The following is a 57,671-nucleotide window of genomic DNA, read 5'->3' on the forward strand; positions in this document are numbered from 1 at the left end:
CGTCTGTTCGCTCGACTTGCATGTATTAGGCACGCCGCCAGCGTTCATCCTGAGCCAGGATCAAACTCTCCATAAAAAATTTATGATGTTTGATTAGCTCATAAAACTAAATAGTGTTTGTAACTTAAAGTTACGTTTATTGGAATTAACGTTGACATATTGTCATTCAGTTTTCAATGTTCATTTTTAACAATTACATTTATTAATTATATCAACAATCAATATTCTTTGTCAAGAACTTTTTTTATTTTTTCTATCAGTTCAAAAACTTAATTGATTATTTCAACATTTAATATCTTATAATGTTTTTGTTTTGTTTTCAATAGTCAAAATTACACTTTCTTAACATTAATTTAAAAAACTTAACTTTGTCTTTCAAGAAATGTTATGTGTTTTTGACGACTTTTATATAATAGCAAGATTAATTTAGAACGTCAATCATATACAAGACAAAAATAAGTTTAATATTTCACATGTAATGTATCCTTTAATTATAAAGAGTATATTTTATACTATTTACATTAAAAAAACAGTTATTTTACTAAATTTATTAGTTCATTTCTTTGTTAATTCAATGTCAAAATCCTTATTATCTCTTCTATAATTAAAATAGTTTTTTTCTATTTTAAATTTCTTCTAATTACATACTGATAATGAGAGAGGTTTAATTTCAGTTTTGATCTAGATAATTTAATTATTTAAACTCAACTATTTCCATATTATGTTCATCCTAATATATTAAATATGTACTTTATCAACTTTAAAGTTATATAACTTAACTATTTAAACTCAACTTTTTAATACTATTTAATTTTCTCTTTCTTGTTTAATGAGTGATCTCAAAACAAAAAAAAGACTGAAATAAATAATTATCCCAGCCTTCAGATCTAACTTAAATTAAATTGAATTCCCTATTCTTCTTTACCTTTGCATTCTTTACATAGCCCATATATTTCCATGCGATGATGTGTTACGTCAAATTCAGTTATATGTTGAGCAAGTTGTTCCACTTCATCTAATTGTGGATAGTGAAAATCGACTATCTTGCCACATTTTTCACAAATAACATGATAATGATTATGTGTATTAAAGTCGAATCTGCTTGAAGCATCTCCGTATGTTAATTCTTTTACAATGCCAATACTTTTAAATACTCTAAGATTATTATATATCGTCGCAACACTAATATTTGGAAAATCAGGTGAAAGTGCTTGATAAATTTCATCCGCTGTTGGATGAGAATGAGAAGTAATTAGATAACGAATAATTGCTTGTCTTTGTGGTGTAATTCTGATTCCTGCTTTTCTTAAAGCAGCAATTGATTCTTCAAGTTCATGTTCTATTGACTCTAATTCTGCACTCATTGAATTCACCATCTTTCTACTTAATAATTATTATTACTTAACATTAATATAACTGTTAAGAAAGCGGGCTGTCAATAAGTACAGCGTTTTTCAACTAGTATCCTTTATCTAAATCTACTCTATTCTCATTTACTTCATTCTTATTGAGAAAATCAGTTAAATTTCTTTCAAATATATCCGTTGCATCTTTTTTAATGTTTATATCATTACCTGTTATATGAGCTGTAATCGTCACATTATCCAAATCATATAAAGAATTATCCGCTTCAAGTGGTTCATTTTCAAATACATCTAAATAAGCATGACGAATCAATTTATTCTTCAATACTGCAACTATATCTTCTTGAGCAACTATTGTTCCTCTACCTACATTAATAAAGAGTGCTTCATCTTTCATTTTTTCGAAATGTGATGGATTTAATAGATGATACGTTTCTTTTGTTTCTGGGAGCGAATTAATAATTATATCTGCTTCCCCTATTATATTGTCCAATTCTTCAATTCTATATGTTTGATTAAATCCTGGCTTTTCTCTACCTGATTTACTCACTCCTACAATTTCCACATCAAACGGTGATAATAATTTAACCGCACGTTGTGCAATTGCTCCTGTACCTAAGAATAAAATTTTCTCGCCATCTAAACGTCTACCAGTTAATTTAGAATCATATTGATGTTCTTTTTGGTTAATATATGATGTACGCATTTTTTTATAATCATCTAATATAAATGCTAAGATAAATTCTGCTAACTGCTTCGCTTGCACACCTCTAGTATTAGTTAAGATAATGTCACGTTCTTTTATATAATCCAATGGTAAGTTGTTAACGCCAGTAGCATACCATGCTATCCATTTTAAGTTTGGACAAGATTCTATAAAGTCTTTGTCAACGCCACCATCATATCCAATTAATACATCCACTTCTTTTCTTAAATTATCCTGTATTTCTTCTGCTTTTTTGAAAAATGAAAATTCTAAATCTGGATATTTATTTTCCAAATCACTTTCTATATCTCCAAGTCTTTTTAAGCTAACGATTTTCATAGAGTTCACCCCAATATTTGTTTAAGCTCATCTAATTGTGTTTTCACTTTCACTTTTTCAATGACATCTATAATATAACCGTCTTCATCAATTACAAACGTAGTACGTACAATTCCCATACTTTCTTTACCAAATGATTTCTTCAGTTGATAAACGCCAGTATCCTTAGAAAGTTGATAATCTTCATCCACTAGTAAATCAAAATTCAGATTATGTTTGTTAATAAAATTTTGATGCTTTTTCTTAGAATCTCCACTAATTCCGTAAACTTGAACATTCATTTCATTAAATAATGCTAAATTATCTCTGAAATCACATGCTTCTGTCGTACAAGTCGGCGTATTATCTCGTGGATAAAAATATAAGATAGCTTTGCTACCTTTAAGGGTTTCATTTGTTATCCATTCGCCATTTTGATTTTCTAATTTAAATTTTGGAAATTGTTCACCTTTATTTAACATAGTTTCACCTATTTCTTCTTATAATTAGTTATATGATACGATAGTAATGAATATTTTTAAAATAAGAGAGGTTGATACTAAATGAAATTCACTGAGAGTGAACGTCTTCAAGAGTTATCTAATGAGTATATTTTAGGTGGAGTAAATTCACCTTCTCGTTCATATAAAGCAGTAGGTGGTGGCGCACCAGTAGTGATGCGCGAGGGTCATGGCGCATATTTATATGACGTAGATGTCAATAAATTTATTGACTATTTACAAGCATATGGACCAATTATTACTGGACATGCACATCCCCATATTACTGAAGCTATCCAAGATCAAGCAGCTAAAGGTGTATTATATGGTACCCCTACTGAGTTAGAAATTGAATTTAGTAAAAAATTGCGTGAAGCTATTCCTTCATTAGAAAAAATTCGTTTTGTTAACTCTGGTACCGAAGCGGTAATGACTACAATACGTGTTGCACGTGCTTATACTAAACGTAACAAGATTATTAAATTTGCTGGTTCATATCATGGTCACTCTGATTTAGTTTTAGTCGCTGCTGGTAGTGGTCCTTCACAATTAGGTTCTCCCGATTCTGCTGGTGTTCCTGAAAGTGTAGCTAAAGAAGTCATTACTGTGCCTTTTAACGATATTGAATCTTATCGAGAAGCTATGAAACATTGGGGTGATCAAGTTGCTGCAGTATTAGTTGAACCTATCGTCGGTAACTTTGGTATGGTAGAACCTCAGCCAGGATTTTTAGAAGAAGTAAATAAGATTACACATGACTATGGTGCATTAGTTATTTATGATGAAGTCATCACAGCCTTCCGCTTCCATTATGGTGCCGCTCAAGATTTATTAAATGTTTATCCTGATTTAACTGCATTCGGTAAAATTATCGGCGGTGGTTTACCAATTGGTGGTTATGGTGGTCGTCAAGATATCATGGAACACGTTGCACCTTTAGGCCCTGCTTATCAAGCTGGTACTATGGCTGGTAACCCTCTTTCAATGAGAGCAGGTATTGCATTATTAGAAGTTTTAGAACAAGATGGCGTATATGAGAAATTAGATTCCCTAGGTAAACGATTAGAAGATGGATTGAATAAGCTAATTGAAAAACATAACATTACCGCTACGATTAATCGCGTATATGGTTCACTCACTTTATACTTCACAGATGAAAAAATTACGCACTATGAACAAGTAGAAAATTCAGATGGTGAAGCATTTGCTAAATTCTTTAAATTAATGTTAAACCAAGGTATTAATTTAGCACCTTCTAAATTTGAAGCTTGGTTCTTAACTACTGAGCATACAGAAGAAGATATTGATAAAACATTAGAAGCGGCTGATTATGCATTTAGCCAAATGAAATAAAACTTAAGATTTTAAACTTAAGCCTATTAAATTGTTACATTCACATCTTAATAACAATTTAATAGGCTATTTTAATTTATTTAGGATAAAAACTTGTATAGAATAAAGGTTCGGTTGTATACTAAGTTAAAATTATTTCTTTAAAAGGAGCGTTATAGTTGAGGCTAGGAGCTCGTATATTAAAAACTGGAATCGCAATTATCCTTGCTCTGTTCATAGCTTCTTTTTTACCTGATAATGTTGGTTTAAAAGCTGTAGCAGGTATTAGTGCGATTGTTGCTATGCAACCTAATATCTATCGCTCAATTAAAACTATCTCTGAGCAAGCTACAGGGAATGTCATTGGCGCACTCCTTGCAGTCATTATGGTAACAATATTCGGCAGAAATATTGTTATTATGGGTGTAACAGTTATTTTATTAATCGCTATTTTATACAAAATTAATCTAGCGCACGTAGCTACTTTAGCAGGTGTAACTGCTCTCATTATTATGGGACAGCACACTGGATCATTTTATGTAGCAGCTACCTTTAGATTTATCCTTGTTATGATTGGCGTACTTAGTGCTTCAATTGTTAACTTGATTTTTTTACCACCTAAATTTGAAACCAAAATATATTATAATTCCGTAAATATTGCTTCAGATATATTTATTTGGTTCAAACTTGTGCTAAATGACGCTTCTGACTATCATCAGATTAAAGAAGATGGTGAACAAATAGAATCTCGCATTACAAAACTTGAACAAATCTTTAATTATTATGAAGAAGAAAAAGCATTAACGCGCAAAACTGCTTTCCAACAAAATAGAAAGAAAATCTTGTTTAAAGAAGTTGTTGGTACTACCAGACAAGCTTATGAAGTACTTAATCGAATGTCTCGTTACCAAAATGACTTGCATCATGTAAATCATAATTTAATCTTCCAAATTAAATTAGAGTTGGATTCGTTATCTGCTTATCATGAACAAATTTTAAAAAGCTTATCTAAGAAAGCAAAATATAATATCGAAAGTTTTGATAATCAAATTATAAATCCTCAAAAGAAAGATTTAATGGATGCTTTCCAACAACAATTAATCCAAAATCCTTATCAAACTGAGTATTCTTATTCAAATATCATGCAGATAATTGCTGCAATTGAAGAATATCGTTACTTCTTAGAACATCTTGATAGATTAAGATTAAGTTTCTTCACTTATCATCGTAACGATACTGAAATTGATATTGCTGATGAAGATTTTGATTTATGATTTTCAACTCATAAAAAATTCCGCATATTAAGTGATTGTGCTTAATACGCGGAATTTTTATTATAAATTTTGAATGCTATATAAATGTTCGTATGCGCCTTTTTTAGCAATAAGTTCATTATGTGTGCCTGTTTCAACTATTTGACCATTTTGCATAACGATAATTTTATCGGCATGAGTAATAGTTGAAAGTCTATGTGCCACGATTAAAGTTGTTCTATCTTTACTCAATACATCTAAAGCTTCTTGAATTATTGCTTCACTTTCTAAATCGAGAGCACTTGTTGCTTCGTCTAAAATTAAAATAGGCGGATTATTTAAAAATATACGTGCAATAGAAAGACGTTGTTTTTGGCCACCAGAAAGCTTAACGCCACGTTCCCCTACTTCAGTATCATAACCTTGGGGAAGGTTCATAATGAAGTCATGAGCGTTTGCCATTTTAGCCGCTTCAATTATTTCATCTTCTGTAGCATCTGGTCGACCTAATAATATATTTTCTCTTACAGTATCAGAGAATAAAATATTATCTTGCTGTACTAAACCAATTTGATTTCTTAAGCTACCAGTTAAAAAGTCTTTAATATTGTGATTATCTATGAGAATCTCACCTTGAGTAACATCGTAAAATCGCGGAATAAGATTGATTAATGTTGATTTACCGCCACCACTCATTCCAACGAAAGCTACGGTATCTCCACGTTCAATATTTAGATTTATATTTTTTAAAACAAGTGACTCATCATCGTTATATTTAAAACTAACGTCTTTTAATTCAATATGTCCTTGTTTAATTTCAATAGGTTGTGCACCTACACCATTTTTAATGTCATAATCTTCATCCATTAATTGGAATACCCTGTCCATTGAAGCAAAACTTTGTGTCAACGTTGTAAATGAAGCAACTAATCTTCTTAACGGACCAAATAATTGTTCCAAATATCCAACAAAAGCAGCTAATGTACCCACAGTGATTGAGCCGTTAATAGCTAGGTAAGCACCAACGCCAATGACAATGATAGGTCCTAAATCTGTTACTGTATTGATAGCCGCAAATGAATAAGCATTCCATGAAGTATGTTTAAAGGCTTTACTTAAGAAATTTTTATTTCTATGATCAAAATTTTTCGCTTCGTTGTCTTCAATAGCGAAACTTTTAATAACTGACATCCCTTGAACACGTTCATGTAGAAATCCTTGTACCTCTGCAAGTGCTTGTGATCGTTTACGTGTTAATTGTCTTAAACGTCCAAAGAAGAAATAAACAGTTAAAATATAAAATGGGAAGATGAAAATTGCTGCTAACGTTAATTTAACATCTAAAAAGAACATAATTGAAAGTGCAATAATAATAGTTACACAGTCTAACCATATATTCATTAGACCTGTAAGAATGAAATCTTTAGTTTGTTCTACATCATTAATGACTCGTGAAATAACTTGGCCAACTTGATTATTTGCATAGAATCTTGCACTCAATGCTTGCAAATGATTATATAATTGCTTTCTAATATCATATAAAATTTTGTTACTTGTCCATTGAGCTAAATATTGGCGAAGATATTCGATAGGTGGTCTAACAATTAAGAAGATAAATAATGCTATCCCAATCGCTACTGCTAAGTGTTGGAATTTTTCATTAGTAGAAAGCGCATGGTTATTAATAACGCCATCTATAGCATATTTAATTAACAATGGTATTAACATTGGTATGCCGAATTTAATAATACCAATAATGATCGTCGCGAATATACGATATTTATATGGTTTCACGAACTCTAAATAGCGTCGTATCATTCGTGCTCCCCCTCCATCCATTTACGCTTATTTGTGAAAATTAATAGAGGTTGAAGACTTAACTTACAAACTTTAGCGTCTGTAATAAAAAAGTAATTTCAACCTCTCATTATTATTACTCAAGTACTATAAAACAATTATGTACTGATTACATCTATTATGCTTAGTAATTACGAATCTTTTTATATCGTTCTTTCCACACTTTAATAAAATCAGGCGCAAATGGTCCTTTTTTCTGTTCAATCCATTGTTGTAAAATATCGACATTACGACGTAAAATCACATCAATATCATGAGGATAATTCATTTGATTCATATGTTGTTCATATTCATCTTCATCTAACAGATGATATTTTCCATTTGGATACACTTTTATATCGAGATCATAATCAATATATTTTAATGCCTCTTCGTCACAAACAAACGGTGAAGATAGATTACAATAATAATAAATGCCATCTTCTCTGAACATACAAATCACATTAAACCAGTATTCAGAATGGAAATAGACAATGGCTGGTTCTCTAGTAATCCAAGTGCGACCATCGCTTTCAGTGACTAAAGTATGGTCATTACCTCCAATGATTACATGATCCGTTCCTTTTAAAATAGTCGTTTCAGACCATACTCTATGGATATTTCTATCATGTTTATAGCTCTGAATTTTTATATTTTCGCCTTCTTTAGGTATGGATTCTTTTACCATACTCCACACCACCTTTTAATCATTTTTTTGCACTTTAAATTATAGCATATTTTTTACAAAAGACTTGAAACATCATTAAAATACTTCTAAATTAACTGTTCTATCGCGTCATAAAGATTGTCGAGTTATCCAATGATAAATCGATATATTTTGTCCATCGATACAGGAAGCGTATATTGGTGACGTTCATTTAAATCTAACCATTCCATCTGACCTTTAAACTTCTCTAGAGAAATATCCACGTCTTCAATGACACTATAAACATTTATATTCCATGTCATATGTGTAAATTGATGTTTAAGATGAAATATTGATTCATCTGTAATTGTTACTGAAATGTTTAATTTTTCTTCTAATTGTTTTAATGCCTTTGGCCCTTCAAACATTGGGAATTGCCACATACCATTTAATAATTTTTCCTGTCTTTTTTCTATCAAATATTCACCTTTAGAATTTCTTATTAAAAAGACATTTTGATTTTTTGTTTTCTTACTAATCTTTTTCGTTTTAACTGGCAAATCAAGGACTGTTCCTTCTTTGAATGCTTCACAATTTTCTTGCACTGGGCAAAATAAACATAACGGATTTTTAGGTGTGCAAACCAAGGCGCCTAATTCCATCATAGATTGATTAAACGTACCCGCTTCTTCTTGTACGTAAGGAAGTAATTCTTGTTCATATGCTTTACGCGTAGACTGTAGTTTAATATCTCGTTTGTCATTATTCAATCTTGACCATACACGAAAGACATTTCCATCTACCGTAGCTAATGGTTGATTAAACGCAATACTCATGACAGCTGCTTGTGTATACGGTCCTACTCCTTTTAATTGAGCAAACTTATCGGGAGAAGATGGAACTTCCCCATTATACTTCTCTTCTACTTCTTTAATAGCAGTGTGAAAGTTACGCGCGCGACTATAATATCCAAGGCCTTCCCAATATTTCAGAACTTCATCTTCATTGGCTTTGCTTAATGCTTCGACCGTTGGGAAACGATGAATGAATCGATGATAATAATCTATGACGGTTTTAACTTGAGTTTGTTGTAACATTACTTCACTTAACCAGATATAATAAGGATTTGTCGTTTCACGCCACGGCATTTCTCTTTGATTTTTTTCGAACCATGTTACGATATTATTTTTAAAAGTGGGTTCGTTGAACATTTATATTTTCCTTTCTACGTTCATTTTTATTTTACTTTATCCAATTTAACTAATTTTTTATTTTTTATTAAGTATCTTAATTTTGTTATTCTAATTTTTAGATTATAATATATATTAAATTCAAATGAAAAGAGTGAACTTTTATGGATACAGCCACACATATTGCTATGGGTGTCGGATTAACCGCATTAGCTACGCAAGATCCTGTGATGGCCGACACAATGGTAGCTACGGCTACAACTTTAATTGCTGGGTCTTTAATCCCTGATGGTGATACTGTTTTAAAATTAAAAAATAATGCAACTTACATTTCTCATCATAGAGGTATTACACATTCAATTCCGTTTACTATTTTGTGGCCAATATTAATTACATTCGCAATTTACATTTTATTTCCACATATAGATGCAACACATGTATGGTTGTGGGCGCAACTTGCAGTATTTCTACATGTATTTGTAGATATTTTCAATTCTTATGGTACACAAGCGTTGCGACCGATTACTAATAAGTGGATTCAACTCAGTGTTATTAATACGTTTGATCCCATTATCTTTGGTATTCTATGTCTTGGTATCATTATTTGGGCATGCGGAGTTCATCCGTTCTTAGTATATTTCCCTATTATAGCGATACTTATTGTTTATTATATTGTTCGTTTTAAAATGCAAGCGACTATTCGCAAACAAGCTTTAAAACAAATTCAACAACAACATCGTCCAGTTAAAATCTTTGTAGCGCCTACGATGAAATTTATGGAATGGCGTGTCGCAATTCAAACTGAAGAACATGATTACGTTGGCCGTGCATACGGTCGAAACGTCACATTTACTGACAAAGTTAAACGTCAGAAATTTTCACCAGACTCATTATTATGGCAAATTAAAGGTAATCCTGATATTAGAACTTTTTTAAATTTCTCATCTATTTATCGTTGGCAAACACGTCAGCTAGATGATGATACTACTGAAATTAGATTAATCGATTTACGCTATTTAAATAAAGGTCATTATTCTTTTGCAGCGATTGCACATTTAGATAAAAACAATCATATCGATCATTCTTATATTGGTTGGGTATTTACAGAAGAAAAATTACAAAAAAAATTATACTCACATTAATAGAATAAGGTACGCTATCAAATAGATTTATTGATAGCGTACCTTTTTTATTTCACCTGTTGTTGTGTATCATCTTTTACATTTTGGGTATGATTTGTATATTTATACTTTTCATGAGCAACATAGCGCACTAACATGAAATTGATTGTACCTAACAAGACTAAGAAAATTATAAAATAAATGTGATAAGCGATATTATACATATTTACAGCACCAAAAATAACTGAACTAGCTGAGCCATCTAAAAGATAATACATTGGATTAATCTTTAAAATTTGGTTAATAATATGGAATTTCGTACTAGGAATATAAATAATTGGCACTAAGAAGAAACAAATCGCACTAACAATCATAAATAGTTTAGTTACTTTGTTGCTAATTAAATCAAGTAATCCTAGAGTTACGACAATAAATATCATAAACAGTATACACATTAAAGCAAAGAATAAATATGAAATTACCGAAGTTTCTAAGTTCGTAGGTTTAAAAATAGCTATAATAAATGATAATACCCAAATAACAATATTACCCATGATGATATTCATGATAGCAGTAACTAAAGGTGTTAATTGAAACGACTTAGTAATTAGGTAATCTCTACTATACTCCATATATGCTTTATAAATTGTACTTACTATTGATATAAATGTAATCAAAGTAGTAAGTCGATATAACCATTGAGCTTTAACTATTTCCTCTATTTCTAAAAAAGATACACATAACAGTAAGATAACAACTAGAATCAACTGTGCTAAGAATAAGTAAGCAAACCATTTCCATGTATTAAATAATCTTTGCTTTGCAAATTTTAAAAGCGATGGAAAGTGTTTAAAATATAAAATTAAATTATCTATCATTTTTCCACCTACAATTCCACATAAATCCATTTATTGTTCTTCATATCAGCAATTAAATAGCCATCAGTCGTTTTAACAGTCCATAAATTTTGTTTAATATGATATTTCTCTTTTAATTTATCTTTATCAACTATTGGATATACAAAACCAGTCAATTTATTCTCGTCATTAAATAACATATCAATAGGTTGTTGTGTTATAGGCACTACAAAGCGCTGATCTTTTTCTGGTACAAGTGTTTTCTTTACTTGATCGTGTTTTTTATGTAATTGGCCATTGAAATAATCAACGTAGTTACTATAGTTTGATTTCATATATGGTGCCAACGTTTTAAATTCATGAGATTCATAGAGGGCAGCCGGATTAAAATATTGCAATTTACTTTTTCCAATTTCATAATTTTTATCATCAACGACAACGCGGTAATTTTTAGCACTTTCACCTGTAATAGTAACGAAACTATATTTTGGTATATTGCGATTTTCTTCTCCATTTAATTTGACTGATTTATCAAGAACAATGCCATATGCCAATTTATCTTCAAATGGATCCTTATCTTTATTTTGTACTTTCTTTTGAACTTCATTCGCTGGTATTTCAATTTTACCGACATTATTTACTACCATTGCAGCAAATAATACGAAAGCTAATAATCCTGCAATTAATATCGTCCAAAATTTAACTATGAAGTCTGGAATTTTGACATGTTTATATCGTTCAACTCTTTTGAAGTTGTAACTCATCTCAGGTAATCGGCTTCGACTTTCTTTCCAATCAAGGTCAAAATTTTGCTTCTCTTCTTCACTTTGAATACTTAATCTATCACGTTCATGTTCTCTAAATACTGGCAATACTTGATTTAATGAGCCTTCTAAACGCAATTGCCCATGTGAAATCCATGCTACATAGTTACTAACTTGAGCAACTTTATCTACATCATTATCAATAAAGACAATCGATAGGTTCTCAGAAACATAATCTTTAGTCAGTTCTTTCGCTTTTTGTAAAAAGTCTTCATTAAGATGTTCAATAATGTGATTTAAAATTATCACTTCATTTCGGCATACTCTTGCAATACTCAATATCAATTGCGCAAATTCTGCATGACTAAGCTCATTCACTTTTGTAGAAGATTTCTCATCTAAATGTGCAAATTTAATAATTTGTTCAACACTATGTGAAGATGTTTCGTATGTAAATAATCGTTGAATATCTTGAGTATATTCTTCTACAGTAATATTTAATAAATGTTTATCTTTAATATCACCATAATATGTAGAAACCGATTGAATCACTTTACCTCTATCGGGTTTGATATCACCGGACATAATCCTGCCAAGCAATGTTTTAGATGAGCCAGGTTCTCCAATAATTGCTAGCGCTTCACCTTGATATATATGCAATGATATCTTATTTAATTCAATATCTTCAGCAGCATAGCCAAATGGTAAATACCATTTCCTATCTTTCTTATTCCTATAATATTGCGTAACGTTAAGTAACTTTAAAACTATAGAACTTCCCATTCTTGTTACATCCTTCTAAATTTTTAATAAAGCGATTGGCAAACCTTCCTCTGGATTAGAACTATTAATTCTATACCCCCATGCGAATATACCTTTTAAACGTTCGACTTTAAAATATTGTTCACTGCCATCTGCTAATTTATACATTCTGCCAAGTTCGATTTTATTGCGATCTACCAAATAACTTTCGGCTACAATCACTTTACTCTGGTAGACATCATATTCATTCATAATGCCGTTCATTTCTGCTTTACGCATTTTCTCTTTATACGTTTGAATTTCATGTCTTAATTCTTGTTCAGACATTTCACTAAGTTTTTTATCATTCATCAGAAATACCACTTTCTTCTAATTTATCTTTAATTTTATCATATTTATAGCCTTTTCTCATAAGGGACTCGATGGTTTTCATCACAAGCATTTGTCCATCATATTTACGACGTTGTTTATGATAAACTTTCTCTAAATCACGTTGTAGTAAATCATCCATCATCGCTTCATCTTGCGTAAAATCTAATTCACTCATAGCTTGATTAGCTACTTCCATAGAATACCCCTTTTGAACTAAGCTCTGCAAAACTTTTTGTTTTATTTTACTTTCTGGCCCTTTTTTAGTTTTCATTATTTTTTGGGCTACATTAACTACCGCTTCTAAGGGTTGTTCTTCCTCATATATCGCTACGAAATGATTAATAATGTTAGGTTCTACCCCTAATTGGTACAATTTCTGTTTATATACTTCCGGTCCTTTATCAGTAGTATTAATCATTGTATTTTTTAAACTTTCAGCGTAATCATTGTGATTAATATATTGTTCTCTATAGCAGTAATCAATAACTTGTTGAATTGCCACATCACTAATTTCACTTTTTTCTAAATGTTGGCGCACTTCTTTTTCTGTTCTCTTTTTATAAGATAAATATTGAATAGCTAAATTCACACCTAATCTATAATGTTCATATTTCTGGATTTGTTCCATTTCAGCCACTTCAACTACTTGTCCTTTTTTTAAATTAAACTTCACTAAGGTATTGATATCCATCCCCATTTCAAACTCTCCATCTAAGAACAGATTGAAACGTTCCTTATTCTTCTTTTGAACTTCAATTTTAGTAATTTTAGGCATAATTTTCCCTCCTTTTCTGAAAATGAATAATTATAATTGCTCGAGAATATTTCCAACTTCAACATTTATCATTTTATAATAGCTATCCTCACTCTCAAAGCATTTTAACTATCTAGATAAATAAAAAATGAAGATTAAGACTTTTATTCATCTTACTCTTCATTCATAACAACATCTTAATAATTATTTAATTGTGATAATGCTTCTTGATATTGGTCATCATTAATATAATTTTGTTGTTTCATTTTTTCTAAATTTGTTTTAATACGATTTTTAAAATTGTCGGACATGTTATTGATATCATATACACTTGGTGCGTTCACTTTACTTGCTAAAATAGCACTTTGTAACACAGTAATTTGAGACATACTACTATTGTTTTGATTAGTAGTAGTTCCAAAGTAATAGTTTGCAGCACTCTCAATTGTATATTGATCACTACCATAATAAATATTATTTAAATAAAAACTTAAGATTTGGTTTTTATTATATTCTTGCTCTACTTTGTGAGCTACAAACAGTTCTTTAAGTTTTCTAGTAAAAGACCGTTCATTATCATAGTAATAGTTTTTTACAGTTTGTTGTGTGATCGTACTTCCACCTTGAACGTCATGTTCACCTATCGTTGAAAATATGGCACGAACCGTTCCTTTAACATCAACTCCATGATGTTTATAAAATCGTTCATCCTCCATAGAAATAAATGCCCCTTTTACATAATCAGGCATATTATCTACTGGAACATAACTACTTTTATTCTCAATTGTTTGTAAAGCCTCCACATTCGCTCTAGAAGATAAGAAATACATTAAACCAGTAAACAAAGCGAATAGGATTGCAAAAATAATAAATATTCTTAAAAAAATACGTTTACTTTTTTTCTTTTTAGGCGGTTTACCTACAGGTCTGTAATACGTATTATAATGTGGTTCATTTTGATGATGTGGATATCTCTCAGGCGAGTTGTTATATCTTTGGCTTCTTTTCATGCGCTAGCTCCTTTACTTAAACTCACTCTATATTTGAGAGTTTAACAGTACTTTATATTTTTAGCTATACTTATCATCAAAAATCAGTCCCAAGGTGTATTACGTATGCGACTTGAGACTATACAAAGCAAAAAACTGTCCACAAAGTCAATGACTTCATGGACAGCTTTACTTGAAACAATTATATGCTTCAAATACTAGTTAATCCTATTAAATATAATTAGTCTTCTAATTGTTTTACGATTTCTCTATTGAAATCATCTAAATCGTCAGGTGTACGGCTTGTAACGATATTTTTGTCAACAGCTACTGATTCATCAACAACGTTTGCACCTGCATTTGATAAATCTTTACGTACGTTTAATACAGCAGTTAAAGTACGACCATTTAAATCATCAGTATCGATTAATACTTGAGGTCCGTGACAAATTGCGAATGTTGGTACATCATTTTTAGTGAAATATTTAGCGAATGCGCCATAACGACCTTCTGCATCTCCACGTAAGTGGTCTGGAGAGAAGCCACCAGGAATTAATAATGCATCGTAGTCTTCTGGTTTAGCATCTGCAATGCTTACATTAACTGTAGCTTTTTCACCATGTTTACCAACTACTTCTGCGTTAGCAGTATCTCCAATAATTTCAGTTTCAAATCCAACTTCTTCTAAAGCTTCTTTAGGACTTGTTAATTCGATATCTTCAAATTCGTCTGCTAAGATAATTGCTACTTTTTTAGCCATATGTGTATCACCTTTCTTAACTAATTTATATTTAATATATAGACAAGTTTAAGATGCTTTAAACATAAAATTTATTTAGAGACTTGTTTTACTTTCTCTTCTAACTGATCTAGTAATCCAATCCACTCATCAATATCTTCTACACTGACTTCATCTGGATTAACATGATCGATATCCTCTAGAAATTTTGATAAACGACTTTTAATTTGGTCAATAGTTTGTTTTTCATCCATTAAAATGAACGCTCCTTTAAAAATGATTTTATTTAACTATTACGTTAGTTTTATCCTAACAGAATTTGACAAAAAGGGATATAATCTTAATAATGTTTACTGTACTTTTTAGCAACGGAGAAAGGAATTTATAAGTTTAGGAGTAATAAAAATGTTGATGACAAATAGTAAAAAATCCATTTCGATAACAAATGATCCGTGGGAAGCTTATAATGATATCGAAGAACATGGGAACTTAACTTTAAGTAATATTGAATTTACTACCACTAATTTATGTAATATGCGTTGTAGCCATTGTGCTGTAGGTTACACATTACAAACCAAAGATCCAGACCCTCTACCTATGGATTTAATTTATAGACGTTTAGATGAAATCCCTCATTTACGTACAATGTCTATTACTGGTGGCGAGCCAATGTTTTCTAAGAAATCTATTAAAAACGTTGTGAAGCCACTTTTAAAATATGCGCAAAATCGCGGTATTTATGTACAAATGAATTCTAATTTAACACTTCCTCAAGATCGTTATTTAGATATTGTTGAATATATTGATGTAATGCATATTTCTCATAACTGGGGTACGATTCAAGAATTTACTGATGTTGGTTTCGGCGCAATGAAGAAACAACCTCCATTGAAGGCGAAATTAAAATTATATGAACAAATGTTAGACAATGCGAGCACTTTATCTGAGCAAGGGATGTTTGTATCAGCTGAAACAATGTTAAATCAAAGCACTTTACCTTATTTAGATAAGATACATAATGAAATTGTGAATGATATGAAATGCAGCAGACATGAAGTTCATCCTATGTATCCTGCTGACTTTGCGAGTCAACTTAACGTGTTGTCGCTTAAAGAAATGAAATCAGCTATTCATCATTTATTAGATATTCGTGATGAAGATGTTTGGATGTTATTTGGTACATTACCGATTTACCCATGTATCAATGATGAGAATGACCAAGCGTTATTACAACGTTTAAGAGATGCTAAAAACGTTACTATGCGAAATGACCCTGATGGTCGTAGCCGTTTAAACGTGAATGTATTTAGTGGTGATGTGATTGTTACGGACTTCGGTGATGAAAATGGAACGATTTCTAATATAAAACGTGATAAGTTAACAGATGTGTTTAATACTTGGTTAGATAGTGATTTAGCGAAATCTTTAAACTGTCACTGTGAAGCGTTCCAATGTTTAGGACCAAATGTGTTAGTCAAAAATATGTATTATCCAAATACGGATTTCAAACAAAACGAAATTGCTATGCATAGCGAACATATATTTAATTAGATTAAAAGAAGCGGTTGGAACTTAACTAACATTCCAGCCGCTTCTATATTTATACTTCTTCGATATTTTGTGCATTTGATAGAAAATCTAAAGTGCTTTTACTTTCTTCACGTCTATCTTTTCTACGTTGAACACGTTTAGGTGCGCTTTCGTAGAACCATTTCTCCACTTTCGTTTCTGGATAAACCTTAGGTACTTGCACAGGTTTGCCGTCATCATCTAATGCTACAAATGTTAAAAAACTTAATGCAGCTAAGTGTCTTTCTTTATTTAATACGTCTTCAATGATAATTTGAACACAGACTTCCATTGAACTTGTACCCGCATAACTTACCATTGCTTCATATGAAGTAATATCGCCTGTTTTAATCGGTCTTAAGAAATCAACTGAATCTGTAGATGCTGTTACTACTTGGGCATTAGCATGTTTCATTGCAGTAATAGCAGCAATTTCATCTATATTAGCCATTAAAGAACCGCCAAACATTGTATGATGATGGTTGGTATCTTGTGGAAAGACTTGTTTGGCTTTAACACTTTTTGACTCAGACATTGATTTTTTCTCAACTTGCTTTTGTGACATTCTGACTACCCCTTTTATATATTCTATCTTTTAATATGTTATTGAGCCCAATCCCCATTTTCAAAAACTAATTCTTTACTGCCGTCATGAAGTATGCCGTAAATAGTTAAATCAGAACTACCTATCATAAAATCTACATGCGTATTTGAATCATTCAAACCACTAGCAATCTTCTCTTCAGTAGTCATTTCAGTGCCACCTTTAACGTTGAAACCGTAAGCTGAGCCAATAGCTAAATGGCATGATGCGTTCTCATCAAATAAAGTATTGTAGAAAATAGTATTACGGTTAGAAATAGGTGAATCGTCTGGCACAAGTGCTACTTCACCTAATCGTTTAGAGCCCTCATCTGTATCAATTAAGTCTCTTAATACGTCTTCACCTTTTTCGGCTTTATAATCAACGATAACGCCATCTTTGAACGTTAATGTAAAACCATCGATAATAGTGCCGTTGTAACTTAATGGAAGCTTATTCGTTACATAACCATTTACGTTATTGCGGTCTGGTGCTGTGAATACTTCTTCAGTAGGAATGTTCGCAATGAAAGGTTGTTGATCTCCATTAACATAACTTGTAGCGTCTTCCCAAATATGTCCTTCTGGTAAGCCTACTACTAAATCTGTACCTTCAGAAAGATAATGTAATGCTTTATAATTTTTCTCTTGTAATTTATTCGCATGAACGCTTAAATTCTCCACATGCTTTTTCCAATTTTCAACTGGATTATTGCCGTCGATACGCACGATATCAAATACTTCGTCTACAAATTTATTAAATGCTTCCTCTTCTGAAAGCTCTGGATAAACGCGTTTAGCCCATGCTTTAGAAGGAAATGCAGCAACTACCCAAGGGAATTTATTTTTCTGGCTACCTTCCATATAACCTTTAAATGCTTGAGCATATTTCATTTGAGACGCTTTTAATTTTTTAGAATCTATACCATTTAATAAATCAGGATCTTCAGTAAGTAACGCTAAATTAGCAGCACCTCGATTTGCATAATCCATGCGTTCTTCAACATCATATGATTTTACTGGAGAATTTTCAAAAGTTTCTACAGACTCATATTCAAATTTTAATCGACTTAATGTAGGGTCTCCATAAACCACTCTGACATCTGATGCGCCCGCTTTATAAGATTCTTCAACAATTAAGCGCGTTAACTCTATTGCATCTACAGATGATCTAATAAAAACAGGTTGTTTAGGTTGAACATTCATCCCTACTTTTACTAATAATTCTGCATATTGTTGTAATTTCTCTTCATAACTCAATGTTGCCATTTGAACTTCCTCCTTAGTCTTGACGTAAATTGCCTAATTCATCTGCTATCGCTGTGACTTCGCTTGGTGAAAATGACTCTTTAGACATCACAAAACTATGAATTTCTTCAATATCTTCATTATTTGCTTCTTTAAATTTATCCGGATTTAATAAACCTTGATTAACTATGTTTAATTTCTTTCTAATATCTTTAATCATTTCTTCATTACTTTGTGCCATATTCTTCACCTCTTTATTTCAACATTCTATCAAAGTATGAATATTTAATAAACTTTTATAGAATTTGACAAATTTATTACTTTCTAAATGTTTAAATTAAATATAAAATGGTTTTATATTATAGTTTGGAGGTATGTATATTGATAGATGTAGCTTTTGTCTGTCTAGGAAATATTTGTCGTTCTCCAATGGCTGAAGCAATTATGCGTCAGCGTTTAAAAGATCACGGTATTTCTGGAATAACTGTTCATTCAAGAGGTACAGGTCGTTGGAATTTAGGTGAACCTCCTCATGAGGGTACCCAAGATATTCTAAAACGTCATAATGTGCCCTTCGATGGTATGATAAGTGAGCTTTTTGAACCTAATGATGACTTTGATTACATCATTGCAATGGATCAAAGTAATGTAGATAATATCAAATCAATTAATCCTAATCTTAAAGGACAATTGTTCAAATTGCTTGAATTTAGTAACATGGAAGAGAGTGATGTACCAGATCCATATTACACAAATAATTTCGAAGGCGTGTATGAAATGGTACAATCATCTTGTGACAATCTAATAGATTTCATCATTAAAGATGCAAACATGAAAGAGGGGTAACTTAAAATGGAAAACAAATTAATTCCTGGTATTATTATTGGTGCTATTGTTGGCGGTGCTGCTACATTAGCTGATAAATCAACTCGTAACTCATTAGTACAATCTGCTAAAGATGTTAAAAACGGTAATCGTTCTCGTAAACCATCTAAAATCAGTTCTATTAAAGATGAAGTTATGTACTGGAAAGATACAATCGAAGAAATTCGCCGTAATAATCCAGAGTTAGAAAGATCAATTAGAGATGCTAAAGATACCTTTGTAAATCGTAAAAATAATCGTATCGGCAAATAATTGATATTTAAAGGCAAAATTCCTTTTTACTAAAGAAATTTTGCCTTTAATTTTAAAAGAAGTAATTATTGTTAATTGTACAAAGGAGATTGTTATGTCAAAACAAAATCAATCAAATTCTAATTATCTTAATTCTATTATAGATAAAGAGAATGAGAAGAAAGATAAGATTAAGGTTGATCGTACATATGTAGAACCTCAAGAATTCCAATCTAAGGAACCTAAAAAAGATAACCAAGTGTTTTTCGTATCTAGACTCAATAAGCCTGCGAAATACACTAAGGATTCTAACTTCTTCTCATATTTAATTTATCGTATTGGAAAAGATGATGCCGCTGGACTAGCTGCTCAAATGACTTATCATTTTGTATTAGCTATGTTCCCTATGCTTATCTTTTTATTAACACTTTTACCATTATTTAATTTAGATCAAAAACAAATCACTGATTTATTAAGTAATGCGCCAGCAGAAACTTCATCGTTAATTAAAGGCGTTATTACTGATGTTACTAAAAACTCAAGTGGTGGCTTACTATCTATTGGTTTGATCTTAGCAATTTGGTCAGCGTCTAATGGTATGACAGCAATTATGAATTCTTTCAATGTGGCTTATGACGTTGAGGATAATCGAAACGGTATTGTATTAAAAATATTAAGTGTCGTATTCACTGTTGTTTTAGGCGTTGTATTTTTAGCAGCGATGACATTGCCAACTATGGGTTCAGTAATCGCTCATTTCCTATTTGGTCCGTTAGGCTTAGATGATGAAGTTAAATGGATATTTAATTTAGTTCAAGTCGTTCTACCATTAATTATTATTTTAATTTTATTCACTATTCTTTATTCAGTAGCACCAAATGTTAAAACAAAGTTAAAATCAGTTTTACCAGGTGCAATCTTCACATCAGTGATTTGGTTAATTGGTTCATTTGCATTTGGTTTCTATATTTCAAACTTTGGTAACTATTCTAAAACTTATGGTAGTATCGCAGGTATTATCATTTTATTAATTTGGATTTATTTAACTAGTTTTATTATTCTAATAGGTGCAGAGATTAATGCTATCATCCATCAAAGAAAAGTCATTCAAGGATTATCACCAGAAGAAGCAGCATTAAAACACGATGATAATAACCAAAATCATTACAATGAAGATACAACATATGAATATAAACAAACACCACCTGGACAAGATGAGGATTATAAAGTAGACAAAGATCCTGATAATAAAACAAAAGAAAAAGAATCACTTACTGATAAAATTAAAGATAAATTCAGTAACGATGATGATGATAAGAAAAATAAATAATAAGTAAGAATAAAGGTCAAGACGTTTTTCCGTCTTGACCTTTATTGATTCGTTATTGAATTAAATTGTGTTGGAAAGCATAAATTACAGCTTGAGTTCTATCTTGTACTTCTAATTTACTTAAGATATTACTTACATGGGTTTTAACCGTTTTAATTGTAATATGAGACGCACTAGCAATTTCTTGGTTCGAATACCCTTTTGCAATTAATAATAATATTTCCATTTCACGTTCAGTGAGCATTTCATATAATTCTGCTCTTTTTTTCATTCTATTGCGCATTTTCACCAATACTTCTGGCTCAAATACAGATTCACCGTGATATGTTTTACGTACCGCTTCCGCTATATCGCTTGCGCTTGTTGTTTTTAATATATAACTATCTACTCCAGCATCTAAGGCTCTATATACTTCTTTGTCTTCAATAAAGCTTGTAAGCATTACTACTTTTATATGAGGTAAATCTTTCTTAATTTGAGTCGTAGCTTCAACACCATCCATATCATCCATAAGTAAATCCATTAAGATTAAGTCTGGTTGTAATTCGTGTGCTTTAGCAATAGCATCTTTTCCTGATGCGCCTTCTCCCACGACTTCAATATCTTCTTGAGTTGATAAATAACTAGAAATCCCAATTCGAACCATTTCGTGGTCATCCACAAATAGTACTTTAATCGCCATACAAATCATCCTCCTTATGTAATGGTGCTTTCACTTCTATTCTTGTTCCTGCATCTGGTAAGGAAACAATATGGAAAGTCGCTCCAATTTCTAACGCACGTTCTCGCATATTTTTTAAACCATAGCTTTGTTCAAGCTTTTCATCAACATTAAAGCCTTTTCCATTATCTTGAATACGCAATAATAAATAATCTTCTTTATTGAATAATTCAACCGTTACTTTCGTACCGTTTGAATGGCGCAACGTATTAGAAATAGCTTCTTGCGTAATTCTAAACAAATGATCTTCAATCCCTTTAGGTACTTCAAAGTCTTCAATATCATGAATCACTTTCATAGGCACTTTCTTCTGTAAATCAATGACTAAGTCTTTAATACCTTCACCTAATGACTTATCTTTGAGACCAATTGGGCGAAGATGTAATAAAAGTGCTCGCATTTCTAATTGAGATTCTTGGACCATTTTTTCAAGTACTGGTATTTGTTGATCTAGTGGTGGCTCTAATTTCGTTTCTTTGATAGCTGAGAGCATCATGCTAGCTGCGAAAAGTTGTTGACTTACAGAGTCATGTAATTCACGCGCTAAACGTTGACGCTCGTCTTCAATAATCTTTTTCACTTTGACATCATTCATATTATAATTTTCATTGGTTAAATTTTGCGTTTTAATTCTTAAACGATGTAATTCTTGATTTAATGGTACAAGCGTTTGATAAATATCGATAGTTTCGTTATAAAGTTCAATATTTTGATCATTGATACCTACCGTTTCACCCTCGATAGCATGTTCAATTTGATTTTTAATCCAATGACTTTGTTGGTTAATCTTATAAGCTAAAACAGAACCAACAATAATGCATAATAAAATAATGATTAAATTTAAAAATAAGAATACAGGTATGCCGAAGATTTGGGTATAAAACATCCCTTGGAAATAAATAATGTTTACGAATACTTTATCTATAAATAAGAACGCGGTTAACATGCTATACACGAGGATTAACATGGAACCAATAGCTCTTAAGTAGTGATTCATCTATAAACCACCTCAACATCACCTATAAATGTTGAAATATAAATATTTACATTATAGTTTTCTTCTTTAGGTTTTTCTTCAACTTGAATATGATTATTCTCCACTTTATATGATTGGCCGTTTAAATAAGCTGTGCCATAAAAAGCAGCCATGTGTAAATTAATATTGTAATTTGTAGGCACAATAAGTTGAACTTTTCCTAACACATGTCTAACTACAATCGTATTATTCTCTTTGATATTAGCCGCTTTCGTCATATCAATGTGAATATCTCCTACGCCATGTTGAATTTGTACGTCTTCCCACTTATACACGTAAACAGGCGTACGTTGTTCGCCAAACCATTTCTGTTTAATAAATTGAGGAGACGTTACTTCCTCTTCAGAAGCCACTATTTCTAAAGGCTTAAATTTGAATATTAAGTATCTAATAATAACAATGACTAAGAAAATAAACAAAATAATAATAGTGTACTTATTTGACAACAAGGTAAAAGCGATAAGAAGAATACCTATCCAGAACGCTAAGAGACCCCTTACTTTATGAAAGTAAAGGTATCCAACATAAACTAATATACATCCTAATAACAGTATAAATAGGTAGCCTATCTTCTCGAAAAAGATATAATAAAAGTTCGCTATAATCATTAAAGCAGTAAAAATAATTAATAATTCTGTTGATATATACTTACGAGTCAATCTGTCGCCCCCTATCTATTTAAAATTTTTAAGCTACGATACTTATTTGCTCAATAATATCACATTGCCCTTTTGTTGTTATGCGTTCTCTTGCACAACGATGAATGTCCGCTTCAATTCTAGCGCAATATGCTTCAAACATATCTAATTGGCTTTTTAGACTTTCAATTTCACAATTGTTAATTTCTTGAGCATTTTTAATATTATACATATTTGTTACATCAATATACTTATTTTCTAATGTTGCTGTTAAACTGTCAATTAACTTATTCATTTGCAGCTTTTTTGTTTTTAAATAAGCAATATATCTTTCAATACTATTTAATTTATTATCTAATGCTGCGCGGTACTCATTGATGTTCTGTTTAATTATTATCTTTAGAAAATGTTGTACATATAAATCTATATAATTCATAGAACCACCTCGTTCCTGATTAAGCATAATTATAATGCTTTTAATTATGACTTAATATAGGCTTAGGAACCATCTTTATCTCATACTTAAGGACTAATACATCAATTAGTCTTTTTTAATAATATTGCTGTTTAATTAATATACTTTTTCCTTAAAAGAAAGATTAATTGACTTACAATTGGTTATAGTGAATACTAGTTTCACATTAAGCTAAAGGAGATTATGAAATGAATTATAAAGTTGCTTTAATTACTGGAGCTTCATCAGGTTTAGGTTTCGAAACGGCTTTATTATTAGCTGAAAAGGGATATAAAGTATATGCGACGATGCGCAATTTAGATAAACAAGACACGTTAAAACAAGCAGCTAAAGATAAAAATTTAAATATAATTATTAAAGAATTAGATGTCACTAAAGTCGATAGTATTGAAACTACAGTCAATGCTATTTTAGAAGATGAGGACACAATCAATGTGCTTATCAATAATGCTGGTGCGGGCTTTGCACGTACGACTGAACATGCGACGGATGAAGAAATGATGTGGCAAGTCAATTTAAATTTAATGGGCGTGATGCGTATGACTAAAGCGATCCTACCTACTATGAGAACACATCGTCAAGGGCATATCGTTAACATCTCATCAGTGGGTGGTTTAGTTGGCCAACCTTTCAATGAAATTTATTGCGCAACTAAATTTGGTGTTGAAGGCTATACTGAAGCATTAGCTAGCTATATCCAGCCTGAATTTAACGTGAAGTTTAGTGTCATCGAACCTGGAGGTATTCAATCCGAATTTACAAACAACTTAATGGCACATCTTGAATCAACAGGCGGTATTCAAGAGGATGAATATCTTCCACTATTCCAATCTTATATGGGCGGTTTAAAGGAAAATTATGGCCCTGGCGCTTCTCAAACATCGGCTGAAGTAGCTCAAGTTATTATTGATACAATTGAGATGGAAGAGCCACCTGTTAGAGTCCGTACATCGGCTTGGTCTGAAGACTTCACACGTTTAAAAACGGAAGCGGACCCAACTGGAAAATTGCTACAAGCTCAAGTTAAAAAATTACTAGGCAAATAAATAAATTTTAAAATTAAGTTTTTCTATAATTAAAGCCCTTAATAGAGTAATTTAAACTCTATTAAGGGCTATTGTTTCATATTAATTCTACTACATTAGTTTAAGCTTTTAATCAATTTTCGTTGTTAAGATTGGACCATCTTTGGTAACGATAACTGTATGTTCAATTTGTGCAACAAAACTTTTATCCTTTGTTTCAAACGCCCATTCATTTTTACCTTCTGTTACAAACGTTGCTTTAGAAGAAATAAATGGTTCTACTGCAATTACCACACCTTCTTTTAAAAGTGTTTTATCTTTAGGATCGTAGTAGTTCATAACATGGTTAGGCGCTTCATGTAATGATTGGCCTACACCATGGCCTGTTAAGTTTTTAATAACAGTTAAATCATTTTGGCGGGCTGTTGCATGAACTGCTTTACCAATATTACTTAATTTAGTGCCTGGTTTAATTTTAGACATTGCATTTTCAAAAGCCATAATAGCTACATCACAAACTTTTTGTTTTAAAGGATTATCCGCTTCTCCTACTACAAATGAGATGCCTGTATCAGCGTAGTAGCCATTCTTCAAAGCAGAAACATCAATATTAACTAAGTCACCTTCACGGATGATACGTTTGCCAGGAATACCATGTGCAACTTCTTCATTCACACTGATACAAGTTTGACCTGGGAAGTTCTCATCATGAATTGGTGCTGAGATGGCACCATGTTCTTCAAATAACTCTTTAGCAATGTTATCTAATTCTTTAGTTGTGATACCAGGTTTAGTCGCCTCTTGCATTGTGTCTCTAACTTTAGCACAAATATAACCTATTTCCTTTAAGGCTTGTAATTCTTCATCTGTTTTTACAATCATATTATCCCGTTCCTTTTTAATTGTTGTTACATCTTATTATACCAAAATTTTTTTGATATACTAAATATGATAAACAAAACGTTAATAATTATTATTTTTAAATATAGATATACAGGATTATTTTCGGTCAACGAGAGGATTTATAGATTCATGAACAAATGGTATAAGCACATTATTGGAGCTAGAACAATTAAAACAGGGTTAGCGACCTTTCTGACCTCCCTATTTTGTTTAATGCTTAATCTAACTCCTATCTTCGCAATACTCACTGCAATTGTTACGATTGAACCTACTGCTAAAGCTTCGTTGAAAAAGGGTTACCGTAGATTACCCGCTACAGTAATTGGGGCGTTATTTGCAGTTATATTTACATACATATTTGGAGATACATCTCCTTTATCATATACATTCGCTGCAGTATTTACAATTATGCTGTGTACTAAATTAAACTTACAAGTGGGTACAACCGTAGCGGTATTGACTGCTATGGCGATGATACCTGGTATTCATCACGCCTACTACTTTAATTTCTTTTCAAGGTTATTAACTGCCTTAATTGGATTAGTAACTGCAGGGTTAGTTAACTTCATCATTTTACCTCCAAAATATTATCAACAAATAGAAGATAATTTATCGGTTATAGAACATAAGATGTATAAATTATTTGCGATTAGATGTCAGGAATTACTATTAGGTAAATTCCAATCAGATGAAAGCAATGATTTACTTGATAAATTAGCAGGTCTTAATACTAAAACAGAAACGCTAATTGGATACCAACGAGACGAGTTAAGATACCATAAAAATAAAGAGAACGAATGGAAACGATTAAAAAATATTTCTAATCGCGCGTACAGCGACCGTTTATTTGCTACCCATCTTTCTAATATTATCTACTTGCCTAAAAATATTCATCTTAAATTTACTGCTGATGAAAAAATGGCTATTATCAAAATTAGTAATAGTATTAATAAGATTCCATTAAATGATGAATTTATTCGTCAAAAAGAAGCCGCTTCAACATTAAAATCATCTGTTAAACTACTTGAAGAGTTTGACCAAAATCAAATTAAAAGTCATCTTATCTATGAAATTTTATTAATTTATAAAATACTTGATACTCGCTTTGAAGATAAAGAAAGACAGGAGCACGACAGAAATTAAAAAAATTTCTTTGTCCCACTCCGACTAATTGAGTAGCTACTGTCAAAATACAAATTAAGGCTAAGACATTTTGAAATGTCTTAGCCTATTTATTTATATTTAATTTTTAGCTGAACGTTCGATAATGACACGTTTAGCAGCTTCTTCTTCAGTGTTATCAAGATGTCTTGGTTCAAAAGGTATACCTTTACGCTCACATGCTTTTTCTAATAAGTAATCTGTTAACTCATGATTTTTAGGTAAAATTGGTCCGTGTAAATATGTACCTAATAAGTTTTTATAATGAATACCTTCACGTTTATCGGTATCATTATTACCATAACCCACTTTAACATGACCTAATGTACCAAAGTTATGATGCGTACGACCGCCATGATTTTCAAAGCCGACAATTGTGCCAAACGTATCGCTTTCAATCACAATATCTCCAGTTAAACGATCTGTACGTGATTCCGTATAAAAGTCTAAGATTCCTAAACCTTCTAACTCAGTGCCATCTGGAGTAATATATTTTGTACCTAAGAATTGGTAACCGCCACAAATCGTTAAGCCTGGCATACCATCTTCAATCGCTTCTTTTAATTTTGTTTTAATCTTACTTAATTCTTTTGTAGCGATACTTTGTTCTCTATCGCTTCCGCCACCGATAAAGAAGATATCACAATTATCTAGAGTGACACCTTCTGTTTCATTAACTTCTACAACATTTAATTTGATATTACGTTTTTTAGCACGTTGCTTAAGGGCGATAATATTCCCGATGTCACTATATAAATTCAATTTGTCTGACATGAAGTGATAGACTGTTAATTCATTCATATTTATTGCCCTCCTACAAATGAACGATTAAGTTGTTCAAGCATTGGTGATAATGACGTATAGTTTGGAATAGCTACAGTGAAGCCACTATAATTCATTGTTAATGCCGTGGCTTTATAAATATCCTTTTCAAGCACTATAGGCACTGTAACTTCAGCTAATTTCAAACGTAATTGTAATTCCTCTGCACGTGTACCTGTCACTATAATCGCTTCAATATCTTGTTCGCTTAACTTTTCAAAATCAGCGTCATAAATCCATGATGTATCGCGACCATCCGCTGCATTATCATTTAGACTAATAACATAGACTTTCTTACCTTCTAGTTGCTCGCCTACTGATAAACTTGCATTCATACCTGCAGGGTTCTTAGCTAAGTTAATCATTGCCTCTTTCTCATTTAGTTTAAAATACTGCATACGTCCATTATCAGAAGTGTAAGTTTCAAAACCTTTGCGAATGGACTCGTCATTAAGTCCTAACTCTCTTAATACTGAATAAGCGGCGATAGCATTGAAAGCGTTGAAGTCCCCAGCAATCTTCATATCGAACTGTGCATCGTTAATATTTAATTTTAAGAATGGTGATACATTAAATGTGTTGACTTCATATTTAGGCGTTTCACGTTTGAAACCACATGTACAATGGTAATGCCCAATTTGATTGTAATGTATGTAGTCATATTCTAATAATCTGCCACAGTTAGGACAGTATTTACTTTCATTCATTGTACTTTGTTCAAATTCATGGGCATGTGCTTTCATGCCGTAATAAACAATCATATCACTTGCGATTTTAAGACGACTCACAAATGGATCATCTGCATTAAGTAATAACTTAATTCCTTTATTACTGATTGATTTCGCAATATTATTAACCATAATATCAATTTCACCGAAACGGTCCATTTGATCTCGGAAAAAGTTGGTAAAAATCATCATAGTTGGTGTAACTTCTTTTAACACACGCGGAATAGAACCTTCATCAATTTCAATTACCGCTACTTTTGTATTTTTAGTTGATTGCATAATAAATGCGGACGTAATACCAGCCGCCATGTTTGCACCTTCATTATTATGAATAATATCGATATTATTCGCTTTTAAAGTATGACCTATTAAGTTAGAAGTAGTAGTCTTTCCATTCGTACCACTTACGAATACGATATCATCTACTTGTGAGGCTAATTTACGTAATATATTTTGATCCACTCTACGTGCAATTTGACCTGGTAAGTCAGTACCCTTTTTACCAGCTGCGATACTCGCTCTACGGGCCAATTTAGCTAAGTGGGTTGCAGTCCATTGTCTCATGAGCTTCCTCCTTGTTTAATTCACTCGCATAATTATAACACGTTACGGGTATAACAAAAAACATTCTCAATTAGAAATGATATTATACACTCTAGATTATAATAATTATTATTTACTAATGAGAATAAATTTGTTATACTCAAAAAGAACAAACAGAGAAGATAAATTTTATATTTGAGGTGACTTATTTATGTTAAGTAAAGATTTATTAGAAGCATTAAACGACCAAATGAATCACGAGTATTTCGCAGCACATGCATATATGGCAATGGCAGCTTATTGTGATGATAAATCATACGAAGGATTTGCTAACTTCTATATTCAACAAGCTAAAGAAGAACGTTTCCACGGTAAAAAAATCTATGACTATATCAATGATCGTGGAGAACGTGCAGAATTTAGAGCAATTCCTGCGCCAAAAACTGATTTCAATTCTATCTTAGAAACATTCAAAGACGGCTTAGCTCAAGAACAAGACGTAACACGTCGTTTCTACAATTTATCTGAAATTGCTCAAAAAGATAAAGACTATGCTACAATTTCATTCTTAAATTGGTTCTTAGATGAACAAGTAGAAGAAGAATCTACCTTTGAAACTCACATCGATTACTTAACTCGTATCGGTGACGATTGCAACACATTATATTTATATGAAAAAGAACTTGCATCTCGTTCATTTGATGAAGAATAAGTTTAACATTCATTTCAAAATTAATGTATAAATTTAACCCGTATTACTCTCCCCCACACTTTGGAGTAATACGGGTTATTCTTTATGCAACTTTCTGTTATTTTTAACGATATTAAGCTAAACTAACAACATCTTTAAATAAAGAAAGGAAATGTATATGCCTAGTAATTCATTCGTAGCACTTGATTTTGAAACAGCTAATGGTAAGCGCACTAGTATTTGTTCAGTGGGTATGGTGAAAGTGGTTGATAATGAAATCGTAGAATCCTTCTATACACTGGTAAATCCCTTTGATTACTTTTCAAAAACCAATATTGCCGTTCATGGTATAAAGCCTCAAGATGTAGAAAATGCACCTAGCTTTGCATATGTATATCCTTATATGTTGCAATTTATTGATAAGCTTCCTGTTGTTGCTCATAATGCAACATTTGATATGAATGTGTTACATCAAAGTTTAAAGCAATTAAATATTGAGACCCCTTCTTTAATGTACTTCTGTTCTTATCAATTGGCTAAACGTACAATTAGTGCTTATCGCTATGGCCTAAAGCATTTAATGAACCATTATAAATTGGATTTCCACGGGCATCATGATGCATTAAATGATGCTAAAGCATGTGCCATGATTACGTTTAGATTGTTAAAACACTATGATAATCTTGATAGCATGTTACAAATTTACGGAAAAAATTTAAAAGATAAAGGTTAATATCAAAGACTATGGTTAAACTAGCCTTATCAAATGATAAACCTTTATCTTCTAAATAAAATCATATATAGTCATATTTTGATAGGTGGCTTGTTCTAAATTTCCAACTGTTACGCCTATTAGGCGAATAGGTACGTCTGGATCTTTTAATTCATTATACAAATCATATGCCACATTATAAATATCTGTCTCACTACTTACCATTTCTCTTAAACTGCGTTGTTTGGAGAATGTTTCATATTTATGTGTCTTAATTTTTACAGTCACAGTACTGCCAGATTTTTGCAGTTTAGCTAAGCGTTCTGCCGTCTTACTTGATAACTCCCACACTTTCTGTAGAATCTCATCATCATCATTCACGTCGGTCGAGAAGGTACGCTCCGTACCTACAGATTTACGAATACGCGTCGCTTTAACTTCACTGTCATCGATGCCTCTCGCTTTATTGTATAAACCTCTTCCTTTTTTACCAAACCAACGAATTAATTCAAATTCTGATTTCTCATATAAATCTTTTCCAGTATAAATTTCATGTTCATGCATAATCTTTTTAGACGCTTTACCGACACCGGGAAACTCTCCTATATCTAAATTCATAAGAATGTCATGCACATTATTATAATCTATAACCATCATGCCATTGGGCTTATTCATCCCACTGGCCAATTTAGCTAAATACTTGTTATATGAGACACCCGCCGAAGAGGTTAACCCCGTTTTTTCGAAAATATCTCGACGAATAAAGGCAGCAATTTTAGAAGCTGGCATATCCGGTCTTACTAAATGAGTAATATCTAAATACGCTTCATCTAAAGCAAGTGGTTCAACTATATCTGTATAGCTTTTAAAAATACCCATAATTACTCCAGAAGCTTCACGATAAGCATCAAAACGTGCTCTAACATAGTAACCATTAGGACATAATTTATGTGCTTGAGACATTGGCATGGCAGAATGAACCCCATATTTACGTGCCTCATAAGACGCTGTTGACACTACACCACGGTTGCTTGCTTTACCTCCTACAATTACAGGTTTTCCACGTAACTTAGGATTATCTCTCATTTCTACTTGTGCGTAAAAACAATCCATATCAATATGTACAATACGTCTTTCTGCCATATATGTCCCCCCCTTTTCCGAAAAATAAAAAATAAAAAAAGCCTCGATACAATTATACTGCGTCTATGAGTAAAACTCATGAGATGTGCATAGTACGATTGTATGGAGACTTAACTTATATTACTCGTAATCATTCTGAGCTTGGAATGGTTGATAGTGATACATAAATAAACCTTCATCAGTAGTCTGAACATATTTGAATTTATTAATTACCACGATACCGACTAAATATAAATCAAGTAAACAATAAGCTATATGTATACTTAAAATGAAGATAATCGATGAGTAAGAATAAAAACTAAATAAAACCATTAATGCAGCAGTAATCATAATTACTGGGGCTAACATAATTGTACAAAATTGCCATTTATTAAAGTACTTCTTCGAAATATGAATTAATAAAATTCCTTTTTTATATTTAAAATGAGGTTTCTCCCCTTTTGAGAAAACATAAAAAGAAAAACGATGAATAAATTCATGTATGCCTAGAACGATACCAAAGCCTAATATCCCAAAAACAATATTAGTTAAAAATGATTGTTCAATCACTCTAGTAAATGAGAAAGCCCATTTATAAGTTAGCAAAATTGCAAATAATATAACGACGATTTGTATGGCAATAAACTTCGACAAGTTTAATCGGTTGTGATTTAAATCGATTTTATGCACAATTATGACCCCCTATCCCTCTTAATTCATTCATAGTATACATGGACAAATAAAAGAAAAAAAGTATTTTTTATAAATTAAACACTCTGTAATCTTTTCTTAATATTAATCAAACAAAATTGAATATGAATGAAAGATTAAACACTTCTAAAAGATAATATGTTATATATCATTATTTTCTTTCAAACAAAGCAACTGTTTCAATGTGTGTTGTTTGAGGGAACATGTCCACTGGTGTAATCTCTTTTAAATCATAACTTGAGGCTAATATTTGTGCATCTCGTTGTTGTGTAGAAGGATTACAAGAAATATAAACAATACGTTTGGGATTAAGTGCTAGAAGTGTTTGTAAGAAAGTTTCATCGCATCCTTTTCGAGGAGGATCGACCATGACTACATCAGGTTTAATTCCTTGTTGTTTCCATTCTATAATGACTTCTTCAGCTTTCCCACAGACAAAAGTCGTATTATCAAGTCCGTTTAAAGTCGCATTTTGCTTCGCATCTTTAATTGCAGATGGAACGACTTCTACCCCATATACATGTTTAGCTACAGGCGCCATATATAATCCAATCGTACCGATGCCACAATAAGTATCAAGCACCGTTTCTTGACCGTTTAATTGCGCATACTCGATAGCTTTCCTGTATAATTTTTCCGTCTGACTTGAATTTATTTGATAGAAAGATTGATCACTGATTTTGAAGGTAATATCACTTAATGAATCAATAATTTTATCTTTCCCATATAATGTAATGGATTGTTGTCCCATAATCACGTTTGAATGGCTATCATTAATATTCTGTTTAATACTCGTAATGTTCGGAAATGTTTGAGTTAATTGTTCAACTAATAATTGTGCCTGTTTAAATTTAGAACCGTTAGTTACAAAAATAACCATTATTTCATCTGTATAATGACCAGTACGAACAACTAAATGTCTTAATAGTCCTTTCTTAGTACGCTCATTATAAATGCTTATATTGAATTCATTAAGCCACTTTTTAACATGATTCATAATTTCTTGATGTTGATGATCTTGAATCAAACAACTGTTCATATCAATGATGTCATGGCTTCTTTGACGATAATATCCCATGATAGTGTGATGATCCTTATCCTTACCTACAGGTAATTGTGATTTATTTCTATAACGCCAAGGATTTTCCATACCTATCGTGTCATTAATTAATGTTTCATTAAACTGTGCTTTTCTATGGAAAAGATTGACGACTTGCTCTTTTTTCATAGCGAGTTGTGCTTCATATGTCATATGTTGTAATTGACATCCTCCACATTTCCAATAATATTTACAAGGAGGTTCAACTCTGTCTTCGCTCGCTTTTTTGACTTCAAGCAATTTTCCAATAGCGAAATTCTTCTTTACTTTAATCACTTTAAATTCTATTTCCTCATCAATGAGGGCATTAGGAATAAATACAGGATAGCGGTCAAATTTTACTACGCCATGACCTTCATGCGTTAAATCAACTACATGTCCCTGTTTAATATCATTCTTATTTAATGCTTCCACCTTTTTTCACCCCACATGAAAAAGAGGTTTGAGTAGCTTAATGTAGGCGATGATACTTCCCCTATGTCGTCAAACTATGACTCAACCTCTTCTTATTATTCATTAAAATATTTAATTTCAATTGTATATCATTATTTTTTTGAATTAACTTAATGCTACATGCTATCTTGTTGATCTTCAGTTAACTCCTCATTATGAATATCTTTAGGTGTACATACTTCGATATGTCGTTTTAAATTTAAGAAATTAGCTGGCAATTTACCACCATATTCTCCATCTACATTTAATTGCATTTCTGTATATGAAGATATATTGATAGATTTCGCTTTTTCATAAATCACTTTCGGATGTTTCGTATGTTCCCCTCGTGATGCTAATGTCATGATATGTCCTAGTTCTGCTAGATTAGCTTTTTCGACAATAATTAAAGTAAAATGCCCATCGTCTAGCTTAGCGTCTGGCACTAACTTTTCAAAGCCAGCCATAGAATTAGTTAACCCTAATAGAAATAATAGTGCTTCACCTTGGAAGACATTATCATCATATTCAATTCTTAAATCGACTGCTTTCATTTGAGGTAACATTTCGAAACCTTTAATGTAATAAGCAAATGGTCCCACAATTGATTTCAAACGACTTGGCGTTTCATAAGAGACTTGAGTTAATTGCCCTCCTGCTGCCAAGTTGATAAAATAGCGATTATTCATCTTACCAATGTCTACTTTAGTTGTATGGTTATCAATAATAACATCGACAGCTCCCATAATATCATTAGGTAAGTGTAAAGCGCGACCAAAATCATTTACAGTCCCCATAGGAATAATACCTAGTTTAGGGCGATTAGGTCGTTCTGCGATACCATTTACTACTTCATTAAGCGTGCCATCGCCACCAGCTGCAATAAGAATATCATAATTTTGTTTAAGTGCACGTTCAGCTTCAAGCGTTGCATCCCCTTCTCTTTCGGTAGCATAGGCACTTGTTTCATAACCTGCACGTTCTAATTTTATTAACACATCTGGTAAAGTACGTTTAAATAATTCTTTGCCAGATGTTGGATTATAGATGATTCTTGCACGTTTTCTCATAAATTATCCCTCTACTTTTTATACATACACTTATATTAAATGATTTATGAGCGAGTTAAAAGTATTTCAATCGATAAACTTCATTTATGATACAAAAATAATTGGGTCACAATATAAACATATTTAGTTTCTTCACGTTAGCCTGTATTAAGTACTCAATACTAAGTTTAGTTAAATTGGGTGAATCGTTCTTCAAATACAAAGTAAGCCTGAGACACATCCTATTGTTGTCCCAGGCTTATCAAAATTTAAAAATTCAATTAGAATTATCGTTTGTCTAATTCTTGTTTTAAGATTTGGTTTACTTTTTGAGGGTTTGCTTGACCTTTAGAAGCTTTCATAATTTGACCAACTAAGAAGCCCATCGCTTTGCCCTTACCGTTTTTGTAGTCTTCAACTGATTGTGGATTATTGTCTAACGCTTCAGTTACAAATTGAGTTAAAGTAGCCTCATCTGAAATTTGTACTAAACCTTTATCTTCCATGATTTTTTTAGCATCTCCACCATTTTCAGCTAATTCTGGGAAGACTTTCTTAGCAATTTTACTGCTCATTGTGCCATCTTCAATAAGTTTAATCATTCCTGCTAAGTTTTCAGGTGTTAATTTAGTATCTTCTAAATCAACTTGGTTTTTATTAAGATACTCATTCACGCCGCCCATTAACCAGTTAGAAGTTAATTTAACATCAGCACCGTGCTCAATTGCACCTTCAAAGAAGTCTGACATTTCTTTTGTAAGTGTTAATACATGCGCATCGTATTCAGGTAAACCTAATTCGTTTACATACTTCGCTTTACGTTCGTCTGGTAATTCTGGAATAGTTTGACGTACACGTTCTTTCCACTCGTCATCAACGTATAAAGGTACGATATCTGGTTCTGGGAAGTAACGATAGTCATCTGATCCTTCTTTAACACGCATAAGAATTGTTTTACCAGTAGATTCGTCGAAACGACGTGTTTCTTGTCCGATTGTTCCGCCATTTAGTAATTCTTCTTCTTGACGTTTTTCTTCATATTCTAAACCTTTTCTTACATAGTTAAATGAGTTAAGGTTTTTTAATTCAGTTTTAGTACCGAATTCTTTTTGACCATATGGACGTAATGAAATGTTGGCATCACAACGTAGTGAACCTTCTTCCATTTTACAGTCAGATACGCCAGTGTATTGAATGATTGAACGTAATTTTTCTAAGTAAGCATATGCTTCTTTTGGTGAACGAATATCTGGTTCAGATACGATTTCGATTAATGGTGTACCTTGACGGTTTAAGTCAACTAAAGAGTAACCATCTTTATGTGTTGATTTACCAGCATCTTCTTCCATGTGAAGACGAGTAATACCAATACGTTTAGTTTCACCATCTACTTCAATATCAATATATCCATTTTCACCAATTGGTTGGTCAAATTGAGAAATTTGATAAGCCTTTGGATTATCTGGATAGAAATAGTTTTTACGGTCAAATTTAGAATGTGTCGCAATATCCATGTTAAGTGCCATTGATGCGCGCATAGCCCAGTCTACAGCACGTCTATTTACAACTGGTAAAACACCTGGATATGCTAAATCAATAACATTAGTATTTGAGTTAGGTTCAGCTCCAAAGTGTGCTGGTGATGGAGAGAACATTTTTGAGTCTGTTTTTAACTCTACGTGAACTTCAAGTCCGATAACTGTTTCAAAATGCATTATTTCCACTCCTTATAAATTTTCGTATGCGTCATGTAAGTTGAATTGTGTTTCATATTGATATGCCACACGATATAACGTCTTTTCATCAAAAGGTTTACCGATGAATTGTAAGCCAATTGGGCGTCCGTTTGATTGTCCACAAGGAACAGAAATACCTGGTAAACCAGCTAAGTTAACAGGTGTAGTTAATAAGTCATTAGCGTACATAGTTAAAGGATCATCAATTTCATCGCCTAAGTTGAACGCAGTTGTTGGAGCAGTAGGACCTACTACAACATCATAATCTTCAAATACTTTATCAAAGTCATTTTTAATTAATGTTCTTACTTTTTGAGATTTTTTATAGTACGCATCATAGTAACCAGAACTTAAGGCAAATGTACCTAAGAAGATACGACGTTTTACTTCATCGCCAAATCCTTCTGATCTAGACATTTTGTATAATTCTTCTAACGTTTGAGCTTCTTTAGAGTGGTAACCATATCTAATACCATCAAAACGAGCTAAGTTAGCTGATGCTTCAGATGATGCGATAACATAATATGAAGGAATACCATATTTAGTATTTGGTAATGACACTTCTTCTACTTCAGCGCCTAAAGATTTCAATGTTTCTACAGCATTTTTAACTGCTTCTTTAACTTCTTCACTTACACCTTCACCTAAATATTCTTTAGGTAGTGCAACTTTAAGTCCTTTAATATCTTTACCGATTTCAGAAGTGAAATCTACATCGTCAACTGGTGCACTAGTAGAATCATGTTCATCTACACCAGCAATAGCTTCTAACACTAAAGCATTATCTTTTACATTACGTGTGATTGGACCAATTTGGTCTAATGAAGAAGCGAATGCTACAAGACCGAAACGTGATACACGACCATATGTAGGTTTCATACCTACTACACCACAGTATGCTGCAGGTTGTCTGATTGAACCACCTGTGTCTGAACCTAAACTAAATGGTACTAAACCAGCTGCAACTGCTGCTGCAGAACCACCTGAAGAACCACCTGGTACTGCTGTGTGATCAAATGGGTTAACTGTTTTTTTGAAGTAAGATGTTTCTGTTGAACCACCCATTGCAAATTCATCCATGTTTAATTTACCAATTAACACGGCATTTTCATTATTTAATTTGTTCATTACAGTAGATTCATAGATAGGTACAAAGCCTTCTAACATTTTACTAGCACATGTTGTTTCTACATCTTTAGTAATAATGTTATCTTTGATACCCATTGGAATACCGAATAATTTACCTTCGATTTGTCCTTTAGCTTGCAACTCATCTAACTCTTCAGCTTTTTTGATTGCATTTTCTTTATCTAAAGCTAAAAATGATTTAACTGTAGGATCAGTTTCTTCAATTGCATCATAAATATCTCTAACAATTTCAGAAGGTTTGATCTCGTTGTTTTTAATCATTTCTGATAATTTTTCAACTGATTCATAGCGAATACTCATCTTAAGCGTCCTCCTCGTTCATGATAGCTGGTACTTTAAATTGACCATCTTCTGTTTCTTTAGCATTCTTTAATGCAAGTTCTTGAGGAATGCCCTCGATAGCTTTGTCATCACGTAACACATTTTGTAAGTCTAATACATGATAAGTTGGCTCAACACCCTCTGTATCAGCTGTGTCATTTTGTTTCGCAAAATCTAAGATACTTTCAAGCGTATTAGCCATAATTTCTGTTTCTTCTTCAGAAATTTGAAGTCTTGCTAAATGTGCTATATGTTCAACTTCTTCGCGTGTAACTTTAGTCATTAATTAAAAAGCCTCCTTATTACTCATTCATCATAAAATTGTATCAAATTTTGAATGAAAAATCTAAATATTTATCATAATTCTTATTGGTATAGTGCTTAATCTCGCTTTTTTTAATCTTAACTAAATCTATTACTACTCCTTTATGTAACTTAATCAAAATAAAAATATTATTAAAAAGTTTAAGTCATAAAAAATATGCAATTAAAGTATAAACATTCAGTAATAATATTTTTATTAAGAAAACGCTTACTAACTAATTATTAAGGCTATTTTTAACACTTAATATAAAATAATACTTCTCTCAAGTATTCAATATAATGTATAATATTACATGTAACTAATTTAATTTGTAAGTACAGTTATTTCTAATCTATTAAAACAAATTAATTTAGGAATATTTACCTAAAAAGAAAAAGAGGAGGTATAAAGATGTTTACTTTGGGAGCAAGTTTAAGCAGTCATGTTAACACTGATTGGCAAACTTATATCATGATTGCGATTTACTTTATTATTTTATTAGTTATTGGCTACTATGGCTATAAACAAGCTACAGGAAATTTAAGTGAATATATGTTAGGCGGGAGAAGTATAGGCCCCTACATTACTGCATTATCTGCAGGTGCTTCTGATATGAGTGGTTATGATTATGGGATTACCAGGTTCAGTTTATAGCACTGGTCTATCAGCTATATGGATTACTATTGGTCTTACACTTGGTGCTTATATTAACTATTTCGTTGTCGCACCACGTTTAAGAGTGTATACAGAAATCGCTGGAGATGCTATCACGCTTCCAGACTTTTTTAAAAATCGTTTAAATGATAAACAAAATATTATTAAAATCATTTCTGGTCTTATCATTGTCGTGTTCTTTACTTTATATACACATTCCGGTTTTGTTTCAGGAGGTAAATTATTCGAAAGTGCATTTGGACTAAACTATCATTTCGGATTAATCTTAGTAGCGGTAATCGTCATACTTTATACCTTCTTCGGAGGATATTTAGCTGTATCTATCACTGACTTTTTCCAAGGGGTAATCATGTTAATCGCAATGGTAATGGTGCCTATAGTGGCTATGATGCAACTCAATGGTTGGGATACGTTTCATCGTGTTGCCGAAATGAAACCAACAAATATGGATTTATTTAAAGGAACTACATTTTTAGGTATCATTTCGCTTTTTGCATGGGGGCTTGGTTATTTTGGACAACCTCATATTATCGTTCGATTTATGTCTATTAAATCACATAAGTTATTACCAAAAGCACGTCGTCTAGGTATTAGCTGGATGGCTGTAGGTCTTTTAGGGGCAGTAGGTGTTGGATTAACAGGTATTGCTTTTATTTCTGATAACCATATTAAGATGGAAGATCCTGAAACTTTATTTATCATTATGAGTCAAATTTTATTCCATCCATTAGTTGGTGGGTTCTTACTAGCAGCTATCCTTGCTGCAATTATGAGCACAATTTCATCTCAACTCTTAGTTACTTCAAGTTCGTTAACTGAAGACTTTTATAAATTAATACGTGGTGAAGAACGTGCAAAAACGCATCAGAGAGAATTCGTATTGGTGGGCCGTTTATCTGTATTAGCAGTAGCAATTGTAGCAATGGCAATTGCTTGGTCTCCAAACGATACAATACTTAACTTAGTTGGTAATGCCTGGGCAGGCTTCGGTGCTTCATTCAGTCCACTCGTTTTATTCTCTTTATATTGGAAGAAGTTAACACGTGCTGGTGCTGTAAGTGGTATGGTCGCCGGGGCGCTGGTTGTAATTGTTTGGATTGTATGGATTAAACCTTTAGCTAATATCAATGAATTATTCGGTATGTATGAAATCATTCCTGGTTTCTTAGCAAGTGTCATCGTAACATATGTTGTGAGCTTATTAACTCAATCACCTGGTGAATTTGTAAAACATGATTTAGATAAGGTTAAATCTATCGTACGAGAAAAGTAAATATTCTTAGACTAAATAATAGCCATAGAAAGAAGAAACTCTTTCTATGGCTATTCCTATTAATTACTATAAATATGAACTTGTGGTTCTTTATCATCTTTAGTTTTCGTAATTAAAGCGCGTGCGTTATTACCGTCTTTAATGCGAATTTCATAGCTATCAATATTGTCAAAATATTTTTCAGCTTGTTCTGTTACATATTGCGTAATACCAATTGTTTCAGCTTGTCCATAGTAATCAATCGGTAAATCAATTGTTAATTGTTGTGGCTTTTTATCCACGAATTTGATTTTCCCTACTGCTTGAGTAAAGTTAGAGAAATATGATTGTAAATTATTATTAAATTGTTTAAAGTTATTATTTAAGTTTTCATTGTATTTTTCAGCAGTAGCAGAAGGTAATAAGGTTGAAACTTCATTAATTTTATTCCACTTACTGATTTTAGTTTGATCTTCATCTACTACTGTATTAGCGATAAACTCTCCTGGCGTAATTGAATCCTGACCTGACTGCTTGTAAATAGCAAATTGAATAGGTATATTTTTTAAATCATCATTAGCGCGTAATCGCGTTAACATTTCAGATGCCATCGCTTTACCTTGTTTTTCAATTTCTTTATCATCAAGCTCTTTACTATACGTTGGTCCATCTTTTTCTTCTTGATAATAATAAACACTATTCATGGCTAATCCAATGGTCATACCTTTAATATTAGAACCTTTAGTATCATTACTATCATAGAAATCTTGTTCTAAAATATTCGATAAATAAGCAGGAGAATTGTCAGCAATTTTTTCTGGTTTTGTTTCTCCATTATGAGAAGGGTTTAAACCTAAATTCTCATTTGCTTTTTTAGATTTTTTCTCACTTTCACTCATTTTATCGATTTCTTTTTTAGAATATCTAGGACTTAAATAAGCATTAATGGTGTCTTTATTCAAATACTGACCGTCTTGATATAAATATTTATCTGTAGGAAAGGCTTCTTTACTTAAATTGAGTAAGCCATGTTCGAAGTCTCCTCCATTATAGCTATTTGCCATATTATCTTGTAAGACTCCACGTGCTTGACTTTCTTTAAACGGTAGGATTGTTCTATAATCATCGCCTTGTACATCTTTACCAGTAGCGATTGTTTTAACATTATTCGAATTTGATTGTGTATCTTGTTGCTTGTTAACTGATTGATCATTTTTATTACTATTATCGTTTCCACATGCCGCTAATAGCACGAGAGACATTATAACTAATAGCAGTGTCCGCTTCATTGCCGTACTCCTCTAATTTGATATTTCATTTTGCTTCGTTACAAATTGGTCTTCAGTCCAAACTGTTGTGCCAAATTTTTCTGCTTTGGCTAATTTTGAACCTGCATCTTCGCCAGCAATGACTAAGTCAGTGCTCTTGGTCACACTACTTGTAACTTTTGCTCCTTGCATTTTCAACCAAGCCGTCGCTTCTTTACGTGTCATTTGTTGTAATTTCCCTGTTAATACTATTGTTTTATCTTTAAAATCAGGATGCCCTTCTATTTCACTCGTTTTGACACCTTTATACTTCATATTAACATTCTTGTGCTTAAGTTTTTCAATTAATTCTTTGATATCTTCATTTTCAAGATAAGTCACAACAGATTGTGCTAACTTATCCCCTATATCATGAATACTTACTAATTCTTCTTCCGTTACTTCAAGCAAACGATCCATTGTTTCATATTGTTCGGCAAGGACTTGGCTGGCTTTAGCGCCTAAATGACGAATACCCAAGCCAAATAATAAATGTTCTAATGAATTCTCTTTAGACATTTCAATTGCATTTAATAAGTTGTCTACTTTTTTAGCACCCATGCGTTCTAAAGGTAACAAATCTTCTTTAGTAAGATAGAAGATATCAGCCACGTCTTTAATGAGCTGATTATGGTAAAGTTGTTGAATAATTTTTGTCCCTAGTCCATCAATGTTCATCGCTTGTCTTGAAACAAAGTGAATCAACCCTTCAACTAATTGTGCTTGGCATTGAGGATTAATACAACGTAGTGCAACTTCTCCTTCAATACGTACAAGCTCATGGTCGCAACTCGGGCAATGTGTTGGCATATGATATGGCACGGCATCATCAGGGCGACGGTCAACTATACTGCGAACGACTTCTGGAATGATATCGCCTGCTTTTTTTACAACTACACTATCTCCAATACGAATATCACGTTCTTTAATTAAATCTTCATTGTGAAGTGATGCTCTTGAGACAGTAGTCCCTGCGACACGGACTGGCTCTAAAATTGCTGTAGGTGTTACTACGCCAGTTCGTCCAATACTTAATTCTATATCTTGTAATTTAGTAATCACTTCTTCTGCTGGGAATTTATAAGCAATCGCCCAACGTGGTGATTTCTGTGTATAGCCCATTTCATCTTGTTGTTCTAAGTCATTGACTTTAATTACAATACCATCTATATCATAAGGTAAATTCTCACGTTGTTCTGTCCATTTTTCAATATATTCTAATACACCTTCTATATCAGCAACACGTTCACGTTCATGATTGGTTTTAAAGCCTAAGCGATCTAATTCATCTAACGCACCACTTTGCGTAGTAGCTTCAAAATCAGTAAAATCATTGACGCTATATAGGAATACACTCAATTTACGTTTTGCTGCTAATTTAGGATCTAATTGTCTTAATGAACCTGCAGCTGCATTTCGAGGGTTAGCAAATGGTTGCTCCTCATTCTTTTCTTTTTCTTCATTCAAAGCCATAAATGAACTTCTTGGCATATAAGCTTCACCACGTACTTCAAAATTCAAAGGTTCTTTAATTTTTAGAGGTATCGCATGAATGGTACGTAAGTTTTCTGTAATATCTTCACCTGTTGTTCCATTACCACGTGTTAATCCTTGCACAAAGCGTCCGTCTACATATTTCAGTGAGACAGCTAAACCATCGATTTTTAATTCACACATATATTCTACTTGGCCGATTTGTTCACGAATACGTGCATCAAAACGTCGTAGTTCTTCTTCATTAAAAGCGTTCCCCAAACTTAGCATCGGGGTATCATGGTCAACCTTTTCAAAAGAAGATTGAGCTTCTCCTCCTACACGTACAGTTGGAGAATCAGCCGTTTTGTATTCAGGATGTGACTCTTCTATATTGATTAATTCGCGCAATAATTTATCATATTCGCTATCTGGAACTGAAGGATTATCTTGCACGTAATATTCATAACTATATTGATTTAATAAATCATGTAGTTCATTAACACGTTGTTGGATGTTTTCCATTCATTAATCCTCCTTCTTAGTAATTGGGGCAAATTGAGCTAACAGTCGTTTAGGACCTTCAGATTTGAAGATAATATCTAATTCAACTGAGCCATTTTTCTCGCTTACATTACTTACCATACCCTCACCCCAAGATTTATGCGTTACTTTATCACCAATGTTCCAATCTGAAGCGGATACTTGTTTTTTAGATGATGTCGTGCGTTTACTAAATCCACGTTTCGCTGGTGTCTTGGATTTTGGAGTGATGACTTGTCGTTGTTGTTTCGCAGGTTTTTCTAATAAATCTTCAGGTATTTCACGTAAGAAACGTGATGGCATATTTGATTGAGAACGGCCGAATAACATACGTGACGTTGCGTGAGTGATATACAATACTTCCTCTGCACGCGTAATCGCTACGTAACAAATACGGCGTTCTTCTTCCATTTCATGCTCGTCATCGCTCTTGATTGCACGAATATGTGGGAATAATGATTCCTCCATACCCATTAGAAAGACGATTGGGAACTCTAGACCTTTCGCAGAGTGCATTGTCATTAATGTCACACCATTTTCGATTTGTGCTTCATCAATATCTGCCACTAGTGATAAATCCGTTAAAAAGTTAATCAATGATTGTTCTTCAAGTGGTGTATTCTCTTCATAGTCTTTAGGTACTGACATGAATTCATCGATATTTTCTAATCGTGAACGCGATTCGATTGTTTGCTCACGTTCTAACATTTGACGATAGCCTGATTTATCAAGAATTTCTTCTACAATCTCACTAATTTCAAGGAACTCTTGTTCTTTGATTAAATTTTGAATAAGTTCATAGAATTGTATACACTCTTGAGTAACCTTTTTAGAAAGACCAATGAAATCCACTTCGCCTAATGCGTCAAACATACTGATATTATTATCCATTGCATAGCGTTGAATCTTTTCAACTGAAGATGGACCAATACCACGTTTAGGGACGTTAATAATACGTTGTAAACTGATATCATCATTGCTATTAGCTACAATTCGTAAATAGCTTAATAAGTCTTTAATCTCTTTACGGTCATAGAACTTTTGTCCCCCTACCATTGTGTAAGGAATATTAGATTTCATAAACGTTTCCTCTAGCACACGAGATTGGGCGTTAGTTCTATACAGAATTGCCATGTCGCTATAATCTTTACCTGACTTGCGATGTTTAATGATTTCACGTACAACATATTCCGCTTCATCACGTTCAGTCATCGCTTCATAATATTTAATTTTCTCGCCACCATTATTAGCTGTCCATAATCCTTTAGGCTTACGTTCTGTATTATTTTTAATAACTTCATTAGCTGCTGTTAATATCGTCTTAGTTGAACGATAGTTTTGCTCTAGGAATATAGTCTTAGCTTCAGGATAGTCTTCTTCGAAAGATAAAATATTTTGTATATCAGCACCACGCCAACCATAAATAGATTGGTCTGAGTCACCTACTACACATAAGTTTTTAAATTTACTAGCTAGTAATTTAACAAGCGTATATTGTGCTTTATTGGTATCTTGATATTCATCTACATGAATATATTGGAATTTATTTTGATAATATTCTAATGCATCTGGTACACGTTCAAATAAACGAATGGTCTTCATGATTAAATCATCGAAATCTAATGCTTCATTTCTTGATAATTGACGTTGATAACCACTATAAACTGTCGCTACCATTTGTGAATGGAAATCATTCGCTTCATTCATCGCATCTTCTGGCGTCTTTAATTCATTTTTTAAGTTGCTGATGGCGCCAATAAACATACGTGGTTCGAAACGCTTGCTATCTATGTTTTCATTTTTCAATACATCTTTGATCACTGATTTTTGATCTGTAGGATCGATAATTGTAAAGTTACGTTCTATACCGATACGGTCAGCATCACGTCTTAATATTTTCACACACATTGAGTGGAAGGTAGACATCCATATCACTTGTGCCTGTTCTCCTACTAAATGTTCTACACGTTCTTTCATTTCTTTTGCTGCTTTATTTGTAAAAGTGATTGCTAATATGTTGTAAGGAGAAACATCTTTTTCATCTAATAAATAAGCGATTCGATGCGTTAATACTCTTGTTTTACCAGAACCTGCGCCGGCCATAATAAGCAATGGTCCTTCAGTCGTTCTTACAGCTTCACTTTGCTCTTTATTCATGTTTGCTACTAATGAATTCATTTATTAGACTCCTTTTTTATTTTTACAGTTTTTAATGCTTTTTTAATATCAGAATAAATAATATTACCTACTACAATAGTATCAGCAATATCTTTCATTTCCTTGGCTTCTTCTAATGTACTAATACCCCCGCCATAGAATAACTGAGTTGTTGATAGCATTTGAGACGCTGCTTTTACTTGTTCAACATCTCCATATGAACCACTATATTCAATATACATAATCGGTAATTTATACATGTCATTTACCATTTGTGCATATGCTTCAATATCCTCAGTAGTTAAATCTGTTTCTGACTGTGTAACTTGGGCGACTTTGCTTTCTGCATTAAGCACTACGTATCCTTCAAATATGACTTCATCGAAATTAATCATATGACCATATTGTTTTAATGCTTTATGTAAAATGCCATTGTGATATTTAGTATCTTTGCTGTTCAGTACGGTTGGTACAAAATAAAAATCGAAACCAGGCATGATACTTTCTAAATTTGAAATTTCTAGCACTAGTGGTAATGGATATCGTCTCACTCTACTCATTAAATGAATGACATTATCCTCAGTGATATCATCTGTACCACCAATCATTATCGCATCAGTTTCAGACATACAAAGTGCCTCTAAATCCTTGTCACTAATATCCTTTGCTGGATCAAGTTTAAACACATGTTGCCACTCTTTAATGTCGTACATATATCCATAACTCCTTTTTTTAACATACACTAAATTATAGCATTTTTAATCTTTGAGTTCTAAATAGATTCCTCGGCTTTTTAGAGGAAAAATAAAAATTAAATTTTTTAAATTGAGGACATAAATTAAGGCTGAAACTTTGCGTCTCAGCCTTGTATATATAACGTTTATTCTTTTGTTTCAATATTTAAACGGTCTAAAATCATTGTATATGCATCATTACCCCATTGTAATGAACGTTTTACTCTAGAAATAGTAGCTGTTGAAGCGCCAGACTCTTTTTCAATTGTAGCATAAGTAAAACCTTGTTTAATCATTTTAGCGACTTGAAGTCTTTGAGATAATGATTGGATTTCGTTTACTGTGCATAAATCATCGAAGAACTCATAACATTCTTCTCTATTTTCTAGTGTTAATATCGCGTCAAATAATTCATCTAATGCTTGTCCGCGTAGTTTCTCGATTTGCATCTCAAACAACCCCTATATTCCAATTTCAATATACATTTATTTTAACGCATTAAATAATTAAAGTGTAGTCATTTTTATTGAAAAAAGAGTATAGGCTTATTCTAATCCAGCACGTTTGAAAATTGTATCCACTTGATTTAAATGATGTTCTGGATTGAAGCATTCATCTAATTCTTCTTTAGAAAGCACCTCTGTAATTGAACTATCTTGTTCAATTAATTCACGGAATGGTGTTTTAGTTTCCCAAGATTCCATCGCTTTAGGTTGAACTTTGTCATATGCTTCTTCACGAACCATACCTTTGTTAATTAAAGCTAATAATACTCTTTGTGAGAAGATTAAACCAAATGTCTTATCAATGTTATTTCTCATATTATCTTCAAATACAGTTAAGCGATCAACGATATTTGTAAAACGGTTTAAAGCATAATTTAATGCAATTGTTACATCAGGTAACATAATACGTTCTGCAGATGAATGTGAGATATCACGTTCATGCCATAAAGGTACATTTTCATATGCTGTTGTAATGTAACCACGAATCACTCGTGAAATACCTGTAATATTTTCTGAACCAATTGGATTACGTTTGTGAGGCATTGCTGATGAACCTTTTTGACCTTTAGCAAATGCTTCTTCTACTTCACGTGTTTCAGTTTTTTGTAAATTACGGATTTCTACCGCAAATTTTTCTAAAGAAGTAGCAACTAACGCTAATGTTGCAATGTAGTAAGCATGACGATCACGTTGTAACGTTTGCGTTGAAACAGGCGCAGTATCAATGCCTAAGTGTTTACATACATAACTTTCAATTTCAGGTGGAATGTTAGCAAATGTACCAACCGCACCACTCATTTTACCTACTTCAATTTCTTTACGTACTTCTTTAAAACGTTTTAAATTACGTTTCATTTCTGCATACCATAAAGCCATTTTCACACCGAATGTTGTAGGTTCAGCGTGCACGCCATGTGTACGGCCCATCATTAAAGTATATTTATATTTTTTAGCTTTTTGTTCTAATACGTCGATAAAACGTTCAATGTCTTTCTCTAAAATTTCATTAGCTTGTTTAATCACATAACTTAAAGCTGTATCAACTACATCTGTTGACGTTAATCCATAATGAACCCATTTACGTTCTTCACCTAATGTTTCAGATACTTGTCGAGTGAAAGCTACAACATCGTGACGTGTTTGTTCTTCGATTTCTTTCGCACGCTCAACATCAACTTTAGCATTGTCTCTAATTTTTTTAACATCTTCTTTCGGAATGTGACCTAATTCACTCCATGCTTCACATGCTAAAATTTCAACTTCTAACCACGCTTCATATCTATTTTGGTCTGTCCAAATACTAGCCATTTCTTCTCTTGAATAACGTTCAATCATTTTTAAACTCCTATTCTATGTATTAGATTCATTACAAAAACTGTACATTAAATGCAAAAACACAATAATAGTTCGTGTTTAAGTGCTTATTTTTAGTTTAACAGATTCTATTTAAAAAGTATAAACCTTTTTTCTATATAATAAGTATAATGGATTATTTAAAAAATAGACACTGATGTCCCTAATAAAAAAAAGAAATCTAAGTGCTACTCAAATTAAGCATTGCACTTAGATTTCTCTTCTAATTAATTATTCACTTTCGATTTTCTTACCAACAAATTGGATATCTTGTCGTAAAACTTCTACATTACCATTTTTATCTTCTGTATAAACTGGTTTTTCAATACGACGAACTGGCATATAGCCTTCTTCACGCATACGCGCTAAACAATCAGCAATCGTTTCATTCTCATTTACTCTGAACTTCACTGTATTCCACAACGCTTTCTATTTCTTCTACTTCGTATGCTTTAACCTTACGTGTACGTACACCTTTAGTCCAGAAACCACCATGTATTGCTCTTGGTTCATAAGCAATAATAAATGCTTTTTCATCTAAATTGCGAACAGTTTCCATTAATTTACGTTCATAACGGCGTGGCGTTAAAATTTGCATAACCATTCGGCTACCATCTCTACCATGTGCTTCATAGTGCGTAACACCATACCCTAAGTTTCTTAATTCGTTAGGTAAATCTAATTCATATTCTGCTGAAGTTACGTTGACGACTGTGTATCCTAAAGCAAGTTTCTCTTCAATCTTCATACCTACCATGATACCTATTGAGAAACCAAAGGCATATGCAAAGATATTCTGTATTTGATCAAGACTAGACATTACTAATCCAAGACCAACTACATATATTAATACTTCAAGGAAACTTACTGCTGCTGCCATATAACGATAACCTTTTAATGTTAAGATTGTGCGCATTGTTAAGAACGTTACGTAAAACACATTAATAATGAATATCGCTATAACCATTGACCATGGATTTGATGTTATCACTGACATGTTAATCCCCATTTCTTCCTTGTATAACTGAAATCGAAAATTATTTTATCAGTGAATATTTAATTTGTCACTAAAAAATCATTATAGAATAGATATAAAATAAACAGTGTAAAATATTAAAGTTAAATATAAAACCTTACTATTTAACTTTAATTCTTAGGCCAAGTATAACGTGTATAAGCTAACTCACGTTTATGCGCATTGCGAACGTAATGTTTTTCAATTGTTTCGCGTGCCTCACTTGGCACTTCTTTTCCTTCTAAATAATCATCAATTTGATCATAAGTAACGCCAAGTGCTTCTTCATCAGGCAATTGCGGTTTGTCATCTTCTAAATCCGCTGTTGGCACTTTTTCATATAAATGTTTAGGCGCATTTAAATATTGTAATAATTGTCTACCTTGTCGCTTATTTAATCCGAAAATAGGTGCAATATCAGCAGCGCCATCGCCATATTTAGTATAGAAGCCAGTAACATTCTCAGCAGAGTGATCTGTACCAATGACAATGCCACTACGATTAGAAGCAATTGAAAATTGTACTTTCATACGTTCACGTGCTTTTTCATTACCACGTTGGAAATCTGTTAGTTCAATACCTGCTTCTTTCAGTGATTGAACACTTTGATCTACCGCTGGCTTAATGTTAACTGTAATCGTTTCATCTGGTTGAATAAATTTAAGGGCATCTTCGACTTCGTCAGCATCTCTTTGTACACCATATGGTAATTTTACAGCGATAAATTGACATTCTCGTCCTTCTTTACGTAACTCTTCTACTGCAAGTTGAGCAAGTTTACCTGTTAAAGTAGAGTCTTGACCACCAGAAATACCTAATACAAGTGATTTTATAAAAGCATGAGATTGAACATATTCTTTAATAAAATGAATGATTTCATGGACTTCTTTTTCACTATCAATCTGTTTTTTGACTTTCATTTCATTCACTACGATATCTTGTAATTTAGTCATTGTCTTCCTCCATTTCTTTCACACGCTCTGCAACTTCAAAAATACGTTTATGTTTATTATCCCAACATGCTGTACTTAAGTCTACTGGATACTCTTGTGGATTTAGGTAACGTTTATTTTCATCCCATAATTTTGAAAGTGCTTGTTTTAAATACTCTTGCGCTTCTTTCTCACTTGGCAACTCATAAACGAGTTGACCGTTTTCAAAAATAGAGTGATGTAAGTCAATAGCTTCGAAATGTTTAATATGTTTCATTTTATACGTATGAACTGGATGGAACATTTTTAATGGTTTTTCACTATTAGGGTTTTCATGTTCTAACGTAATGTAGTCACCTTCTGCTTTACCAGTTTTAGTGTTAATGATTCTATAAACTTTTTTCTTACCAGGTGTTGTAACCTTTTCAGCGTTATTAGACAGTTTAATACGATCGATATATTCTCCGTGTTCGTCTTCAATTGCTACTAATTTATATACTGCACCTAATGCCGGTTGATCATAACCGGTAATTAATTTCGTGCCCACGCCCCAAGAGTCTACTTTAGCACCTTGAGATTTTAAGTTCATTATTGTTTGTTCATCTAAATCATTAGAAGCGATTATCTTCGCATTAGTGAAGCCCGCTTCATCTAACATACGTCGCGCTTCTTTTGATAAATAAGCGATATCGCCAGAATCTAAACGAATACCAACGAAATTAATCTTATCGCCTAATTCTTTAGCTACTTTGATAGCGTTTGGCACGCCTGATTTCAATGTATGGAATGTATCAACTAAAAAGACACAATCTTTATGACGTTCAGCATAAATGTTAAATGCTTTATATTCATCACCATACGTTTGTACTAAGGCATGTGCATGTGTCCCAGAAACTGGGATACCAAATAATTTACCGGCACGCACATTACTTGTCGAATCAAAACCACCTATATAAGCTGCACGTGCGCCCCAAACTGCTGCATCAAGTTCTTGTGCACGTCTTGTTCCAAATTCCATTAACGTATCATTTGGTGCCACTTGACGAATACGACTCGCTTTTGTAGCAATTAACGTATGGAAATTGACAATATTTAACAATACAGTTTCAATCAATTGCGCTTGAATAAGTGGTGCTTCTACACGTAGTAACGGTTCATTGCCAAAGCATAATTCCCCTTCTTGCATAGCACGAATATTACCTGTGAATTTAAGATTTTTTAAATAAGATAGGAAATCATTTTGATATCCAATAGATTGTAAGTACTCAATATCTGAATCACTAAAGTGGAAATTCTCAATAAATTGAATGACTCGTTTTAATCCATTAAATACAGCATAACCACTTTCAAATGGCATATTTCTAAAATACAAATCAAACACAGCGTTACGTTCATGAATACCATCATTCCAGTAACTTTCAGCCATATTAATTTGGTATAAATCATTATGTAACATTAAACTATCATCTTCGTAACGATACACCTTAATCTCTCCCAACGATCTTTTTGTATATTTTATCACAATTAGTGAATTGTGAGTATTCTCTCAACATTTACCCTTTTCAAAATTAAAAATAAAGGTATCTGACAAATTCGTGACAAAAAAAATATTTGAATGTGTTCATTAATTGCCTAGATTATAATATTAATTGAGGTGTTCTTATGATATTTGAAGAAGCAAAGTCATTTATACAAACCATGTATTCAGAATTAGCATACCCGACCATTGCAATAGAAGAAAGAATCAATGAAATCGAAAAAGAAATCACCCAAACTGGCACCTACACTCATACCTATGAGGAGTTAAGTTATGGAGCAAAGATGGCGTGGCGAAACTCTAATCGTTGTATTGGACGTTTATTTTGGGATTCACTTTATGTAAAAGACGCTCGTAATATCAAGACGGAAGCCGATTTCATCGAGGCGATTAATACACATTTAGATGAAGCCACCAATGATGGTAAGATAAAGCCTTATATTACTATTTTCTCTTCTGAAAATGCACCACGCATATACAACAATCAACTTATACGTTACGCGGGTTATGAAGATAAAGGTGATCCAGCTGAACGTGAAATCACACAACTGGCACAACATTTAGGTTGGCAAGGGCAAGGCACAGATTTTGATGTTTTGCCACTAATTTATCAAATGCCTGGTGAACCGATTAAGTTGTATAACATACCCACGTCTCTAGTAAAACAAGTTGGTATTGAACATGATCATTTTCCCAAATTAAAGGATTTAAATTTAAAGTGGTATGGGGTGCCTATCATATCAAATATGGATTTAAAAATTGGCGGTATCACTTATCCTACTGCACCATTTAATGGCTGGTATATGGTAACAGAAATAGCCGTACGTAATTTCACAGACCCCTATCGCTATAATTTATTAGAAAAAGTTGCAGAAGCTTTCGAATTTGATACACTTAAAAATAAATCATTTAATAAAGATCGAGCATTAGTAGAGTTGAATTATGCGGTCTATCATTCATTTAAATCTCAAGGTGTATCTATTGTTGATCATTTAACTGCATCAAAGCAATTTGAATTATTTGAACAGAAAGAACATGCAGCACAGCGTGAAGTAACTGGTAAATGGTCTTGGTTAGCACCTCCACTTTCACCAACGTTAACAGCGAATTATCATCATGGTTATCATAATGAAATGAAAGACCCTAATTTCCATTACAAAGAGAAACAATCGATGAAATGTCCATTCCACTAGTGTTCAACAATCATGGGGTGACATTATAAGATGCGATTATATTATTTAGGTCCTAAAGGGACGTTCTCTTACCTAGCTGCACAAACTTTTATCTCTGAAAATGAGGCTACATATTTACCGAAGTCGAATTTATATGAAGTAGTAAAAGCAGTTAATGGGGATGATGAATCTATCGGTATTGTACCTATTGAAAATTCTATCGAAGGTACAATCAATATTATTGCTGATGCACTAGCGTTACAAGAAATTTATGTTCACGGTGAAATTCACCTCGCTATTAACTTTGCGTTATACGGTAAAGAAGGTGCTACTGTTGAGGATATTAAAAAAGTATATTCTATTGCGCCAGCTATAAGCCAAACAAGTCTTTATATTTATCGTCACCAATTTGCCTATGATTATGTGGATAGCACAATTCAAGGTTTAGATAAAATTTCAGATAATGAAGGAGCTATTGCACCACTTGGAAGCGGTGAAGCATATGGTTATATACCTATCGATAGTAACATTCAAGATTACCCTCATAATGTGACTCGTTTCCTAGTGGTAAAAAATCATGACCGCTATAATACGAAAGCTAAAAATACTATACTGCTCATTACACCGAAATTTGACAAAGCCGGCTTATTAGCAAGTATATTAAATACCTTTGCGTTATTTAATATTAATTTGTCTTGGATTGAATCGAGACCTTTAAAAACAAAACTAGGTATGTATCGTTTTTTCGTTCAAGCTGATATTGGTTTATGTACTGATCTCAATAAAGTGACATCAATTTTAGAAACGTTAGATTTCAAAGTGAAAGTTATTGGGGCATTTAATCGACATTAACATTAAAAATAAGCTTCGTCTTAATAGGTCATCGAACTGGATGAGTATCTATTCTGACGAAGCTTTTATTATATCAATTATTGAACATTTATCTTTTTCACTGGCACATCATCGCTTTGATTATAGGTTAAATCTGAAACATCTTCTAAATGAATTTTTTGCGATGCGTGATCAAATGCATTTCCTGCTACAAAGACATTGGTATGCTTCACGTTATTATAACTTCTTACGTGAATCGCATCTCTATTCATTTCACCTTTAAATATATTTCCAATTACACTGAAATTCTCACCTGCTTGAGACCCTTGAACGAATCCTGTAACTGGGTCAGCGGCGTTCTTACCATCTTTCACACCTAAAAAGCGAATGCCCCCATTACAATTTATAAATTCATTACGTGAAATAATCATATTTTTAGCTTTTAAAGGCGTTAGAGCATATTCATTTAGGCCATCAAAAATATTATTTCGGATATGTACATTATCGTAAAATTTATTATATCGACTTGCATGTGAACCTATTGCTCTATTCCACGCTTGCATTTTTGGATGTTCTGAGTCGCCGAAGTAACAATTTTCAATAACAACATTTTTAGTAATCGTGCCATCTGTCGTCCCAAATTTAGGAAATGCACCAGGCACTTGAATATCTAATTGAATTGCTTCTGAAAATGAACGATCCTCATTGATATCATAAAACCCTTTAAATACACAATCTTTAATATACAAGCCATTAATACCACAAGCATCTAACGCATGCCCACCTACTACATTTAAAACGGTTACACCTAATAGTTGAACATCCTCTGCATGCCCAATAGACATAGCCGTATTATTATAAAGATAATCTCCTCCATTCATATCAAATACGCCACCTTTGATATAAATATGACTGTTTCCTTTATATCCATGATAAAATCCAAATCGTCTTCCATTTTTCAACAATGCATCTTTACTACAACGTAATAAAACTGTGTCATCTTCAAGAAGCAGTGTTGTTGAGTCGTATATCACTAAAGCTTTACCGATATGATAGGTACCTTTAGGAATATAAACGGTATGCTCTCCGTCTTTTGCCGCGTTTAATGCACGTTGAATAGCCCTTGTATCTCTACGCTTATTATTCCCTTTTAACCCATAATCTTGAGCGTTAATTAACATGTTATTGTCCCCTATCTATTATGTATTACAACTTTAAAGTTTATGTATAAATTTGTATCAAATTTAGAGTAAAGCTATACTATAGGTAATAAACTTAGCTAAACTATACTTGAGGTATATTTAAGCGTCTTATCTATATTATTATACAATTTTTTATTACCTCAAACATCCACTTGAGAGGAAGGTTGAATATGACTAAAAGAGCTTTAATTGTTGTAGATTATTCTTATGATTTTATCGCTGATGACGGCCGTTTAACTTGTGGCAAACCAGGTCAAAACATTGAAGAGTTTATCGTTAATCGCCTTGAAGATTATCAAGCTCACAATGATAATATTTTCTTTATGATGGACTTACACTACGAAAATGACGAATATCATCCTGAAACGAAACTATTCCCTCCACATAATATTGCTGGTACGCCAGGTCGTGAATTATATGGAACCGTTAAAACTTTTTATGATAAACATAAAGATAGTGACACTATTCATTACTTAGATAAACGTCGCTATGATTCATTTTATGGAACACCATTAGATAGCTTACTACGTGAGAGAGGTATCACAGAAGTTGAAATAGTAGGCGTATGTACAGATATTTGTGTATTACATACCGCTGTATCTGCGTATAATCTTGGTTATCATATTGTCATTCCTAAAGACGGTGTTGCCTCTTTTAATGCACAAGGACATGAATGGGCGTTAGGTCATTTCCAAAACTCATTAGGCGTCGAGGTAGAAGTATAACCTTAAATCGTGCTAAAATAATATTAAATCTATAGGATAAGGGTGAATTAAAACTATGGCAAAAACTTATATTTTCGGACATCAAAATCCAGATACTGATGCTATTTCATCAGCTATTATCATGGCGGATTTTGAAAAATTAACTGGTAATTCTGAAGCATCTGCTTATCGTTTAGGCGATATCAATGCTGAAACACAATATGCGCTTGATCATTTCGAAGTGAAAGCACCAGAATTATTAAGTGATAACTTAGAAGGACAAAATGTTATTCTAGTTGACCATAATGAATTCCAACAAAGTGCAGAAACAATTGCTGATGCAACAATTTTAAATGTAGTAGACCACCACAGAATCGCTAACTTTGAAACAGCAGGTCCACTATACTACCGTGCAGAACCAGTTGGCTGTACTGCAACTATTCTATATAAAATGTATAAAGAACGTGGTTTTGAAATCAAACCTGAAATTGCAGGATTAATGATTTCAGCTATTATTTCTGACAGTTTATTATTCAAATCTCCAACATGTACTGAAGAAGATGTAAATGCTGCTAAAGAATTAAAAGATATTGCTAATGTTGATTTAGATGAATATGGTTTAGAAATGTTAAAAGCAGGTGCTTCTACTACTGACAAATCTGCAGAAGAATTATTAGACATGGATGCTAAATCATTTAACATGGGTGACTACGTAACACGTATTGCTCAAGTTAATACAGTCGATATTGATGAAGTATTAGATCGTAAAGACGAATTAGAAAAAGCAATGTTAGAATCAAGTACTAACGAAAAATATGATTTATTTGTATTAGTAGTGACTGATATTATTAATAGTGACTCTAAAATTTTAGTTGTTGGTGCTGAAAAAGATAAAGTCGGCGAAGCTTTCAAAGTTCAATTAGATGATGGTATGGCCTTCTTATCTGGCGTTGTATCACGTAAAAAACAAGTTGTACCACAAATTACTGAAGTATTAACTAAATAATTTGATGTTTCATTTAAACTGAGTCACAATTTGTGACTCAGTTTTTTTAATTATTTAATAATAGGGTATAAATAATATAAATTGTATTCTCTATTTATATTAAGGTAATTTATTAAAAATATTTAAAATTTAAGGAGGTCATGTGCTTGTCATCAATAGCGCAACAATTTGAAAATAGTAGAACCTTTTTCAAAACACATAAAACGAAAGACGTTAAGTTCAGAAAACAACAATTAAAACAATTAAGTAAGAGTATCAAAAATCATGAAAATGAGTTACTTGAAGCTTTAAAAGAAGATTTAGGAAAAAGTCCAGTTGAAGCTTACGCTACAGAAATTGGTATTTTATTAAAAAGTATTAAGATGGCGCGTAAAGAACTTAAAAACTGGTCAAAAACAAAACAAGTTGATACGCCTTTATTCATGTTCCCTTCTAAAAGTTACATTAAGCCTGAACCATATGGCACAGTATTAATCATCGGTCCATTTAATTATCCTGTACAACTTGTCTTTGAACCTTTAATTGGTGCCATTGCTGCAGGAAACA

57 protein-coding genes, 1 rRNA gene and 1 pseudogene (1 of these 59 running past the window's edge) are annotated in these 57,671 nt (G+C 32.5%); 17 read left to right on the top strand and 42 right to left on the bottom strand.

Annotated elements, in window-relative coordinates:
• The 4 genes from E2558_RS08700 to bcp all read right to left on the bottom strand — a co-directional run.
• Positions 1–76, bottom strand: a 16S ribosomal RNA gene (locus E2558_RS08700); the annotation flags it as partial.
• A gap of 835 nt (positions 77–911) precedes the next feature.
• Positions 912–1,364: a peroxide-responsive transcriptional repressor PerR gene (perR, locus tag E2558_RS08705; protein ID WP_103298555.1), complete on the bottom strand. Its 453-nt coding sequence runs from the start codon at positions 1,362–1,364 to the stop codon at positions 912–914.
• Positions 1,365–1,458: 94 nt separating this feature from the next.
• Entirely contained in the window at positions 1,459–2,409 is a 951-nt protein-coding gene (locus E2558_RS08710) for a phosphoglycerate dehydrogenase (protein ID WP_126566314.1), read from the bottom strand.
• A gap of 5 nt (positions 2,410–2,414) precedes the next feature.
• Positions 2,415–2,870, bottom strand: coding sequence for a thioredoxin-dependent thiol peroxidase (bcp, locus tag E2558_RS08715; RefSeq protein WP_126566316.1), 456 nt, complete (start codon positions 2,868–2,870; stop codon positions 2,415–2,417).
• A gap of 81 nt (positions 2,871–2,951) precedes the next feature.
• On the opposite strand from bcp, the gene E2558_RS08720 reads away from it, so the two are divergent.
• Entirely contained in the window at positions 2,952–4,241 is a 1,290-nt protein-coding gene (locus E2558_RS08720) for a glutamate-1-semialdehyde 2,1-aminomutase (RefSeq protein ID WP_126566318.1), read from the top strand.
• Between the two features lie 158 nt (positions 4,242–4,399).
• Complete coding sequence (locus E2558_RS08725) at positions 4,400–5,494, top strand: FUSC family protein (RefSeq protein ID WP_126566321.1); 1,095 nt, start codon at positions 4,400–4,402, stop codon at positions 5,492–5,494.
• A gap of 60 nt (positions 5,495–5,554) precedes the next feature.
• Here E2558_RS08725 and E2558_RS08730 read toward each other — a convergent pair whose 3' ends face one another.
• The 3 genes from E2558_RS08730 to mutY form a co-directional block, all read right to left on the bottom strand.
• The gene (locus tag E2558_RS08730) at positions 5,555–7,291 is read right to left on the bottom strand and encodes an ABC transporter ATP-binding protein (RefSeq protein ID WP_126566323.1); all 1,737 of its coding nucleotides are present in this window, start codon (positions 7,289–7,291) and stop codon (positions 5,555–5,557) included.
• A 163-nt stretch (positions 7,292–7,454) separates the two neighbouring features.
• Positions 7,455–7,997, bottom strand: coding sequence for a nucleoside tri-diphosphate phosphatase (gene ntdP / locus E2558_RS08735; protein WP_126566325.1), 543 nt, complete (start codon positions 7,995–7,997; stop codon positions 7,455–7,457).
• 125 nt (positions 7,998–8,122) lie between these two features.
• Positions 8,123–9,166: an A/G-specific adenine glycosylase gene (mutY, locus tag E2558_RS08740; RefSeq protein WP_126566328.1), complete on the bottom strand. Its 1,044-nt coding sequence runs from the start codon at positions 9,164–9,166 to the stop codon at positions 8,123–8,125.
• A gap of 143 nt (positions 9,167–9,309) precedes the next feature.
• Here mutY and E2558_RS08745 point away from each other — a divergent pair, with 143 nt between their 5' ends.
• Positions 9,310–10,287: a metal-dependent hydrolase gene (locus E2558_RS08745; RefSeq protein WP_126566330.1), complete on the top strand. Its 978-nt coding sequence runs from the start codon at positions 9,310–9,312 to the stop codon at positions 10,285–10,287.
• 47 nt (positions 10,288–10,334) lie between these two features.
• On the opposite strand, the gene E2558_RS08750 is transcribed toward E2558_RS08745, so the two are convergent.
• The 7 genes from E2558_RS08750 to E2558_RS08780 form a co-directional block, all read right to left on the bottom strand.
• On the bottom strand, positions 10,335–11,174 hold the full coding sequence (locus tag E2558_RS08750; protein ID WP_226386265.1) for a teichoic acid transporter: 840 nt from the start codon (positions 11,172–11,174) through the stop codon (positions 10,335–10,337).
• Positions 11,153–12,670, bottom strand: a complete 1,518-nt coding sequence (locus E2558_RS08755; protein ID WP_126566332.1) for an ATP-binding cassette domain-containing protein — start codon at positions 12,668–12,670, stop codon at positions 11,153–11,155. Before E2558_RS08755 ends, E2558_RS08750 begins: the two co-directional genes overlap by 22 nt.
• Positions 12,671–12,685: 15 nt before the next feature.
• Positions 12,686–13,000 (bottom strand): YfhH family protein, encoded by a 315-nt coding sequence (locus E2558_RS08760; RefSeq protein WP_126566333.1) that lies wholly within the window; start codon positions 12,998–13,000, stop codon positions 12,686–12,688.
• Positions 12,993–13,796: a recombination regulator RecX gene (gene recX / locus E2558_RS08765; protein WP_126566336.1), complete on the bottom strand. Its 804-nt coding sequence runs from the start codon at positions 13,794–13,796 to the stop codon at positions 12,993–12,995. Before recX ends, E2558_RS08760 begins: the two co-directional genes overlap by 8 nt.
• A 176-nt stretch (positions 13,797–13,972) precedes the next feature.
• Positions 13,973–14,785 carry a monofunctional peptidoglycan glycosyltransferase SgtB gene (sgtB, locus tag E2558_RS08770; RefSeq protein ID WP_126566338.1) on the bottom strand — a complete coding sequence of 271 codons (813 nt, stop codon included), beginning with the start codon at positions 14,783–14,785 and terminating at the stop codon, positions 13,973–13,975.
• A 220-nt stretch (positions 14,786–15,005) separates the two neighbouring features.
• Positions 15,006–15,524, bottom strand: a complete 519-nt coding sequence (locus E2558_RS08775) for a type 1 glutamine amidotransferase domain-containing protein (protein WP_126566341.1) — start codon at positions 15,522–15,524, stop codon at positions 15,006–15,008.
• Between the two features lie 71 nt (positions 15,525–15,595).
• Complete coding sequence (locus E2558_RS08780; RefSeq protein ID WP_103298568.1) at positions 15,596–15,757, bottom strand: SE1561 family protein; 162 nt, start codon at positions 15,755–15,757, stop codon at positions 15,596–15,598.
• Between the two features lie 157 nt (positions 15,758–15,914).
• Here E2558_RS08780 and yfkAB point away from each other — a divergent pair, with 157 nt between their 5' ends.
• A complete protein-coding gene (gene yfkAB / locus E2558_RS08785) occupies positions 15,915–17,054 on the top strand; it encodes a radical SAM/CxCxxxxC motif protein YfkAB (protein ID WP_168210234.1) in 1,140 nt (379 codons plus the stop codon).
• Positions 17,055–17,103: 49 nt separating this feature from the next.
• On the opposite strand, the gene E2558_RS08790 is transcribed toward yfkAB, so the two are convergent.
• The 3 genes from E2558_RS08790 to E2558_RS08800 are packed head-to-tail and all read right to left on the bottom strand — an operon-like array spanning position 17,104 to position 19,143.
• Complete coding sequence (locus E2558_RS08790) at positions 17,104–17,637, bottom strand: acyl-CoA thioesterase (protein WP_126566344.1); 534 nt, start codon at positions 17,635–17,637, stop codon at positions 17,104–17,106.
• 38 nt (positions 17,638–17,675) lie between these two features.
• Entirely contained in the window at positions 17,676–18,923 is a 1,248-nt protein-coding gene (locus tag E2558_RS08795) for an aminopeptidase (protein ID WP_126566346.1), read from the bottom strand.
• Between the two features lie 13 nt (positions 18,924–18,936).
• Positions 18,937–19,143: a DUF1128 domain-containing protein gene (locus E2558_RS08800; protein ID WP_126566349.1), complete on the bottom strand. Its 207-nt coding sequence runs from the start codon at positions 19,141–19,143 to the stop codon at positions 18,937–18,939.
• A 140-nt stretch (positions 19,144–19,283) separates the two neighbouring features.
• Between E2558_RS08800 and E2558_RS08805 the strand changes: the two genes are divergently transcribed.
• The 3 genes from E2558_RS08805 (at position 19,284) to E2558_RS08815 (ending at position 21,348) form a co-directional block, all read left to right on the top strand.
• A complete protein-coding gene (locus E2558_RS08805; protein ID WP_126566351.1) occupies positions 19,284–19,748 on the top strand; it encodes a low molecular weight protein-tyrosine-phosphatase in 465 nt (154 codons plus the stop codon).
• A gap of 6 nt (positions 19,749–19,754) precedes the next feature.
• Positions 19,755–20,039, top strand: coding sequence for a YtxH domain-containing protein (locus E2558_RS08810; RefSeq protein WP_135789026.1), 285 nt, complete (start codon positions 19,755–19,757; stop codon positions 20,037–20,039).
• Between the two features lie 94 nt (positions 20,040–20,133).
• Positions 20,134–21,348, top strand: a complete 1,215-nt coding sequence (locus tag E2558_RS08815; RefSeq protein WP_126565854.1) for a YihY/virulence factor BrkB family protein — start codon at positions 20,134–20,136, stop codon at positions 21,346–21,348.
• 52 nt (positions 21,349–21,400) lie between these two features.
• Here E2558_RS08815 and vraR read toward each other — a convergent pair whose 3' ends face one another.
• From vraR to E2558_RS08835, 4 genes are read right to left on the bottom strand one after another with little or no spacing between them, the layout of a single operon-like run.
• Positions 21,401–22,030 carry a response regulator transcription factor VraR gene (gene vraR, locus E2558_RS08820; protein WP_103365891.1) on the bottom strand — a complete coding sequence of 210 codons (630 nt, stop codon included), beginning with the start codon at positions 22,028–22,030 and terminating at the stop codon, positions 21,401–21,403.
• Entirely contained in the window at positions 22,020–23,066 is a 1,047-nt protein-coding gene (gene vraS / locus E2558_RS08825; RefSeq protein ID WP_126565855.1) for a sensor histidine kinase VraS, read from the bottom strand. Before vraS ends, vraR begins: the two co-directional genes overlap by 11 nt.
• Positions 23,063–23,764 carry a cell wall-active antibiotics response protein VraT gene (vraT, locus tag E2558_RS08830; protein WP_126565856.1) on the bottom strand — a complete coding sequence of 234 codons (702 nt, stop codon included), beginning with the start codon at positions 23,762–23,764 and terminating at the stop codon, positions 23,063–23,065. Before vraT ends, vraS begins: the two co-directional genes overlap by 4 nt.
• Positions 23,765–23,792: 28 nt before the next feature.
• On the bottom strand, positions 23,793–24,179 hold the full coding sequence (locus tag E2558_RS08835; protein WP_126565857.1) for a hypothetical protein: 387 nt from the start codon (positions 24,177–24,179) through the stop codon (positions 23,793–23,795).
• 227 nt (positions 24,180–24,406) lie between these two features.
• On the opposite strand from E2558_RS08835, the gene E2558_RS08840 reads away from it, so the two are divergent.
• Positions 24,407–25,264: an SDR family oxidoreductase gene (locus E2558_RS08840; protein WP_126565858.1), complete on the top strand. Its 858-nt coding sequence runs from the start codon at positions 24,407–24,409 to the stop codon at positions 25,262–25,264.
• Positions 25,265–25,372: 108 nt separating this feature from the next.
• Here E2558_RS08840 and map read toward each other — a convergent pair whose 3' ends face one another.
• Positions 25,373–26,125, bottom strand: coding sequence for a type I methionyl aminopeptidase (gene map, locus E2558_RS08845; protein WP_126565859.1), 753 nt, complete (start codon positions 26,123–26,125; stop codon positions 25,373–25,375).
• A 150-nt stretch (positions 26,126–26,275) separates the two neighbouring features.
• On the opposite strand from map, the gene E2558_RS08850 reads away from it, so the two are divergent.
• On the top strand, positions 26,276–27,289 hold the full coding sequence (locus E2558_RS08850) for an FUSC family protein (RefSeq protein ID WP_126565860.1): 1,014 nt from the start codon (positions 26,276–26,278) through the stop codon (positions 27,287–27,289).
• 99 nt (positions 27,290–27,388) lie between these two features.
• Here E2558_RS08850 and gatD read toward each other — a convergent pair whose 3' ends face one another.
• Together gatD and murT are read right to left on the bottom strand one after the other, a co-directional pair.
• Entirely contained in the window at positions 27,389–28,108 is a 720-nt protein-coding gene (gene gatD, locus E2558_RS08855) for a lipid II isoglutaminyl synthase subunit GatD (protein ID WP_126565861.1), read from the bottom strand.
• 2 nt (positions 28,109–28,110) lie between these two features.
• Entirely contained in the window at positions 28,111–29,421 is a 1,311-nt protein-coding gene (gene murT / locus E2558_RS08860) for a lipid II isoglutaminyl synthase subunit MurT (protein ID WP_126565862.1), read from the bottom strand.
• 190 nt (positions 29,422–29,611) lie between these two features.
• Between murT and ftnA the strand changes: the two genes are divergently transcribed.
• Complete coding sequence (gene ftnA / locus E2558_RS08865; protein ID WP_126565863.1) at positions 29,612–30,112, top strand: H-type ferritin FtnA; 501 nt, start codon at positions 29,612–29,614, stop codon at positions 30,110–30,112.
• A gap of 157 nt (positions 30,113–30,269) precedes the next feature.
• Entirely contained in the window at positions 30,270–30,824 is a 555-nt protein-coding gene (locus E2558_RS08870; RefSeq protein ID WP_126565864.1) for a 3'-5' exonuclease, read from the top strand.
• A gap of 51 nt (positions 30,825–30,875) precedes the next feature.
• On the opposite strand, the gene dinB is transcribed toward E2558_RS08870, so the two are convergent.
• The 7 genes from dinB to gatC all read right to left on the bottom strand — a co-directional run bounded on the left by dinB (position 30,876) and on the right by gatC (position 38,705).
• Positions 30,876–31,946, bottom strand: coding sequence for a DNA polymerase IV (dinB, locus tag E2558_RS08875; RefSeq protein ID WP_126565865.1), 1,071 nt, complete (start codon positions 31,944–31,946; stop codon positions 30,876–30,878).
• A 120-nt stretch (positions 31,947–32,066) separates the two neighbouring features.
• Positions 32,067–32,615 carry a DUF3267 domain-containing protein gene (locus E2558_RS08880; RefSeq protein ID WP_126565866.1) on the bottom strand — a complete coding sequence of 183 codons (549 nt, stop codon included), beginning with the start codon at positions 32,613–32,615 and terminating at the stop codon, positions 32,067–32,069.
• Between the two features lie 172 nt (positions 32,616–32,787).
• Positions 32,788–34,149: a 23S rRNA (uracil(1939)-C(5))-methyltransferase RlmD gene (rlmD, locus tag E2558_RS08885; protein ID WP_126565867.1), complete on the bottom strand. Its 1,362-nt coding sequence runs from the start codon at positions 34,147–34,149 to the stop codon at positions 32,788–32,790.
• Between the two features lie 155 nt (positions 34,150–34,304).
• Complete coding sequence (locus E2558_RS08890) at positions 34,305–35,237, bottom strand: diacylglycerol kinase (protein WP_126565868.1); 933 nt, start codon at positions 35,235–35,237, stop codon at positions 34,305–34,307.
• 266 nt (positions 35,238–35,503) lie between these two features.
• A complete protein-coding gene (gene gatB / locus E2558_RS08895) occupies positions 35,504–36,931 on the bottom strand; it encodes an Asp-tRNA(Asn)/Glu-tRNA(Gln) amidotransferase subunit GatB (protein ID WP_126565869.1) in 1,428 nt (475 codons plus the stop codon).
• Between the two features lie 12 nt (positions 36,932–36,943).
• A complete protein-coding gene (gene gatA / locus E2558_RS08900; RefSeq protein WP_126565870.1) occupies positions 36,944–38,401 on the bottom strand; it encodes an Asp-tRNA(Asn)/Glu-tRNA(Gln) amidotransferase subunit GatA in 1,458 nt (485 codons plus the stop codon).
• Between the two features lies 1 nt (position 38,402).
• Positions 38,403–38,705, bottom strand: coding sequence for an Asp-tRNA(Asn)/Glu-tRNA(Gln) amidotransferase subunit GatC (gene gatC, locus E2558_RS08905; RefSeq protein WP_126565871.1), 303 nt, complete (start codon positions 38,703–38,705; stop codon positions 38,403–38,405).
• 432 nt (positions 38,706–39,137) lie between these two features.
• Here gatC and putP point away from each other — a divergent pair.
• Positions 39,138–40,674: pseudogene (putP, locus tag E2558_RS08910) on the top strand (sodium/proline symporter PutP).
• A 59-nt stretch (positions 40,675–40,733) separates the two neighbouring features.
• Here the strand turns inward: putP and E2558_RS08915 are convergent.
• The 10 genes from E2558_RS08915 to E2558_RS08960 all read right to left on the bottom strand — a co-directional run bounded on the left by E2558_RS08915 (position 40,734) and on the right by E2558_RS08960 (position 52,156).
• Entirely contained in the window at positions 40,734–41,942 is a 1,209-nt protein-coding gene (locus E2558_RS08915) for a CamS family sex pheromone protein (RefSeq protein ID WP_126565872.1), read from the bottom strand.
• Positions 41,943–41,954: 12 nt separating this feature from the next.
• On the bottom strand, positions 41,955–43,958 hold the full coding sequence (gene ligA / locus E2558_RS08920) for an NAD-dependent DNA ligase LigA (protein ID WP_126565873.1): 2,004 nt from the start codon (positions 43,956–43,958) through the stop codon (positions 41,955–41,957).
• A 3-nt stretch (positions 43,959–43,961) separates the two neighbouring features.
• Positions 43,962–46,154: a DNA helicase PcrA gene (gene pcrA / locus E2558_RS08925; RefSeq protein WP_126565874.1), complete on the bottom strand. Its 2,193-nt coding sequence runs from the start codon at positions 46,152–46,154 to the stop codon at positions 43,962–43,964.
• Positions 46,151–46,846: a heptaprenylglyceryl phosphate synthase gene (pcrB, locus tag E2558_RS08930; protein ID WP_126565875.1), complete on the bottom strand. Its 696-nt coding sequence runs from the start codon at positions 46,844–46,846 to the stop codon at positions 46,151–46,153. The genes pcrA and pcrB overlap by 4 nt, the downstream gene beginning before the upstream one ends.
• Before the next feature lie 167 nt (positions 46,847–47,013).
• Entirely contained in the window at positions 47,014–47,316 is a 303-nt protein-coding gene (locus E2558_RS08935; protein WP_103297985.1) for a YerC/YecD family TrpR-related protein, read from the bottom strand.
• 96 nt (positions 47,317–47,412) lie between these two features.
• Entirely contained in the window at positions 47,413–48,708 is a 1,296-nt protein-coding gene (purB, locus tag E2558_RS08940) for an adenylosuccinate lyase (RefSeq protein WP_126565876.1), read from the bottom strand.
• Positions 48,709–48,957: 249 nt separating this feature from the next.
• Positions 48,958–49,137: an NETI motif-containing protein gene (locus E2558_RS08945; protein ID WP_126565877.1), complete on the bottom strand. Its 180-nt coding sequence runs from the start codon at positions 49,135–49,137 to the stop codon at positions 48,958–48,960.
• Positions 49,118–49,723 (bottom strand): DUF2179 domain-containing protein, encoded by a 606-nt coding sequence (locus tag E2558_RS08950; protein WP_126565878.1) that lies wholly within the window; start codon positions 49,721–49,723, stop codon positions 49,118–49,120. Before E2558_RS08950 ends, E2558_RS08945 begins: the two co-directional genes overlap by 20 nt.
• A 149-nt stretch (positions 49,724–49,872) precedes the next feature.
• On the bottom strand, positions 49,873–50,694 hold the full coding sequence (gene nadE, locus E2558_RS08955) for an ammonia-dependent NAD(+) synthetase (RefSeq protein ID WP_126565879.1): 822 nt from the start codon (positions 50,692–50,694) through the stop codon (positions 49,873–49,875).
• The gene (locus tag E2558_RS08960; protein ID WP_126565880.1) at positions 50,687–52,156 is read right to left on the bottom strand and encodes a nicotinate phosphoribosyltransferase; all 1,470 of its coding nucleotides are present in this window, start codon (positions 52,154–52,156) and stop codon (positions 50,687–50,689) included. The genes nadE and E2558_RS08960 overlap by 8 nt, the downstream gene beginning before the upstream one ends.
• Positions 52,157–52,335: 179 nt before the next feature.
• Here E2558_RS08960 and E2558_RS08965 point away from each other — a divergent pair, with 179 nt between their 5' ends.
• Positions 52,336–53,403 carry a nitric oxide synthase oxygenase gene (locus tag E2558_RS08965; protein ID WP_126565881.1) on the top strand — a complete coding sequence of 356 codons (1,068 nt, stop codon included), beginning with the start codon at positions 52,336–52,338 and terminating at the stop codon, positions 53,401–53,403.
• A 30-nt stretch (positions 53,404–53,433) separates the two neighbouring features.
• Positions 53,434–54,234 carry a prephenate dehydratase gene (locus E2558_RS08970; RefSeq protein WP_126565882.1) on the top strand — a complete coding sequence of 267 codons (801 nt, stop codon included), beginning with the start codon at positions 53,434–53,436 and terminating at the stop codon, positions 54,232–54,234.
• Positions 54,235–54,311: 77 nt separating this feature from the next.
• On the opposite strand, the gene E2558_RS08975 is transcribed toward E2558_RS08970, so the two are convergent.
• The gene (locus E2558_RS08975; RefSeq protein ID WP_126565883.1) at positions 54,312–55,394 is read right to left on the bottom strand and encodes a glycosyl hydrolase family 28-related protein; all 1,083 of its coding nucleotides are present in this window, start codon (positions 55,392–55,394) and stop codon (positions 54,312–54,314) included.
• A 191-nt stretch (positions 55,395–55,585) separates the two neighbouring features.
• Here E2558_RS08975 and E2558_RS08980 point away from each other — a divergent pair, with 191 nt between their 5' ends.
• The 3 genes from E2558_RS08980 to E2558_RS08990 form a co-directional block, all read left to right on the top strand.
• The gene (locus E2558_RS08980) at positions 55,586–56,140 is read left to right on the top strand and encodes a cysteine hydrolase family protein (RefSeq protein WP_126565884.1); all 555 of its coding nucleotides are present in this window, start codon (positions 55,586–55,588) and stop codon (positions 56,138–56,140) included.
• Positions 56,141–56,195: 55 nt separating this feature from the next.
• The gene (locus tag E2558_RS08985) at positions 56,196–57,125 is read left to right on the top strand and encodes a manganese-dependent inorganic pyrophosphatase (RefSeq protein ID WP_126565885.1); all 930 of its coding nucleotides are present in this window, start codon (positions 56,196–56,198) and stop codon (positions 57,123–57,125) included.
• A 140-nt stretch (positions 57,126–57,265) separates the two neighbouring features.
• Positions 57,266–57,671: the 5' portion of an aldehyde dehydrogenase gene (locus E2558_RS08990; RefSeq protein ID WP_371869281.1), read on the top strand. It continues 980 nt past the right edge of the window; the window shows 406 of its 1,386 coding nt (coding positions 1–406); the start codon lies at positions 57,266–57,268; the stop codon falls past the right edge of the window.

The sequence above is a fragment of the Staphylococcus pragensis genome, assembly GCF_004785665.1.
Lineage (GTDB): Bacteria > Bacillota > Bacilli > Staphylococcales > Staphylococcaceae > Staphylococcus > Staphylococcus pragensis.

What these genes read in the sequence shown, in the direction of transcription:
- perR (WP_103298555.1), bottom strand. Translation starts at nt 1,364, where the DNA reads ATGAGTGCAGAATTAGAGTCAATAGAACATGAACTTGAAGAATCAATT.
- E2558_RS08710 (WP_126566314.1), bottom strand. Translation starts at nt 2,409, where the DNA reads ATGAAAATCGTTAGCTTAAAAAGACTTGGAGATATAGAAAGTGATTTG.
- bcp (WP_126566316.1), bottom strand. Translation starts at nt 2,870, where the DNA reads ATGTTAAATAAAGGTGAACAATTTCCAAAATTTAAATTAGAAAATCAA.
- E2558_RS08720 (WP_126566318.1), top strand. Translation starts at nt 2,952, where the DNA reads ATGAAATTCACTGAGAGTGAACGTCTTCAAGAGTTATCTAATGAGTAT.
- E2558_RS08730 (WP_126566323.1), bottom strand. Translation starts at nt 7,291, where the DNA reads ATGATACGACGCTATTTAGAGTTCGTGAAACCATATAAATATCGTATA.
- ntdP (WP_126566325.1), bottom strand. Translation starts at nt 7,997, where the DNA reads ATGGTAAAAGAATCCATACCTAAAGAAGGCGAAAATATAAAAATTCAG.
- mutY (WP_126566328.1), bottom strand. Translation starts at nt 9,166, where the DNA reads ATGTTCAACGAACCCACTTTTAAAAATAATATCGTAACATGGTTCGAA.
- E2558_RS08745 (WP_126566330.1), top strand. Translation starts at nt 9,310, where the DNA reads ATGGATACAGCCACACATATTGCTATGGGTGTCGGATTAACCGCATTA.
- E2558_RS08750 (WP_226386265.1), bottom strand. Translation starts at nt 11,174, where the DNA reads ATGGATTTATGTGGAATTGTAGGTGGAAAAATGATAGATAATTTAATT.
- E2558_RS08755 (WP_126566332.1), bottom strand. Translation starts at nt 12,670, where the DNA reads ATGGGAAGTTCTATAGTTTTAAAGTTACTTAACGTTACGCAATATTAT.
- E2558_RS08760 (WP_126566333.1), bottom strand. Translation starts at nt 13,000, where the DNA reads ATGAATGATAAAAAACTTAGTGAAATGTCTGAACAAGAATTAAGACAT.
- recX (WP_126566336.1), bottom strand. Translation starts at nt 13,796, where the DNA reads ATGCCTAAAATTACTAAAATTGAAGTTCAAAAGAAGAATAAGGAACGT.
- sgtB (WP_126566338.1), bottom strand. Translation starts at nt 14,785, where the DNA reads ATGAAAAGAAGCCAAAGATATAACAACTCGCCTGAGAGATATCCACAT.
- E2558_RS08775 (WP_126566341.1), bottom strand. Translation starts at nt 15,524, where the DNA reads ATGGCTAAAAAAGTAGCAATTATCTTAGCAGACGAATTTGAAGATATC.
- E2558_RS08780 (WP_103298568.1), bottom strand. Translation starts at nt 15,757, where the DNA reads ATGGATGAAAAACAAACTATTGACCAAATTAAAAGTCGTTTATCAAAA.
- yfkAB (WP_168210234.1), top strand. Translation starts at nt 15,915, where the DNA reads ATGACAAATAGTAAAAAATCCATTTCGATAACAAATGATCCGTGGGAA.
- E2558_RS08790 (WP_126566344.1), bottom strand. Translation starts at nt 17,637, where the DNA reads ATGTCACAAAAGCAAGTTGAGAAAAAATCAATGTCTGAGTCAAAAAGT.
- E2558_RS08795 (WP_126566346.1), bottom strand. Translation starts at nt 18,923, where the DNA reads ATGGCAACATTGAGTTATGAAGAGAAATTACAACAATATGCAGAATTA.
- E2558_RS08800 (WP_126566349.1), bottom strand. Translation starts at nt 19,143, where the DNA reads ATGGCACAAAGTAATGAAGAAATGATTAAAGATATTAGAAAGAAATTA.
- E2558_RS08810 (WP_135789026.1), top strand. Translation starts at nt 19,755, where the DNA reads ATGGAAAACAAATTAATTCCTGGTATTATTATTGGTGCTATTGTTGGC.
- E2558_RS08815 (WP_126565854.1), top strand. Translation starts at nt 20,134, where the DNA reads ATGTCAAAACAAAATCAATCAAATTCTAATTATCTTAATTCTATTATA.
- vraR (WP_103365891.1), bottom strand. Translation starts at nt 22,030, where the DNA reads ATGGCGATTAAAGTACTATTTGTGGATGACCACGAAATGGTTCGAATT.
- vraS (WP_126565855.1), bottom strand. Translation starts at nt 23,066, where the DNA reads ATGAATCACTACTTAAGAGCTATTGGTTCCATGTTAATCCTCGTGTAT.
- E2558_RS08835 (WP_126565857.1), bottom strand. Translation starts at nt 24,179, where the DNA reads ATGAATTATATAGATTTATATGTACAACATTTTCTAAAGATAATAATT.
- E2558_RS08840 (WP_126565858.1), top strand. Translation starts at nt 24,407, where the DNA reads ATGAATTATAAAGTTGCTTTAATTACTGGAGCTTCATCAGGTTTAGGT.
- map (WP_126565859.1), bottom strand. Translation starts at nt 26,125, where the DNA reads ATGATTGTAAAAACAGATGAAGAATTACAAGCCTTAAAGGAAATAGGT.
- E2558_RS08850 (WP_126565860.1), top strand. Translation starts at nt 26,276, where the DNA reads ATGAACAAATGGTATAAGCACATTATTGGAGCTAGAACAATTAAAACA.
- gatD (WP_126565861.1), bottom strand. Translation starts at nt 28,108, where the DNA reads ATGAATGAATTAACAGTCTATCACTTCATGTCAGACAAATTGAATTTA.
- murT (WP_126565862.1), bottom strand. Translation starts at nt 29,421, where the DNA reads ATGAGACAATGGACTGCAACCCACTTAGCTAAATTGGCCCGTAGAGCG.
- ftnA (WP_126565863.1), top strand. Translation starts at nt 29,612, where the DNA reads ATGTTAAGTAAAGATTTATTAGAAGCATTAAACGACCAAATGAATCAC.
- E2558_RS08870 (WP_126565864.1), top strand. Translation starts at nt 30,270, where the DNA reads ATGCCTAGTAATTCATTCGTAGCACTTGATTTTGAAACAGCTAATGGT.
- dinB (WP_126565865.1), bottom strand. Translation starts at nt 31,946, where the DNA reads ATGGCAGAAAGACGTATTGTACATATTGATATGGATTGTTTTTACGCA.
- E2558_RS08890 (WP_126565868.1), bottom strand. Translation starts at nt 35,237, where the DNA reads ATGAGAAAACGTGCAAGAATCATCTATAATCCAACATCTGGCAAAGAA.
- gatB (WP_126565869.1), bottom strand. Translation starts at nt 36,931, where the DNA reads ATGCATTTTGAAACAGTTATCGGACTTGAAGTTCACGTAGAGTTAAAA.
- gatA (WP_126565870.1), bottom strand. Translation starts at nt 38,401, where the DNA reads ATGAGTATTCGCTATGAATCAGTTGAAAAATTATCAGAAATGATTAAA.
- gatC (WP_126565871.1), bottom strand. Translation starts at nt 38,705, where the DNA reads ATGACTAAAGTTACACGCGAAGAAGTTGAACATATAGCACATTTAGCA.
- E2558_RS08915 (WP_126565872.1), bottom strand. Translation starts at nt 41,942, where the DNA reads ATGAAGCGGACACTGCTATTAGTTATAATGTCTCTCGTGCTATTAGCG.
- ligA (WP_126565873.1), bottom strand. Translation starts at nt 43,958, where the DNA reads ATGGAAAACATCCAACAACGTGTTAATGAACTACATGATTTATTAAAT.
- pcrA (WP_126565874.1), bottom strand. Translation starts at nt 46,154, where the DNA reads ATGAATTCATTAGTAGCAAACATGAATAAAGAGCAAAGTGAAGCTGTA.
- pcrB (WP_126565875.1), bottom strand. Translation starts at nt 46,846, where the DNA reads ATGTACGACATTAAAGAGTGGCAACATGTGTTTAAACTTGATCCAGCA.
- E2558_RS08935 (WP_103297985.1), bottom strand. Translation starts at nt 47,316, where the DNA reads ATGCAAATCGAGAAACTACGCGGACAAGCATTAGATGAATTATTTGAC.
- purB (WP_126565876.1), bottom strand. Translation starts at nt 48,708, where the DNA reads ATGATTGAACGTTATTCAAGAGAAGAAATGGCTAGTATTTGGACAGAC.
- E2558_RS08950 (WP_126565878.1), bottom strand. Translation starts at nt 49,723, where the DNA reads ATGTCAGTGATAACATCAAATCCATGGTCAATGGTTATAGCGATATTC.
- nadE (WP_126565879.1), bottom strand. Translation starts at nt 50,694, where the DNA reads ATGACTAAATTACAAGATATCGTAGTGAATGAAATGAAAGTCAAAAAA.
- E2558_RS08965 (WP_126565881.1), top strand. Translation starts at nt 52,336, where the DNA reads ATGATATTTGAAGAAGCAAAGTCATTTATACAAACCATGTATTCAGAA.
- E2558_RS08970 (WP_126565882.1), top strand. Translation starts at nt 53,434, where the DNA reads ATGCGATTATATTATTTAGGTCCTAAAGGGACGTTCTCTTACCTAGCT.
- E2558_RS08975 (WP_126565883.1), bottom strand. Translation starts at nt 55,394, where the DNA reads ATGTTAATTAACGCTCAAGATTATGGGTTAAAAGGGAATAATAAGCGT.
- E2558_RS08980 (WP_126565884.1), top strand. Translation starts at nt 55,586, where the DNA reads ATGACTAAAAGAGCTTTAATTGTTGTAGATTATTCTTATGATTTTATC.
- E2558_RS08985 (WP_126565885.1), top strand. Translation starts at nt 56,196, where the DNA reads ATGGCAAAAACTTATATTTTCGGACATCAAAATCCAGATACTGATGCT.